Below are 51,244 nucleotides of genomic sequence, written 5' to 3' on the forward strand. Positions count from 1 at the left end.
ATGCTAAACTAGGCTACTCTTTTATAGCTTACGTAGGTATCTATATCAATAAAACAAGTCAAACTACATTTGTTTTGGAGCGTATCAACCAAATTCCTTATGTTACTGTAGCTCACGTTACGACCGGAAAATTCAATATTTTCTGTAAAGTGCGTGCTAAGAATACCGAGCATGCTAAAAACATCATCTTTATGCTTGATGATATCGAAGGAGTATATCGTACCGAAACCATGATTTCTCTTGACGAGAGCATAAACGATAAAAAACGTTTAATGCACAGTATTTTTCAAGATCTATAATGAAGACCAAAGAACTATTGTAAAATAATATGAACCCTTTGGCAATTTTGTTAAAGGGTTTTTTATTCTAAATACCAACTAACTTATGTCAAGACAACCGAAACTTGAACGTTTTAATAATCTTGTAAAGTCAAAATACCAGGTTTATAATAGCCTGTTTATGACTTTACCTTTTAATGGAATAACCGATACCGGTGTGCTTTTACCGCTTTTTGACCGTATTTGCATACGTGGTTATGACAAAAAATACAATCCCGAAAAAATTGTAAACTACTTTTTTGAAAAGTATCAGCGCGACGTTACCGAGTCTGAGCGCTATGATTTGCTGTTTCGTTTTATTCAATACATCGAGCGCCAGGTGGTTTTATTTGATGCTATTGAAGATTCTGCATATCGTATCGTAAATAATATGGACGGTAGGGGTACGCTGCGTAACATCAAGGAAGAAGCTGAGGCGCAATCTAAAACGGAAGAACTCAAGGCTTATCTGGAAAATTTTAAAATTCGTCCCGTACTTACTGCGCATCCTACCCAATTTTATCCGGGTGCTGTTTTGGGGATCATCAATGACCTGAGCAAGGCGATAAATGACAATGATCTCGAAATGATCAAAAAACTCCTTTCTCAGCTGGGTAAAACTCCTTTTTATAAAAAGGAAAAACCCACACCGTACGATGAGGCTGTGAGTTTAATCTGGTATCTGGAAAATGTGTTCTACAAGTCGGCCAGCTTTATTTATAACTATTTACAACAAAATATCTACAAAGGTGAAACCCTCGATAATCATGTGATTGATTTAGGCTTTTGGCCGGGGGGAGACCGTGATGGAAATCCATTTGTAACAACAGAGATCACTCTAAAAGTGGCTTCTCGTTTGCGTAACACCATCATCAAAAATTATTACCGCGATATTCGCAATCTGCGTCGTCGTATCACTTTTGTAGGTACCGAAGCGCCGCTCTCAGATCTCGAACGTCGTCTTTACGACAGTATTTTCCTGGAGGGCGATCAGCTTAAGATTTCGCTTGAAGAGCTTGAGTCTACCCTTAGACGCATCCGCAATTTAGTGGTAGAACGACACGAAGGCTTGTTTGTGGAGGATATAGATGATTTGCTGAACAAAATACGCATGTTTGGTTATCATTTCGCAGTGCTTGACATCCGCCAGGACAGTCGGGTTCACATGCACGTGATGGAGGAAATCGTTAAGCAAAGCCAAAAAGATAATTTGGGCATCTTCCCGGATAATTATTTAGAGTTGGATGAAGCCGAACAAATTGAAATTCTTGCAAAAGTACGCGGCACTGTAGATCCTGCGACTTTAGAAGACGATATTGCCCGTAAAACTCTTGAAAGCATCTATGCGATGCGCGATATTCAGAAATACAATGGCGAGCGTGGCTGTAACCGCTACATCATCAGTAATAATCAGACCGGTCTTAACGTGATGCAGGCTTTCTCCATGTTCCATCTTGCCGGTTGGGATAATCCTACAGTTGATATTGTGCCGCTATTTGAAACCGTACCCGATTTAAAAATTGCAGGCGAGGTGATGCGTAAGTTGTATTCCAATCCGGTTTATGCAGCGCATCTTAAAGAGCGTGGAATGAAACAAACCATTATGCTCGGCTTTAGTGATGGTACTAAAGATGGAGGTTATTTAATGGCTAACTGGAGTATTTTCAAGGCTAAAGAAGAGCTAACTAAAGTATCTCGCGAATTTGGTATCAAAGTTATTTTCTTTGACGGTCGTGGAGGACCTCCGGCTCGTGGTGGTGGTAAAACGCATCAATTCTATGCTTCTTTGGGTGAAACCATTGAAGACGAGGAAATTCAGCTTACAGTTCAGGGGCAAACCATCAGTTCTAACTTTGGAACAACAGATTCCTGCCAGTACAACCTGGAGCAGTTGTTGAGTTCGGGTATTGTAAATGGGGTTTTCCATCCAAAGAAAAAGGCATTTCCTGATGCCGATCGCAAGACGATGGAGGATCTGGCTGAAATAAGTTATAAAACCTATTCAGACTTTAAGGCTCATCCTAACTTTTTAGGTTATCTGGAGCGTATGAGTACGCTGAAATTTTATGCGAAAACCAATATTGGTAGCCGCCCCAGCAAGCGTGGAGGTAGCGATAAGCTCAATTTCTCTGATCTGCGTGCGATTCCTTTTGTAGGATCATGGTCGCAACTTAAGCAAAATGTTCCCGGATTTTATGGTGTAGGTACCGCTATTGAAGCCTTTGAACAAAAAGGTGAATTCGACAAGGTTAAATCGTTGTATGACAACAGTTTGTTTTTTAGAACGCTGCTTGAAAACAGTATGATGAGCCTCACTAAATCGTTCTTTGGACTTACAGCGTATATGCAGGACGATCCGGAGTTTGGAGCCTTCTGGGATTTGATTCACGAAGAATTTGAGCGCACCAAACGTGTTTTATTAAAACTTACCGGTTATGACGAACTGATGCAGGAAGAACCGGCAGGTAAAGCTTCCATTCAGGAGCGTGAACGTATTGTGTTACCGCTTTTAACGATTCAGCAGTTTGCTTTGAAGAAAATTCAGGAAATGCAGCGTGAAGAGAATCCTGACCAGAAAAAGCTGGAGATGTTTGAAAAAATGGTGACTCGCTCGCTGTTTGGTAATATCAACGCCAGTAGAAATTCTGCTTAATATGACGCGCGAAGACCTGGATCATAACGAGTATAATGCCTATCACCGGAATTATATTGAGCTGCTTCAGCCTGATTTAAATCTTACCGGTGCTTTAGAAACGGGACTGGTTAAAAGCCTGTCTTTTTACAGTGCGATTCCTAAACAAAAATGGAATTATGCGTATGCTTCGGGTAAATGGACGATTTTAGAGATTCTACAGCATGTGATGGATACCGAACGTATTTTCGGTTACCGGGCATTATGCATCGGTCGTCGAGATCAGACTCCCTTACCGGGATTTGAGCAGGACGATTACGTATTGCCTTCCAATGCAAACGCAAGGGACTTGACCGATATGCTCGAAGAGTATGAGTCTATTCGAAAAGCAACGTTGAGTCTCTTCAAAAGTTTGAGCGACGAGGCATTGCTTACTAAAGGTATGGCAAGCGGTAGCGGTCTTTCTGCACGTGCAGCGGGATTCATTATTTGCGGTCACGACCAGCATCACGCTAATGTTATTCAGGAGCGCTATTTATAGCCTAAACATCAATATTTTAAAGTAAAGGCCGCAATTTAAATGCGGCCTTTTTTATTGCATTTCCTGGAGGCGCTGATTTTTCGTTCTGCATAACCATATAAAATTGGTATTTTAGAACTTTAAAATCCCAAATATGCACGATCATTCGTTTTTAATTCCACCGGCTTTCCCTGAAGTTTTTACAAACGGAATAGCTCATCCGCTTTTATATTTATGGGACTCCTGGTCCTATTTTGAAGATGGAACTTACCATCTGTACTGCCTGGCTTTATCGCGGGCAAAAGCCGATGGGATGCCTCTCGAAAGCAGTGATCGTAACGTGTATCCCTTTCACATACGTCATTTTACGTCAACAGATGAAGGTGTGAGCTGGAAGGATGAAGGCTGCTTTTTAAGTCCGGAAGACTGGCGGAACGTATCTGAATCCTATACCGTTTGGAGCGGCGGGATTGAATTATTGCCTGACGGAAACAAATTGGCGGCATTTACTGCTCTCGACAAAACCGATGCTAAGCATCCGTTTATTCAGAATATTGGATTGGTTGTTTCTGCTGATGGGTTTCAACAGGATTCTGAGATTAAAACTAAAATTTCTTCGCCGGTAAAAGATCGCGAGGAAATCCTTGACAAAGGATATTATCTAGGTCCGGAAGCAGAGCTGGGAAATGATGAAGGCGAGGAGGGAGGCCCTATTTTGGCATGGAGAGATCCTTTTGTATTTGTACACGAAGATGAAACGGTCAGTTTGTTGTGGGCAGCAAAAATAAGTCCCCTGCGTGGTGCGGTTGCACGAGCGAAGCTTAAAAAAGCCGGTAATTCTTATGAACTGGATGAGTTGATGCCCGCTGTGGCTATGCCGGACAAAGAGTCTTTTACCCAACTCGAATGTCCTAAAGTGGTTTTTGATAAAAACTCAAATACCTATTACCTGCTTATTTCGGTTTGCAATCGCGTCGATGAAAGTCAGCCGGAGTCTGAGGTGGGCAAAGGAATCAATGTCTATAAATCAAAATCTATTGACGGACCCTGGGAATCCTGCGGACCCAAAATTCTGGGAGACCGTAATCTTTTTGGTCCCACAGTCTTAAAAACCGATTTTGAAAATGACAGGCTTCTGTGTATTGCGCCCTACACCGAAGTTGCCGGACCTGTTAAAGCTTTGACTTTTGCTCCTGTATTTTATATTTACCTGAATCCGTTGTGGGTAGTTTATGATGTTGAGTAAGTAATTATTTTTTTAAAGCAGCATCAAAATCCTGCATCCATTTACCCTGTACCTTAAGTACCTGCTCAATAACATCGCGTACGCAGCCTTTCCCGCCTTTTTTGTGTGAAACGTATTTGGCAACTTCCTTGATTTCCTTAACCGCATCCTGAGGGCAACAGGGGAGACCTACCAATTGCATAACCGGATAATCGGGGATGTCGTCGCCCATGTAGAGTACATTTTCGGCCTTTATGTTATTTTTAGCCAGATACTCGTTGAGAAATTCAATTTTAGCGTGTGCGCCCAGATGGATATCGCTTACACCAAGCGCTTCCAGGCGACTGCGCACTCCTTCATTGGTTCCGCCGCTTATGATGCACATATTAAAACCTTTGTTGATCGCTGTTTTGAGAGCGTAACCATCTTTTACATTCATGGTGCGCAGCATTTCGCCCTGCGAATCAATAAGGAGGGAGCCGTCTGTCATCACGCCATCCACATCAAAAATAAAGGTGGTAATCTGATTGAGGTATTCTTTATAACTTTTATCGCTCATAATGTTTTAATAAGGCCTCGGTAAGGCTGGTGTATAGTTTTTTTTGTTCGGGATCGTGCAGGGCATTCAATTGCTTTTCAATAGTACTGGTGTCTCTGCGTTTAGCCGGACCGGTTTGGGCTGCTTCGGGGCCAATGCTAAATGCCTTTCGAATGGTTTCTTCCATCAACGGTTTTAATAATTCAAAGGAAACCTTGCGCTCTTCACAAATCTGCTGAGCTTCGGTTAAAATATGATTTCCAAAATTATTAGCGAATACGGCTGCCAGATGTAAAGCAGCTCTTTGGTCTGAATTTACAGAATAGGATGTGGCACCTAATGCTGAAGTCAGATCTTCAAGGGTTTGGAAATCGGCTTCAAGCTTTGCTTCAATGCAGAAAGGTATTTCTCTGTAATTCAATTCACTATATTTAGAAAAGGTTTGCAAGGGATAGAATACGCCGTGATGTTTATGTGGTTCCAAAACCTGCATAGAGCTGCTTCCCGAAGTGTGTACAATGAGGCCTGTATAACCCGATAACTGGCGCGATACTTCGGCAATCGCTGCATCACTTACTGCGATGACTACTATATCTACCTGTGGCAGGTGTTTAAGGTCTGTAATACGATGAGGGATAGTCGAAAAGACTTCGAGCTTTTCGGGGCTTCTGCCTGCAACAGCTTCTAAATGAATATTTTCAGAATTTTGGAAGGCTTTTGCCACATGAAAAGCCACATTTCCGGTACCTATGATTGCCAGTTTTATCACGATTCAAAAGTAAACAAAAACATCATATTCTCTGGGCAATAGAAGTCGTTAAAGCTTTATTAATGGGCTTTTGTTTCGTAACTTCGCGCCATAAAAAAATTGCAATACGTATCATGCAAAAACGCATCGCAGATTTCCTGTTTTCTACCCGATTAATGGCCGTTTTATTTATTGTTTATGCTGTAGCCATGGCTACAGGTACCATACTCGATGCCGGCCAGGAAACTTCCCCAACACCTTACACCCGAGAACTGGTTTACGAAGCCTGGTGGTTTGAACTCATTCATCTCCTCTTTATAGTAAACTTTGTGGGTAATATCTGGCGCTTTAAACTTTGGCGCAAAGAAAAATGGTCTACACTGGTTTTTCATCTTTCTTTTATTCTGATCATTTTTGGTGCCGCGTGGACGCGTTATATGGGTTTTGAAGGGGTAATGCCCATTCGCGAAGGCGAGACTCAAAATACCTTTTTAAGTGAAAAAACCTATCTGCAGGTGTTTATTGACGGGGAACGCAATGGTGAACCGATGCGCCGCAAGCTTGAACCCAAACGTTTAAATCTTTCTACACGTCTCGATAACAGCTTTGACTGGGAAACTGATTTTGACGGAAAACCCGTGACTATATCGTTCGCTAAGTTTATTGACGGGGCAGAAGAGGGGCTTATTGAAGATCCTGACGGAATTGCCCAATTGAAAATCGTAGAAGCCGGTGATGGTACGCGCCATGAGCACTATATCGAGGAGGGTCAGGTTGCCAGTATTCACAATGTACTTTTTGCCCTAAATAACCCTACAGAAGGAGCCATTAACATTGGTTACGATGGTGAAAACTATACCATTAAAACGCCATTTGCCGGTTCTACACGGGTAATGGCTACTCAGGAAGATTTTGAAGTGGTCAAAGACAGCGTGCAGGAATTAAAACTGCGTGCTTTATATCAGGTTGCCGGGATGCAGTTTGTATTTCCTGAACCGGTGCTAAAGGGTAAAAATGGGATTGTTGAGGCATTTCCAAAACAGAAAGGACAGCAGGATGCTTTGTTTGTAAACATTAAAACGCCAGACGGGGAAGAGACCGTAGGCCTGTTAGGCGGTAAAGGCTATAATAATCAAATGGTTGATGCCGAAATAGGCGATCTTAAGTTTCACCTGGCTTATGGTAGTCAGGCGGTAGAGCTGCCCTTTGCGATCAAACTGAATGATTTTATTGCCGAGCGCTATCCGGGTACCACCAATGCGTATTCTTCTTATGAAAGCGAAATTACCGTAATCGACACTCCCGAAGAGCAGTTTGATTACGAGATTTATATGAACCATGTGTTAGATCACAAAGGCTATAGGTTCTTCCAGGCCAGTTTTGATCCCGACGAGCTCGGTACCATACTCTCTGTAAATCACGATGCAGTGGGCACCTGGATTACGTACATCGGGTATTTTCTGCTGTATCTGGGTCTGATGATTATTTTGTTTGATAAAGGAAGCCGTTTTGGTGACTTGAAAGTGCGTTTAGATAAGGTTAAAGCTAAAAAAGCTAAACTTAGCGTGCTCGCGGTTCTTTTTGCTTTGGGCGGAACGCTTAATGCGCAGGAACAAAAAGTAATCGTTGAAAATGGAAATACCAAGGTTGTTGATGAGCAGCCAAAGGATTTTATACCGGGTACCGCGACTCTGGCAGAGGAAGAAGAAGCGCATCAATTGCCTACAAAGGCAGAGATTGACTCGGTTTTGATGGCCAATAAAGTACCGGCGGAAGAAGCGGCCAAATTTGGTAAACTGGTTATTCAGGATGATGGCGGGCGTATGATGCCGGTAAACACCTTTTCCAGTCTCCTGCTGCGTAAACTAAGCCGAAGCGACAAGTACGAAGGGCTTACCGCAGATCAGGTTTTCCTCTCTATGGTTGAGACTCCGTTTTTTTGGTACAACGTAGATTTTATTTACCTGAAACCTGCTAATGATAGTATTCGTGGGATCATTGGGGTGCCAAAAGATCAAAAGTATGTAAGTGCCTTAGATTTTATTGATGAAATGGGGCGCAACAAATTAGATCCCTATATCACCAGCGCGTATCAGGCCGAAGTCAAAAACAGTTTCGATAAAGATTTTATTGACATCGCAGAACGTTTAGGCTTATTAAATCGTGCAGTAAGTGGTGAAATCCTGAAAATTTTCCCATTAATCGGCGATGAAAACAACAAATGGGTTTCCTATCCCGAACTCAACGAAGCCGGGTTTAAGGGTATGGATTCGCTGTATACCAAACAAATTCTTCCGCTGTATTTTTCCGCTTTGCGGGAAGGAAACCAAACCGGAGACTTTTCTAAAGCAGATACCTTTATCAAGAGTATTAAGAGCTTTCAGCAGAAATACGGGAGCGAGGTCATGCCTTCTGAAGATAAAATTGATGCCGAAGTATTCTACAACGAACACGATATTTTTACCAAGCTGTATTGGATGTACCTGTTGGCCAGTGTGTTTATGTTTGTTTTCGTTATCGTACGCATATTTAAAGACAATCGCTTTATTAAAAGTATGGTGGGTGTGGGCGCCGTGGCGATTCTTATTTTATTTGGTCTGCACACACTGGGTCTCATCTGGCGCTGGTATATCTCGGGTCATGCGCCCTGGAGTAACGCTTATGAATCGGTTTTGTATGTGGGTTGGGCAACCATGTTTTTTGGTTTGGCCTTCGGCCGAAAAAGTTCGCTTACCATCGCGAGTACGGCTTTTGTAGCCGGTTTTATTTTATGGGGAGCGAGTATGAACTGGCTAAATCCTGCAATTTCAAACCTGCAACCGGTTCTTGACAGTTACTGGCTGATGATACACGTGGCAGTGATTGTTGGAAGTTACGGACCCCTAACACTCGGAATGATTCTGGGGCTGGTGTCTTTACTTTTGATTTTGCTTACCAATACTAAAAACAAAACCCGGATGGATCTCAATATCAGGGAGCTTACCATCATCAATGAGATGTCTCTCACGGTAGGTCTTGTGATGCTGACCATCGGGAATTTCCTGGGTGGACAGTGGGCCAATGAGAGTTGGGGACGTTACTGGGGCTGGGATCCTAAAGAAACCTGGGCGCTCATCAGTATTATGATCTACGCTTTTGTCATTCACATGCGACTGGTACCCGGCTTACGTGGAAAATGGTTGTTTAACCTGATGTCTGTTTTAGCCTACGGCAGTATTTTAATGACCTATTTTGGGGTAAACTTCTGGTTGGCAGGTCTGCACAGTTATGCCAGTGGGGACAATATTTTAAACCTGAACCGGGCGCTGATGATTTTTGGAGGAGTGATTCTGTTTGCCTTAATCGCCTATCCTAAATACAAGAAATTTTATAAGAAGTAGGTAGTTTATTGGTTATTACTATTGTTATTATTATTTGATTACCTGGAAATATTTAGTCAATGAATATCAGTTTTGATCTTGATAGTACATTAATTCCTAATGGAATAGAGTTTAAAACTGAAAAATGCAGCAGATTAGCCAAAATCTTTGGAATTGAAGAAATACGGGAAGGAGCTCCTAAATTAATTAACGACTTAAAAAATCAGGGTCACAGTGTGCACATTTATACAACGTCATTTCGAACAAAAAGAAGAATAAGGCGGACTTTAAAATATTATGGTATTACAGTTGACCGAATTGTTAATCAAACTGAAAATCAGCTTTTATTAAAGAGTCGAAAAATAAACTCATCCAAGTTTCCGCCAATTTTTGGATTTGACGTTCATATTGACGATTCAAAAGGTGTTGGAATAGAATCGGAACAACATAATTTTAAAGCAATTATAATAGAACCGAATGATAAAAATTGGATTGAAAAAATTGTTAAGGAGCTAAATACTCTATGTAGCTATTGTTGATAGTGCTGTTTGTGGTTTGGTCTTGTTTCGACGGGCTCGAAATCCAAATGTTTCATCTTGGAAGCTTGTTTCAAATAACCTAATAACTTTTTAACCACTAACAAATACCCCAACTCACACCCGGACGACACACCTGAAGCCGCGTCCGGCATAGTAGGATTCTGCGCCGTTGTGGTAGAAAAATATACGCCCGAAGCGGTTATCCCCAAATAAGGCTCCGCCCAGTTTACGCATTTCGCCAGGCGTGTTGATCCAGCTTGAGGTTTTGATATCGACTGCCTGTATACCTTGCAGTTTCAGGTATTCCTGTTCGCTGATCAATTCGGCACCCATTTCTTCAGCTTTCGCTTTAGCGCTTCCGGCTGGTTTAAATTTCTTCCGGGATTCGAGAGCTTCGTCATCGTAGCACAGACTGCGACGCTCTACCGGACTTTCCGCAGCAAAATCGCAAAAAGTGCAGATGTCCTTTTTAGAATCGTATTCCAGCAGGGAAGGTTCGCCGCCGGTTTGCTCCAGTTGGAAAATACAGTTTAGTTTTTCGGGACTCTGAAGCAGTCGATTTTCAATTTTATTCCATTCAATCCCTTCAAAATGTGAGGAATTACGTTCAAAGCGCTTTTGCAGAAGCTCCAGAAACGAATTGGTATCGCTAAGAATCTTTGGTGATGCCATAGTTGTTACTTTTTAAACATGAAATATACTGCCCCAATCAAAAACAGAAAAGAAATAATGTGATTAAGGCGGAAGGTTTCCGTCTTAAAAACAAGCAGGGTGAATACTGCAAAAACCACCAGCGTAATCACTTCCTGAATAACCTTGAGCTGAATTAACGAAAAGGGTCCGCCGTTTTCCTTAAAACCCATTCGGTTTGCCGGCACCTGAAAGATGTATTCAAAGAGCGCAATGCCCCAGCTGATGAGAATGATGGCTACAAGGCCCAGCCTGCTGAACCATTTTAATTCTGAAAATTTGAGATGGCCATACCAGGCAACAACCATAAAGGAGTTGCTTAAAATGAGTAAAGCTATGGTAGTTAGTGCTTTCATAGGACGCAAGTAATCAACGTAAGCGCAGAAATTAGGTTTAGATATTGATTATAAATGTAGTTTGAGCGTACAGGATTTGCAACATATTTGGTCTCAAAAACAAAAAAGGCGATCTAAAAAGACCGACCGCCTTCAGCATTGTGTTGGTAAACTCTTTGAGTTCGCCCTTTATATATTTTGGGTTTAGCCCCCGGATTTAGCCGATTTACTGTACTGTATCTTAATTACCAGTACTGTCGTAGGGTGTGAAACGTCGAGTTTTTTCCTTTCAAGAGATTCTACACTGGTAAGCTGTTTTTTTTGGCAGGTTGTTAAATAGCGAAAGTTGGTCTTTTCAACAGATTTTACTTTCCCAATTCGTTCCCATGTCTTGCTGCCTGCAGTGCTAATGGCTTACCTTATTAAAAACCAGGCGCTAATTTTTATAGCAGCGCTCTTGCTACTTCTTTTTGCGATCCCGGAGTCTTTCTCCGGTTTACCTACTGCCGGCAACGAGCTGGCTTAGCCTTTAACTTATTTGTTTGTTTTAAAACAGACTCCTATAACTTATTCAAAAATGACAATACCTTACCTTGGTGTAATAGCTACTTCTCATAAAGCAGATGAACGCCGCGTACCCATACATCCCGATCATCTTAAGCGTTTACCCGAGGCAATCTGCCGCCGGCTTATATTTGAAAAGGGCTATGGGGAGCCCTTTAAAGTGTCTGATGCAGAACTTAGCGAGATCATCAGCGGGTTTGCCAGTCGTAAAGAACTATTGGAAGACCTGGGTTCCGTAATAATAACAAAGCCCGTATTGTCTGACCTTAAAAGTCTGCGTGAAGGTGGTTTGCTCTGGGGTTACCCACATTGTGCGCAACAGGAATTAATTACGCAATGCGCTATAGATCGCAAACTTACCCTTATAGCCTTTGAGGATATGTATGTATGGAATCCCAAAGGGCAGGCGGGAAGGCATACCTTTTATAAGAATAATGAAATGGCAGGATATTGTGCAGTTGTACACGCCTTGCAACTTCGAGGTATTAACGGGCACTATGGCAATCAACGCAAGGTGATAATTTTCAGTTTTGGAGCGGTTAGTCGTGGGGCTATTTATGCCTTAAAAGCGATGGGCTTCAGAGACATAACCATCTGTATACAACGACCGGATCACGAGGTGCGGGAAGAAGTGCTCGACGTGCATTATACGCGTTTGAAAAAAGGTAAATCAGGTGAACCCAGAATGATGGTGGTAGAGCACGATGGTTTCCAAAAACCCTTAAGTGTGCTTATTCAGGAATCTGATATTATTATAAATGATACCTATCAGGATACCGATGATCCCATCGATTACGTAACTGAAGAGGAGAAATCTATACTTAAACCGGGAACCCTTATCATTGATGTGAGTTGCGATGAAGGAATGGGATTTTATTTTGCTAAACCAACCACTTTCAAAAATCCAATGATTGCAATTGATGGCATAGATTATTACGCGGTAGATCATACGCCCAGCTATTACTGGGAAAGTGCATCACGATGCATTTCTGCAGCACTTATTGAGCATCTGCCCGATTTTCTGGGCGGCGGGAAGCAGTGGCAATTAAATAAAACCCTTGAAAATGCCATAAATATAGATGAGGGAGTGGTTGTAAAAGATAACATACTGAGATTCCAGAATAGAGCATCTGCCTACCCACATGCTATTTTAGGTTAAATTCTAAAGCTTGTAAGTTTTTTTCAAGCAGAAAAAATAGATCCTAATGGTATATTGAAACCAAAGTCTATTATTAAGCTTTCTTCAAAAATCAAATAAGACCTTCACGTTAAAGGTAATTTGAAGAGGGCTTAAATTTTATCAGGATTCCTGAATCTCATAATCGATGTTAAGTTTTCGCAGTGCTCGTAATGCAGAACCCGAATTTTTATCTGTGAGTTCAAGATCTATTGAATCACCTTCGATCAGGATTTCGGTTAACTCCTGAGCTAATACTGTATCAATACCCGTGGCGATTTCATTAATACAGTTTGCTATGGCGCGCCTGTCCGGGCGTTGCGCAGTACAGGCAATTAATTTCAATTTCATAGTTTCCGATTGGTCTTACAAGGTAATTCAATGAGTGTGTATTAATCTAAAAAACTTCTCCGGATTAACTTAAATAAATCCTGTTTGAAAGTCAGCAGTTTTAGCAATCCTGATTTTAAGTATATAGGAGACTATTTATCTAAAAGACATCAAAATAAAAAGGCGATCTAAAAAGACCACCTTTAGCATTGTGTTGGTAAACTCCTAGAGTTCGCCCACCATATCTTTAGGATTTACCCATTCGTCAAATTCTTCTGCGGTAACGTAACCCAGGTTAACCGCTTCTTCTTTAAGGGTAGTGCCGTTTTCGTGCGCTGTATTTGCAATTTCGGCGGCCTTATAATATCCAATTTTAGTGTTCAAAGCCGTAACCAGCATTAACGAATTATCGAGCATGGTCTTTATACGGGAATGGTTGGGCTCTATTCCGGCAGCGCAATGCTCTTCAAAAGAGACGCAGGCATCTCCCAGCAACTGGGCGCTGTGCAACAGATTTGCTGCCATAACCGGTTTAAAAACATTCAATTCATACTGTCCCTGCATCCCGCCAACGGCGATAGCCATATCGTTACCAATTACCTGAGCGCAAACCATAGTCATGGCCTCACACTGGGTAGGATTTACTTTACCGGGCATAATCGATGAGCCGGGCTCATTTGCAGGAATGTTGATTTCTCCAATACCCGAGCGAGGTCCGCTGGCCAGCATACGGATGTCATTGGCAATCTTATTTAGAGAAACAGCAAGTTGTTTTAAAGCCCCGTGAGACTCTACAATCGCATCGTGTGCGGCAAGGGCCTCAAACTTATTCTCTGCGGTTTTAAAGGGTTGCCCGGTAAATTTTGCGATGTAATCTGCAACCAGTTTATCGTATCCTTTAGGGGTGTTTAATCCGGTTCCTACAGCGGTTCCGCCTAATGCCAGTTCAGAAAGGTGATCAAGCGTATGTTCAACTGCTTTAATCCCGTGATCCAGTTGGGAAACATAGCCCGAAAATTCCTGTCCTAAGGTAAGGGGAGTAGCGTCCATAAGGTGTGTACGCCCTATTTTTACGACTTCGCGAAAATCATCTGACTTTTGTTTAAGTGTATTTCTAAGTTTGATTACTCCCGGAAGGGTTACTTCCATAATCTTTTTATAGGCTGCGATATGCATGCCGGTAGGGAAGGTGTCATTAGACGATTGCGACTTGTTGACATCGTCGTTAGGCTGAAGAGTTTTTTCTCCTTCACCCAGTTTTTTACCCGCGATAAGGTGTGCACGGTTTGCAATCACTTCATTCACATTCATATTGCTCTGTGTTCCTGAGCCGGTTTGCCAGATCACGAGTGGGAACTGGTCATCGTGTTTCCCTTCTAAAATTTCATCGCAAACCTGCGCGATCAAATCCCTTTTTTCTTCCGATAAGACACCTAATTCACAATTGGTGTAGGCTGCTGCTTTTTTAAGATATGCGAAACCGTAGATGATTTCAATAGGCATAGAAGCCGGGTTACCAATTTTAAAATTATTGCGGGAACGTTCGGTTTGTGCACCCCAGATTTTATCTGCAGGCACCTTAACTTCTCCCAGGGTGTCTTTTTCTATTCTATATTCCATTTTTCGGTAGTTTTTTAGTCTAACAAAAATAACGGTTTCGCTTTAAATACGATGATTGCCGCTCGTTATAAAAATGTTTATAAATTAAAATAAGTCTTGCATTTTTAAATACAGAATCCCTAGATTTGCGACAAGACAAAAACCATATTATGTTTGAATTTGATCAATACTTAGGCTTCCTTGCTTTTTTAACCATTTTAACCATCGGTTTCTGGTTGATGATTTTTTTAGTTTCTATTCTTCCGTACTGGATTTTTGGCGCAGCCAAAGAGCGTTTAGAAGAAATGCGTGAGGAAAGACGTCTTAAACGTGAGAATTCCTAATATTCAATTATAATTTTAAGTTTGAAAGTCCATTCAGTAATTGAATGGACTTTTTCTTTTATACAGGTTACATTCAGATAGTTAATGCAACTAAAAAAGGTCATTTCAAATGAATGAAATGACCTTTTTTCAAGTGTCTTATAGGAATTAGCTATCCCTGAAAATCGCCTTCTTCATCTCCATATTCTGAATCGCCTCTGCCTCGTTTACGCTCTTCACGCTGTTGGTTAAAACGGTAAATCAGCGAAACATTGATCTGGCGCTGTCTCCACTGAAACTGGCTATCCTGTTCAAAGAATTCTGTGCTGGTAAAGCTTTGTCTTTTTCTTGAGTTCAGCAAGTCACTTACATTAGCAGAAATAGTTGTGCTGCCATCAAAAAGTTCTTTACTTAAGGCAAGGTCAATAGATAGGATTCCGTCCTGACGTCCCTGTATTTCCTGAGAAGCACCGCGGTAGAACATATTGGTCTGCCAGTCTATCGCTCCCGGAAGGGTAACTTTAGAACTGAAACGACCAAACCAACTGGTATTTTTCTGGCTGTAATCCTGCCCGTTAAAATCGCCATCCAGTTTAAACTGGAAGAAGTTTACACTACCATTAAGACGCAACCATTTTGCCGGATTGTAAAGCACGCCTGCTTCGGCACCAAAACGATCGTTTGTAGCCAGGTTAATAGGAATACTACGTATCACCTGAGTAGGATTACCTCCGGGACCGGTAATGGTAACATCTTCCTGAACGCGCTGAAATGCATCTCTCTCACGCTGATAATACACAGAAGAAGTGAATGTAATTTCTTTCCCCCAACGTTTTAAATAACCCACATCAAAGGCATTTGAAAAAGCCGGCTCCAAATTGGGATTCCCCTGGAATACGTTATTACGGCTATCGCGGGAAGGGAAAGGGTTTACAAACCAGCCATTAGGTCTGTTGATCCTTCTGTTGTATCCAAAAGAAAGGTTTTCTTCTTCTCCAAATTCTAAAATTAAATTGACTGTTGGGAAGAGGCCTAAATAATTATTATTGAAATCGGTATCAATAGGGAACGAAAATTCTTCCTGCAATTCCTGCTCGCTGAGTAACGAGGTGATATTCCCTTTGATAGTCGTGTTTTCCATACGCAGACCAACCAATACGTTTAGCATTCCAAAAAATTTGCTTCCGTACTGGGTGTAAAGTGCATGAACGTTCTGGGTATAATCAAATATGTTGGTCTGGTTTTCATTGATCACCAAATTTCCATTGCTATCTTCCTGACGCAACTCATAATCAGTCACCTCATTTTCCAGATTTCCACGGTATCCGGCTTCAAATTGCGAGTCGTCACCTATGGGCAGCACATAATCTGCCTGAAACAGATATTCTCGTTGTTTTTCGGTCGTATTGGTTTCCTCACGGGGTAAGGCAATGTCTGCTTCCGAAGAATTGTTGTAGCGCACAGGCTCGTTAATAAACGTACGTTGATCTTCACGATCTACGTCATACTGCACGTCTGCAGTAAGTTCATGACCTTCATCGTTAAAGCGATTAACGTAATTAAGGGCAAACTGATAACTCTCGTCATCTTCATTTTGAAGTTCACGACGTATTGTACCTACCCGTGGGTCGTTACCCAGAAAATAATCGTTTTGGTTTGTGGTTAAATCGTCGTCATTTCCTGTACGGTAAAAAACCGAACCGGTTACAGAAGACTGATCATTAAGGTAATATTCAAGTCCGAGGTTTCCGTTAAAGCCGCGGTTTATACGATCATACTTTCGGTCTTCCACGTTACGGTCGTAAGGCACATTGTCCAGAAAAGCATCTTCACGTGCTTCGAAATAACGTGTGTCGAAAAAAGCATTACCCGGACTTTCGCGATAGCGATAACCCAGAGTGTTGAAAATATTGAACTTTTGAGTACGGTAGTTTAAGTTGGAAGAAACACTGGCGTTGTCAGGGTGGCCACCGCTTAACTGAAATGAACCATTAAAGCCCAGCGTTTTTTCTTTACGTAAAATGATATTTAAAATACCTGCTGTACCTTCGGCATCGTAACGGGCAGAAGGTGAAGTGATTACTTCTACTCGTTCTATGGCATCTGCCGGAAGCTGTCCCAAAACATCGGTACTTCCAAAACCTGCAAGAGCAGAAGGCTTCCCGTTAATGAGGATACGTACGTTTTCATTTCCGCGTAAACTGATACCGCCTTCAACGTCAACCGAAACCGAAGGAACATTATTAAGCGCATCGCTTACGGTACCACCGGCTGTGGTAAGATCTTTACCAATGTTGTAAATCTTTTTGTCCAGACGTACATCAACAGTTGTGGTTTCGGCAACTACGGTAACTTCTTCCAGATCGGAAGCAGCAAACTCGAGCTGAATTGTACCTAAATTTAAATCGCTGCTAATGGTACGCTCTATATTAAGAGGCTGAAAGGAAATGTATTCAATTTTTAAGGTATAGGTCCCGGCGGGTACTTCGATTCTGAAATTACCGGACATATCTGTAATTCCTCCTTCAACATCCTGAGCGCTGTTCTTATCTTTTACAGTAATCGTCGCGTATTCCAAAGGAACTCCTGCAGCTTTATCTACGACTTTACCGGTAATGGCAAAATCTTTTCCTTGCTGTGAGAAAAGGGCATAAGAGCTTAGACACAGTAGTGTCAGCAAAATAAATTTATTCATAGTCAATTTTTGGTTTCGCTAGTTAGACTAGAATAATAAGATAGGTTTAACCGGGATGCGGTTAAAATTCTGTTAAAGGAGTTTCAAATTATTTGAACAGCTCGTTAATGTTTTCGGGAGGTCGGCCTACAACAGCTTCATTGTTTTTTACAACAATAGGTCGCTCGATGAGTTTGGGATGATCTACCATCGCCTGAATGATTTCCTTGTCAGACAGTTCTCTGTTTTTGAATTGTTCTTTCCAAACAGTTTCGTTTTTACGCACAAGCTCAATGGGCTTTAGGTTTAATTTTCCCAAAATTGCAGCCAGCTCCAGATAGGAGGGTGGGTTATCCAGATATTTTACAATTTCAAATTCTTCACCGGAAGCATCAACAATAGCAAGACCTTCACGGCTTTTTCGGCATCTGGGGTTATGATAGATTTTAAGCATAATTACAATTCGTTACTGGTTTCCTTTTGACCGGTCATCATCAGATAGGCTTTAAGAAACGCGTCAATATCACCGTCCAAAACCGCATCGGTGTTTCCGGTTTCTTCTCCCGTACGTACGTCTTTTATAAGTTTGTAGGGGTGCAACACGTAATTGCGGATCTGAGAACCCCATTCAATGGCTTTTTTCTCGGCTTCAATTTCATCACGTGCGGCCTGACGTTTTTTAAGTTCAATCTCATAAAGTTGAGACTTCAGCATTTGCATGGCTTTTTCCCGGTTTTCAAGCTGTGAGCGGGTTTCACTATTGTGAATAACGATTCCGGTAGGGTGGTGGGTCAGGATAGCTTTGGTTTCCACCTTATTTACATTTTGGCCACCGGCGCCCGATGAACGCGCAAAGTCCCAGCTGATGTCTGCCGGATTGATGTCTATCTCAATACTGTCATCTGCCAGCGGGTAAACATAAACCGAAGCAAAAGAGGTATGCCGCTTGGCGTTACTGTCAAAGGGTGATATACGTACCAGACGGTGCACCCCATTTTCGCTTTTTAGCCAGCCAAAGGCGAAAGGTCCGTCGATTTCCAGTGTTACCGTTTTTACCCCGGCTACATCACCTCCCTGGTAGTTGAGTTCTTTGATTTTGTAACCGTTTTTTTCGCTCCACATCAGATACATACGCATCAGCATAGAGGCCCAGTCACAACTTTCGGTACCACCGGCACCGGCAGTAATCTGAAGCACGGCGCTTAAATCGTCACCTTCTTCAGAAAGCATGTTCTTAAATTCAAGACCTTCAATAAGCTTGCTGGCTTTTTCGTACTGATTGTTAACCTCACTTTCGGAAGCTTCTCCCTCTTTATGGAACTCCAGTAAAACCTCAAGCTCTTCAGTCAGGATAATACCTTTTTCATAATCCTGAACCCAATTTTTCTTTTCACGCAGATTGCGCATAAAAATTTCGGCTTCTTTTGGGTCGTTCCAAAAATTGGGATCAAAGGTTTTTTCCTCTTCGTTTTGTATTTCGATACGTTTCTGGTCAATACCTAAATGCACGCGTAACGCTTCTAAGCGTTGCTTAAGATCTTTGACCTGATCGCTTGTAGTCATAGTATATACTCTTTTGCGAAAGTTACTATTTTCCGTACAAAAGCTGGCCTAACAAAATGCGAAGCTTCTGCAAAACCGGTAAAATAGATTAGAATTTAGCGCTAAACTGCTTGCGTAGTTGTTGTTGCTGCTGTTGCTGTTGCTGCTGCCATTGCATCTGAAAGTCCAGTTGCTGCTGATTTGCACGATCGTCAAAACCCTGAGATTGAGACTGTGTAAAAACATCAGGCGCATTTTCTTCACGGGCAAACACTTCTACACTGTATTCGGTAGAATTGGTAGAAGACGAGGTGTACAGGACGCCTTTAATGGGTGAACAATCGCTATAGTCTTTGCCGTGAGCCACTTTGATGTGGTTTTCGAGAGCGATAAGGTTATTGGTGGGATCAAAGCCCAGCCAGCCTTTTTCGGGAATATAACATTCTGCCCAGGCGTGCATTTGAGAATCGCCTTTATACCCATTTCCCTGATGCAGATACCCGGAAGTATACCGTGTAGGGATTTTATTTTTTCGGGCAATGGCCAAAAACAAGTGTGTAAAATCCTGACACACGCCTGCGCCACGCGCTACGAAATCTTCAGGGGTGCTTCGGATATCTGTAACCTGTTGTTTGAATTTAAAGTTTGTAAACAACCAGTTGTTGAGCTGTTGCAGATTGTCAAAAACCGAACGGTTTTCTTCAAATTCAAAACTCAGTCCGGCACCGGGATAGCCGGTAAGCTCGGTCGAATTCAGGAATTGCTCATGGGTAATTCTAAAATCCAGACTGTTGATCAGCTCGTAATGCTCCGCATTGTAAATACTGTCTAAGGCCGAAAAAGGGTTTACTTCTTCTTTACGAACAATAAAATTGGCTTCAAAATCAATTGATTTAAAGGCTTTGCGCTGTATGACGCGGTAGATATTGAAGTTTAGCGAATTTGTAGACTCTTCGGTAGCCGCGTTTAGGGAGTTTTTAAACTCAGCGAGACGCAGTTTTTGCGATTCGTTGTCCTGCGGAGCGATTAAAAATTGCCACAAGGCATCAGTAACCTCAGTCTCGTAGCTATTTTTGGCCTTATATTTTATGGTGTATTCCACTTTATGGGATTTAGAGTATACAAAAATACAGAAAACAATGGCTCTCTTTCAGTTAATTCGACCAACGGCAACTACCTGAAGACGGAAGTTATAAACAATTCAGTCAGAGGGACTATAGCTCTTTGAAAATATACGTATTACCTGTTTTTTATTACCGAATCTGGAAGTATTCTTTTTCTATTTTTTTTGCAATTTCAAATAAGGTGTTTTGAATGTCTTCTATAAAGGATTCGATATTACCTTCAATAGTGTCAATGGTTTTGTAGCAGTATTCGGCGTGTGTCCTTCCGATTAAAAATGCAGCGGAATCCTTTCGTGGGTTTTTATCCAGATTGAGTTGTTCAATGTGTTTTTTAACCTGTACGAGACTGTTCATTACCGAACGCGGGCAATCGTCATTGAGGATTAAAAATTCAAGCGTGGTAATGCTCGTAGGGGTTTTACGGTAATGCCGGCGCATCATATCGTAAGATTCGATACATTTTAGCAGCGTTGTCCATTCATAACTCTTGCTGAACTTATCATCATACCCGCCCTGAGCATTTAGCGCATCGTAATATTTAGCCTGAATGATACGCACTACCTGAGTAGCCCGTTCGATATTTACACCCAGCATAATAATGGCATAAACTTCGTCATGCAACAGCGTACCTCTGATTTTTCCGCGTAAAACCGCCGTGGCTTCGGTGACCTGGGTTGTGAAGTCATACAGGCCTTTTCTTACGAAAAAATCGGCGTCGTAGCGCAGTACAAAATGATAGAATTTATTCAGGGATTCATACAGTTCTGTAGAGATAAGATCCCGCGCCCCATTGGCATTCTCCCGGGCATACTTAACCGCATTGATGATCGAGTAGGGAGCTTCCGGATTTAAACCTATATCGTAAAATACATTTTCTTCGGTTAACTCATAATCCTCATCAACAGGACCATTGGCCATAAACAACAAACTGTGAAGAACGTGGTTTCGGGATTGGGATTTATCGTTGGGAGCATCCAGTGATGAGAAATAATTTACGTTTAGATAGCGCGCAAGATGTTCAGAACGTTCAATATAGCGCCCCATCCAGAATAAATTATTAGCGACTCGTGCAAGCATAAATTATGAGTTTTAAGAAGATTTTTGGTTAGTGGTGTAATTCGTTTTTTAGGATTTCTTTTTTAAAACCCAGGTATCTTTAGAGCCGCCGCCCTGTGAGCTGTTTACAATAAGATTGCCTTTTTTAAGTGCCACACGGGTGAGTCCTCCTTTTAAGACAAATTCTTTATTGGCGCCCAGCAGGCAAAAAGTTCTCAGATCGACATGCCGCGATTCAAAAGACTCGCTTTCTTCAATATAGGTCGCGTGTACCGAAAGACTCATAATGGGCTGCGCAATATACTTACGCGGACTCGCCTGAATGGTTTTCTTTACTTTTTCAATCTCCTCTTTAGTAAGTCTGTTACCAATGGAGATGCCGTAACCTCCGGCTTCATCTACCGGCTTGATCACCAGCTTGTCTACATTTTCCAGCACGTATTTCAGTTCGTCAGGGCGACTGCAGTGGTAGGTGTGTACGTTATTGAGAATAGGCTCTTCATTGAGGTAATACTTAATGATTTGCGGCATATAGGTATATACGGCCTTATCGTCTGCAAAGCCGGTACCCGGAGCATTGACCAGACATACATTTCCTTTTTTATAGGCCGAAAACAAGCCCGGTACACCCAAAGCAGAATCGGGTCTGAACTCTAACGGATCGAGAAATGCATCATCAATACGTCTGTAAATCACATCTACACGCTCGGGACCCTTGATGGTTTGCATATAAACGAAATCATTCTCCACAAACAAATCCCGGCCTTCAACCAGCTCAACACCCATAGCTTTTGCGAGATACGAATGCTCGTAATAAGCTGAGTTGTAAACACCCGGCGTAATCACTACACAGTTGGGCTCATCTACTCCTCGCGGCTTAACGGTTTCCATCATTTCGAGCAGGTTTTGCGCATAATCGGTGACCGTATGGGCGTTATAATGATTAAACACGCCAAACAAAGCCCGTTTTAAGGCCGTACGGTTACAAATCACATAACTCACCCCGCTTGGGCAACGTATGTTGTCTTCAAGCACATAATATTTACCATCACTGTGTTTGATCAGATCGGTTCCCGAAATGTGATTGTATATGCCTCCCGGAGGATCAACTCCTATCATCTGATGCAGGTAATTTGCTGATGATGTAATGAGATCGAGCGGGACAATACCCTGCTTGATGATTTTTTTATCGTGGTAAATATCCCATATAAAGTGGTTGAGCGCCTTGCTGCGCTGCAGAACACCGCGTTCTATGACTTCCCATTCTTTGGGGTCTATGATTCTGGGAAAGAGGTCAAAAGGGAATATTTTTTCTTTGGCTTCATTCTCGCTATAAACCTGAAATGTAATTCCCTGATTGAAGAAGGAAGCTTTTGCCTTATCGTTAAGCCGGGCATAATCCTGACTGGAATGCCCACTATATAAATCAAATAAGGTTTGGTAGACCTTTTTTACATTTCCGTCTTCGTCGAAAATTTCATCATAAAACTTAGGGTCTTTTTCGTAGGACGAAAAAATGGATTGGGTTTGTGACTGTGACATGTAGTGATTAGTTTGTTGTTAAAATAAGGATTAAAAAGCAAAAGAGCTCATACCATTCACATATTTATAACTGCTTTTTTTTGAGATAAATACAATTTTTTCTTTTGTAAATCGGAATTCGGCAATTTTCAGGAAGCTATATGCTGCTGCCGTTTTACAGCTTTTTTTGGTTATTTTTAAAGCCATATATCTAAAGAATGAAAAAACTCCTTCCTGTTTTACTGCTGCTTTGTCTGAATACGCTCTCTGCGCAATTTTTGGAAACCAAAAAAAATCTCAGGACCCAGGATGGGTTTTTTAAGTTTCATTACGACGAAAAAAACGATGCGATTTATCTGGAAGTCGACAAACTCGATGAAGAATTTATCTATGTCCATGCGCTTAAAAGCGGACTGGGTTCTAACGACATAGGTCTCGATCGTGGGCAGTTGGGCGGTACAGCCATCGTAGAATTCATTAAAGCGGGCAACAAGCTGCTGCTGGTGCAGCCCAATCAGGATTACCGTGCTGTAACAGAAAACGAAGCCGAGCGAAAATCGGTTGAGGAGGCCTTTGCCAAATCGGTTTTATATGGTTTTGAGATTAAAGAAACTCAGGGCAGTACCTATATAATAGACTTTACGCCTTTTTTAATGGAAGACGCACACGGCGTTGCAGATCGCATTAAGGCCAATAAAGAGGGTACCTATAAATACGACAAGGAAAAAAGCGCTTTGGCTTTAGAGAATACCAAAGCTTTCCCTAAAAATGTGGAATTTGAGGCTTTGCTTACATTTAAAGGCAGCCCTGAGGGGCGCCTGCTTCGCAGTGTTGCCCCGGATGCTTCCTTGATTTCGGTAGTTCAACACCATTCTTTTGTGCAATTACCTGAAGCGGGATATGAACTTCGGGCCTTTGATCCGCGCTCCGGTGCGATCTACACGCAATACAAAGATTATGCTACTCCGGTTCAGGAACCTATTGACAAACGCTTAATCATCAGACACCGGCTTGAAAAGAAAAACCCCGAACTTGAAGTCAGTGAGCCGGTAGAACCCATTATTTACTATCTGGATCCCGGTACTCCCGAGCCGGTGCGATCGGCTTTGCTGGAAGGTGCAGGCTGGTGGAATCAGGCTTTTGAAAGTATAGGATACCAGAATGCGTTTCAGGTTAAAATGCTGCCGGAAGATGCAGATCCGCTTGATTTGCGCTACAATGTCATTCAATGGGTGCACCGCAGCACCCGCGGCTGGAGTTATGGGGCCAGCGTTACCGATCCGCGTACCGGAGAGATTTTAAAGGGGCATGTAAGTTTGGGAAGTTTGCGCATCCGTCAGGATTTTATGATCGCTCAGGCTTTGATGAATCAACCTTTTGCCGAATCTAATGATAATTATGAGCCTATGCTCGATCTTGCTCTGGCCCGTATTCGCCAGCTTTCGGCACACGAAGTAGGGCACACCCTTGGTTTTGCGCACAATTTTGCCGCCAGTGTTAACGACCGCGCTTCGGTGATGGATTATCCGCATCCTGCGATTCAGCTTAAAAACGGAGTAGTTGATTTTAGCGATGCTTACGCTACCGGAATAGGGGTTTGGGATAAAGTAACCGTGGCTTACAGTTATGGCGATGTTCCTAAAGGTATGACCGAATCCTGGTATCTAAATAAAGTTTTGGAAGATGCTGAGGCTAAGGGACTGCGCTTTATCACAGACAGCGATGCCCGGGCTGCAGATGGTGCCCATCCTGATGCCCATTTATGGGATAACGGAGCCAATGCCGCTAAAGAGCTCGAATCGGTATTGGCGCTTCGCGAAAAAGCCATTCAAAATTTCAGCATAGCAAATATTCGCAGCGGGGAGCCGCTTACGGTTCTGGAGGATGTGTTTGTGCCGCTCTATTTTTACCACAGGTATCAAACCGAAGCAGCGGTAAAACGTATTGGTGGCCTGCGTTATACCTACGCGGTACGGGGTGATGAACAGCAGCAAATACGAAGCTATGTTTCGGCAAAAGAGCAGGAAGAAGCACTTGACGGGGTACTTAAAACCCTTGATGCTGAAGTGCTTGCCATCCCGAAGTCCAAATTGGATTTGTTTCCGCCAAGGGCTTTTGGATATAACCGAACCCGTGAAAGCTTTAAGGGCAATACCGGTGTCACTTTTGATCCGCTGGGTGCTGCTGAAACCGCAGCCGATTTTACACTTGATTTTCTGCTGAATGCCGAGCGGGCAAACCGTCTGGTAGCACAGCATGCGGTAGATGCAGAGCTTCCGGCCTTTCAGGAAGTTTTAGATGCCCTGACGGCTAAAACCTTTGGTCAAAAACCGAATGATTCCTATCTGGCAGAAGTGCAACGCAGCATCAATTACCGGGTTTTAGAGCATTTGAAGCAACTGATGGTGAATCCTGAAGCCATTCCGCAGGTAAAAGCAGCAGTATTGAAAAGCCTTTCTGACCTGGCAATGCAAAATTTAAAATTTGAAGATGCAGATGTGCGTTATCTGGCCTGGCAGATCGGAAAATTCATCGAAGATCCGGACGAGTTTAAGCCGGTTTCGGCTCCTAAGATTCCCGATGGTTCACCTATTGGCAGTTTTGAATGCCTAAATAATTAATTCATGACCCACGAAGAAATTGTACAGAAACTACCCTATGGACCTCCGTTTTTGTTTGTAGACCGCATTACCGAGGTTTCTCAAAAACACATCAAAGGGGAGTATATGTTTAAAGATACCTGTGATTTTTACAAAGGCCACTTTGTAAATTTTCCGGTTACACCCGGTGTAATCCTGATTGAGTGTATGATGCAAATAGGACTTGTGAGCCTGGGCATTTACCTGCTTCGCGATAAAAATTTCGATTTAAAATCAACTGCAACCGTGGCTGTGGTTGAGCATCAGGCCCGGTTTTTAAAGCCGGTTTTTCCTAATGAAAATGTTACCGTTGTTTCTGATTTGGAATATTTTAGGTTTCATAAGTTAAAGTCACAGGTTAAGATGCTCAACGCTGCTGGAGAAGTGGTTTGTCAGGGTGTTTTTTCAGGAATTTTAAAACCCGGCGATGCAAAATCATAGAGTGGTAGTAACAGGTCTGGGCGTTTGTGCTCCTAATGGGGTGGGTGTACCGGCCTTTAAAGAAGCGATTGAAAACGGTAAAAGCGGAATACGTTTTTACAGCGAACTCGAAAAACTGAATTTTTCCTGTCAGATAGGAGGGATGCCGCTTATTTCGGAAGCGGTGAAATCCAAATATTTTACGCCTTTACAGCTGCGCAATTTTAATGCTGCAGGTATTCTGTATGGGGTGGCTGCCGGGATTGAAGCCTGGCAGGATGCCGGCCTGAAGATTGATGATGAGCAGTGCGATTTTGACAGCGGGACCATCTTTGGCGTGGGCACCTTAGGGGTCGACAAATACCGGGAGAGCATTTATAAGGTCGATGAGGGCAATACCCGGCGCCTGGGCAGTACCAGTGTGCAGCAAACCATGAGCAGCGGGGTAAGCGCATATTTAGGCGGAATGCTCGGTCTGGGCAATCTGGTCACTACCAATTCTTCTGCCTGTACTACCGGTACCGAGGCGGTTTTACTGGCTTACGAGCGTATCAAATACGGGAAGGCAAAGCGTATGCTGGCCGGAAGCACCAGCGATGGCGGCCCTTATGTGTGGTGTGGTTTTGACGCCCTGCGCATTTTACCTTCTAAATACAACGACAAACCGGCAAAAGCTTCCCGACCTATGGCGGCAGACGCCAGCGGTTTTGTACCGGGAAGCGGTGCGGGCGCTTTGGTTTTAGAAAGCCTGGAAAGCGCTCAGCAGCGCGGTGCGACGATTTATGCCGAAATTTTGGGTGGCCACAGCAACAGCGGCGGGCAGCGGCAGGAGGGCTCGATGACGGCTCCTAATCCCATTGCGGTGAAGCGTTGCATCAGTGATGCGCTAATTCATGCCGGGATTGAAGCTTCAGCTGTAGATGTGATCAACGGGCATCTTACGGCTACCACTAAAGACGACCTGGAAATACAAAACTGGAGCGAAGCTCTGGGGCGCAAGGGGGCAGATTTTCCTTATATCAACTCGCTAAAAGGAATGACCGGGCATTGTCTGGCCGCCAGCGGCAGTATTGAGTGTGTGGCTTCGGTATTACAATTGAAGCATCAGTTTTTGTTCCCCAACATCAATCTGGAGCAGGTGCATCCTGCAATCGCAGCTCAAATTTCGGAGACGCGTATTCCCAGAACCAAAACCGATCTGCAGTTTAATATTCTGGCAAAAGCCAGTTTTGGTTTTGGGGATGTAAACTGTTGTCTTATTTTTAGCACCTTTCAGTCTTAAGCGATTTTTTCGAAGCTGAAAAAAAACCAAATTGAATTAGAAACAAACACCCTAAATTTCGCAACAGCGAAAACTAAAAATCTTATGAATCAGGAAATCTATTCGAAACTTAAAGACATCATCAAACCCTATCTGCCGGAAGATGTAAATCCCGAAAGCATTGAACCACAGAGCCATTTGGTGAATGATTTAAACATCAACTCTACCCATCTGGTAGATATTGTGCTGGATGTGGAAGATGCATTTGATATCACCATTGAGGATGATGAACTCAACAAAATGGATACGGTTGCTGCCTCTATTGCGCTTATTGACGAAAAGTTAGCGACTCGTTAAAATTACCGCCACTGCGTTAAGGGTCGTTAAAAACCGCTGCAAAGCTCCTTAAATCGGTTATCTTTCAATAAAAAGTAACCATGGAAAAAATCAAGAAAACGACACCTACCCAATATGACATTATGGAAGACATCAAAACACGCTGGAGTCCGCGTGCTTTTGACGACGAACCCATTTCAGAATCTGAAGTAAAATTACTGCTGGAAGCAGGAAGATGGGCTTCAAGTTCTTACAATCAGCAGCCCTGGCGCGTTATTTATGGCCTCAAGGGAGATGCGGTTTACGATCGCATTATGGAATGCCTGATTCCTTTTAATCAGGATTGGGCCAAAAATGCTCAGGTACTGATGGTAACGGCCTATAAGAAAACCAATAAAGACGGGGAGGAGTATTTTCACGCGCTTCACGATTTAGGTCTGTTTATGGGCAACGTAGTGATTCAGGCCAATCATACCGGGATTGCCGCACATCAAATGGGTGGTATTGATCAGGAAAAAGCCCATCGCGAATTTCAATTTACCGATGATTACGGCATTGCTACCGCGGTTGCTTTTGGCAGATACGGGGGCGATGTAGAGAAGCTTCCGGAATCGTTGAGAGAACAGGAGCTGGAAACCAAACGTTCGCGTATGGATATCGAAGACTTTGCCTTTAACGGAAACTTTAAATCAAAAAGCTAGATTATGAAACGTATCGTATTTGGATTGATGCTGGTTTTTTTCAGCCTTAACACCGTTGCTCAGGTGCAGCATTATGAGGTCAAGCCCCAACATATTGAGAAGGCAGCAGATTCTTTGACCCAGATTTATTCCGCCAAACTGGGGATGACTCCCAAGCAGGACTTGCTTTTCAAATCGAGTCTGGAAGATTTTCTGCTTTTGCGCGAGGAAGTGAGTCAAAAGAAATCCGGAAAGGCCAAACTCGAAGATCTGACCCGTGTTTATGTTGAGGAAAGTAGCAAGATGAGTGAAATTCTCACCGAGTATCAATTTGAATTGTACGAAAAAATAAAGCCGGGAATTCAGCCTGTCGACACTGTAGAAAAGGACTGATACGCTCTCTTTCATCTATAAAAAAGCCCCGTATAAAATTTGTACGGGGCTTTTTATATGCTAACAATCAACAGTATTAATTGTGATCGCCTTTTTCGGGCTTCTCTATAAAGTGTTCTTTTTTGGTTGTACTGCTTATGGTAGGCTCTTCGTGCATCATTTTCTTTTCTAAGCCTGCGCTGTCAACACCCAAAAATTCCTGAGCTTCGGTAGGATTTACGATTTGCTTCATCGCATCTCCGTGAATAAGAATAGGATGCGCCAATAACTCCGGTCTGTGCTCGATGATTTTGATATAATCATTCTCATCATAATCTGCAGTTTTGATTTCGTCATCATCAGACACGTTTTCAAAACTCAACAAGCCTTTTACATCGGTATTTAAACCATCAGCCAGTTCGGCCCATTGGGTTCCGGTAAGGGGCGTTTTGGCGATATCAATCGCCTGAAGCTCTTTATCCTTGATCGCAGATGCGTGTGCAAACGTACGCTCACCCACGTGATTCTGGCTGTTGTAAATCAGCGTTATTTGATTTTCATCTCTTGCAATTGATTTCATATTCCGGGTTTAGTGGTGAGACTTCATTTTTTCTTTACGCTTCTTCAACTGGCTGTCGAGTTCGCGTACCGTAGTTTTTACCGACTCGTAAAAGTCTTTTGAACTGTGTTCGGCAAACAGGCGAGGGCCGGGAGCACTTAAACGTATACCGGCAATTTTTCCGGTTTCATCGCTGGAGGTATTTTCCATTTTAAAGAAAACATCTGCGCGTATGATAAAGTCATATTTATGCACGAGTTTTTCAATCTGCTCTTTTGCAAATTCTTCAAGGGCACCGCTGGCCGTTACATCGTGGTATTCAAAATTAATGTTCATATATAGAAATTTTTTGATTTATCTTAAAGTTACACATTAGCGGGGCCTACTCAATGCACTTTAGGCTTTCTTTATAACCTCTGTTAGCGAAGCCTTAACACTTTAGGGAAGTTCTTCAGCCTCAGGTGTGTGATTTTCAGGATTTTCGTCCTGTTTGATGTAAATGGAAGCTAAAATCCCGCTTACCAGTGAAACCACAATCACCGCCAGGGACAACCATTCGGGCACTTCAATCATATGCGAGAAAATCATTTTAAGTCCCACAAAGGCGAGAATCACCACCAGGCTGTAATTGATAAAACGGAATTTCTGAATCATTCTTGAAATCAGGAAATACATAGACCGAAGTCCAAGAATGGCAAAAATGTTTGAAGTAAAAACAATAAACGGATCTGCCGTTATGGCCAGAATCGCGGGGATACTGTCCAGAGCAAATAAAATGTCGGTAAGTTCAATAACGATTAATGCCAGAAACAGGGGAGTGGCGGCATTTTTTCCGTTTTCTAAAAGAAAAAACGCGTGTCCTTCTATACGGTTGGTAACCGGAAAGAGTTTCTTGATGTATTTGTAAATTGCAGAATCCTGTGGATCATATTCATCATTATCTGATTTAAACATGGTATAGGCCGTATACAGCAGAAACGCGCCAAACACATAGATAATCCATTCAAACTTATTGATAAGCGCCACACCAAAAACGATCATCAATGCTCTGAAAATGATGGCTCCCAGAATTCCCCAGAACAATACCCGATGCTGGTATTTTGGCGGAATGGCAAAAGAGGAAAAGATTACTGCGATCACAAATACGTTGTCAATACTCAGGGAGAGTTCGATGAGATAACCGGTAATGTATTTGAGCACGGCGGTGTTTGCCGAAATACCCGTGGGATTATCTACCATCTCTGCATTAAACAACCAGTAAATAATACCGCTAAAAGCCATTGCCAGCGTAAACCAAACTGCGGTCCAGATACCGGCCTCTTTACTTTTAATGACGTGATCGTTTTTATTGAAAACACCCAGGTCAAGGGCAAGACAGATGAGAATGAAAGCTATAAAAAGAGCCCAAATAAGCATAAAAAAATAATTTTAGGGTTAAAATGCCTGAAGTATTCATGAAGCATCAGAGCCTTGATACTAAAGGGGTTGCGGCTTCTGATCCGGTTGAATTATATCAGGTCTAAATATACTATAGTTTAAAAGCTTTATGGCGTAATAGATTCTAAATTGCTGTTAAATAATTGTGGTTTCAGGGCTTTCTCTCTAATTTTTAACAACCAAAATAAAGAATCTAATCTATGAAACCCTTAAACGTTACTCAAAAACTCATCAATGATCATCTTGTTGCAGGCGAACTCGAGCCCGGCAAGGAAATAGGATTAAAAATCGATCAGGCTTTGCTTCAGGATGCTACCGGAACACTGGTACAGTTGGAGCTTGAGGCGATGAACCTTAAAAAAGCCAAGATCGAAGTTGCTGTGCAATATGTAGACCACAATCTGCTGCAAACCGATTTTAAGAACGCTGACGACCATGCCTTTTTACACAGTGCCGCTCAGAAATTTGGACTTTGGTTTAGCCGTCCCGGTAATGGGGTGAGCCATCCCGTACATATGGAGCGTTTCGGCAAACCCGGAAAAACCCTTGTAGGTAGTGACAGTCATAGTTGTGCAGCCGGTTCGCTGGGGATGCTGGCCATAGGTACCGGAGGTCTTGACGTGGCAGCTGCCATTGCAGGTGAGCCTTATTTCGTTAAAATGCCGAAAGTAATGGGCGTAAAACTCACCGGAAAATTACCGGATTGGGTAAGTGCCAAAGACGTCATTCTCGAAATGCTGCGCCGTCATGATGTAAAAGGAGGCGTTGGGAAAATTATAGAATATTATGGTGAAGGTCTGAAGCACTTAAGCGCGATGGACCGTCATGTCATTGCCAATATGGGTGCCGAACTGGGCGCTACGACTACCGTTTTCCCCAGTGATCAGGAAACCAAACGATTTTTAAAGTCTCAGGGACGTGAAGAAGACTGGATTGAACTGGTAGCCGATGAAGGCTGTGAATACGAGCTGCACGATCATATCGAGCTTGACAAGCTGGTGCCGCTTATCGCGTTGCCTACCAGCCCCGGCAATGTGGTTCCGGTAAGCGAGGTGGCCGGAAAATCGATTTCTCAGGTGGTGATTGGCTCTTCGGCAAACCCGGGATTACGGGATTTTTGGATTGCCGGTGCGATTGTAAAAGGCAAATCGGTTAATCCCGATGTGTCTTTTGATATCAATCCTACCAGCCGCCAGATCATTCAAAATATGATAGATACCAAGGCTTTTGCCAATTTGATCACAGCCGGTGCCCGTTTCCACCAGAGTGGATGTATGGGTTGTATCGGGATGGGGCAGGCGCCCGCCAGCGGTACCATAAGTCTGCGTACGATGCCGCGTAATTTCCCCGACCGCTCGGGTACCAAAGATGATCAGGTGCATTTATGCAGCCCCGAGACCGCGGCAGCTTCCGCACTGACGGGTAAAATTACCGATCCACGGGATCTGGAGAAATTATACGACATGAAATACCCGCAGTATGAGGACCCCGAGCTGCACATCATCAATATGGATATGCTGGTGCCGCCGGCTGAGGATGGCAGTAAAGTCGAACTCAAAAAAGGACCGAATATCAAGTCGTTGCCGCATATAGACGCGCTTCAGGATGACTATAAAATTCCTGTTTTATTAAAAATGGGAGATAATATTTCTACTGACGAAATTTTAAAAGCCGGTGCCGAGGTACTTCCGTTTCGGTCTAACCTGCCTGAAATCAGCAAGTATAGCTATACCGTAATTGACGAAACCTTCTACGACCGGGCTATGGAAACCAAAGAGCAGGAGGGAGGCCACATTGTTGTTGCCGGAGAGAATTACGCCCAGGGCAGTAGCCGGGAGCATGCCGCTTTGGCCCCCAAATATTTAGGACAGGTGGCTGTAATCGCCAAAAGTTATGCGCGTATCGCGTGGCAAAACCTGGTAAATTTCGGTATTCTTCCATTGGAATTTGAGAATCCCGACGATCTGGAGAAAATCGAACAGGGCGATACCGTAGCGTTTAAAAACCTGCGTCAACTGGTGGAAAACCGGGATACGATTGAGGTAATCATTAAAAAGAAAACCGGTGAAATTTCGATTCCTACCAAACATACTTTAAGCGATCGTCAGATTCGTGTGTTGCTCAAAGGAGGTATTATCAATGATTTTAAAGAAAAACTTTCGGCGTAAACGAGCTTAGGCTTGCACACCAGGCATACAAAGGAAACGAAGCCTTGATGTCGAGGCATCCCGATCGCTATCGGGATCGACTGAAACATCCTTTGGCGGTGCCAATAAAATTATTTGATAACAAAATTTAGGGACGGATGCTGAAAAACCTGGCGTATTTTAGTGTCCGTCTTTATATATAAGACCAAAAAAAGCTATGAAACAAAACCAACACGAGGATTTTATGCGAATGGCCATCAGTTGGGCCGGTAAGGGTAAAGCTGCCGAAGGCGGTGGCGCTTTTGGTGCGGTGATCGTCAAAGACGGAAGCATCATCGCCGAGGGCCATAACCGGGTAGGGGCTACTACAGACTGTACCCAGCACGCCGAACTCGCAATGATACAGGAGGCCTGTAAAAAACTCGGATCAAAAAGTCTGAAAGGCTGCGTCCTGTACACGAGTTGCGAACCCTGCCTGATGTGCCTGGGAAGCACGCGCTGGGCTGAGCTGGACATGGTGTATTATGGCGCTTCGGCAGCCGATGCCAAAGCAGCCGGTTATGTGTACAGCGACCTCTTTTACAACTCGCATACCGGCAAACGTCACGTAGAATTTAACTTAAAACAGTTGCTGCGCGATGAAGCCGTAGCCATCTGGAACTCCTGATTATGAGCGAAGAAGAAGAAGAAAAACAGCAAAATATAGACAAGGAGCTCGAAAAGGAGGCTCCCAGTGAAGAGTCACAGGCTAAAAGCCATGGGGAGATTCTCAAAGAGCAAATCTGCGAAGGGCAGGAGGTGTACAAGCGCAGCACCAGCAGTATTTTGCTGAGTTCGCTAACCGCCGGGCTTGAGATTGGCTTCAGTTACCTGCTGATGTGCAGCATGTTCTATTACTACACCGGTAAAATGCCCGAAGAAGGGCTTTTTAAAATTTTGGCATTTGTTTATCCGCTGGGTTTTATTCTCGTGGTTTTGGGACAATCGATCCTGTTTACCGAACAGACCTCGCTGCTTACCTTACAGGTACTCAACCGCCAGCGTGATCTGAAGAGCCTGTTGCGGCTTTGGGGACTTGTAATTTTAGGAAACCTCATAGGCGGTTATCTTATTGGTATGGTTTTAATCTGGATAGGTCCCAAACTGGGTATTTTTGACCACGAAACCATCAGAGCCATAGGCGAGCACGTTGCGCATTATGAAAGTTGGGTGATTGTGGTAAGCGCCATTTTAGCCGGGTGGATGATGGGATTACTGTCCTGGCTTATAACCTCGTCAAAAGATACCATCAGCCGCATCGTCATTATTTTTATCATAACCGCAACGATGGCCTTTACCGGTTTACATCACAGTATCATAGGTAATATTGAGATTTTTACAGCCATGATTGTAGGCTCTGAGGTTACGTTTCCCGAGTATTTACGGGTGCAAAGCCTCGCATTACTGGGCAACGCCATAGGTGGCGCATTTTTTGTGGCCTTATTGAAGTACCGCGCCTTTGTCTTTAATGTAAAAGACTATTAGGGTGGAAGCCAAACGCAAAAAATGGTGGTTTTACGGGGCTTTTGGAGCTGTTTTACTGGGTAGTGGCCTGTCTTTGGCTATCGAAAGCAGCTGGTGGAAGCATTCCGATTTACCCAACTGGTATTGGATTGCGGGTGGAACAGCCGGATTAGGCCTCTGCCTGAGCGGTGTGGTTTTGCTGATTAAAGCCGGAATTATTAATAACGAATTAAAAAAATAGAATTATGAAAACACTTGTATTTACGATGCTTACGCTGGTTTTAATTTCCTGCGGAAGCGCCTCACAAGCCGATGCCACCAGCAATCCCGAACTCAACAACTGGGTGAACAACCGCAATTTTACGGTAGAATCTAATTTTGCAATGCCTATGGCGACTACGGCCGTAAATGCGGTGCTTAACACGGGTATTTTAGGTCCCGGAAACACCGGCGCACAAATAAGCCTGATAGGAAACTCCAATCACCTCACTATAAAAGGTGACAGCATCAGCGCCAATCTGCCATTTTTTGGCGAGCGCCGTATGGGTGGGGGGTATGGCACACGCGATAACGGAATCACCATAGACGGACTCATGAAAAATTATAGCGTTGAAACTAAACGCGGTATGTACATCATTCGGTTTTCGGCTAATGACACGCAGGGAAACGAGGCCTATGATTTTGTGGTCAATTTAAGTCCGGGGTTGAGTGCAAATATGTCTGTAAACAGTACGCAGCGTACCAATATGCAGTATCGCGGAACGGTAGAGGCGGTGCAGGAACCGGAAGCAAATTTGTAGTTCAGGATTCCGGGTTACTGATTTATTAGTTCTGATTGCTTGTTTGGGATTTCGGATTTGTTATTTCTGATTTATTGTTGGGGAGCTTACATCTAATAAACTAATATTTTAGTTTATTGGGTTCAACATTCAAGGTTTTAAATTCATAGTCATTGAGAAATTCAAGATTTAAAGTTTAAAATTAAAAATCTTTTAAATGCTCCTTCACGGCAGATGAACGTACGGTCAATTTAAGCGTGTCAGGCTGAGCCTGTCGAAGCCCAGTCGAGAAACCGCCTAAAAACTCTCAAAAATCCCTTTGCTCAAAATTCGCGTATTCGGGACTTAGTCAAAAAATTTTCAAATACGCGATTCTCAGCGATTGCAAGAATTCAAGATTTAAGGTTTAGGATTCAAAGTTATTCTGAAAGTCATTTCGACTGCTAAGGAGAAATCACACTAGAAATTCAAGATTTAAAGTTTGAAATTCAAAATCTTTTAAATGCTCCTTCACGGCAGATGAACATACGGTCATTTCGAGCGTGTTAGGCTGAGCCTGTCGAAGCCCAGTTAAGAAATCAAACACGAAATACAAAATTCAAAATTTAAGGTCATTTCGACTGATAAGGAGAAATCACACAAGCCGGTAAATTATACTAGAATGACTGATGCGATTTCTCAGTCGCTGAAAAAGCTCCTTCGAAATGACTAAAAGAAATCGGGTGTGTCAGGCTGTCCCGAAGCTTTGGGATCTAAGGGCAGTCGTTGAAATGATTGTCAGTTGATATTCCGAATGTCATTTCGAGCGTGTCAGGCTGTCCCGAAATTTCGGGAGTCGAAGCCCAGTCGAGAAACTAGCTGAAAATTCCCAAAAAACATCTTTGCTCAAAATTCGCGTATTCGGGACTTAGGTCAGAAAATTTTCAAATACGCGATTCTCAGCGATTACAGAATTTAATATTTAAAGTTGAAAATTCAAGATTTTCCGAATATCATTTCGCGCGTGTCAGGCTGTCCCGAAATTTCGGGAGTCGAAGCCCAGTCGAGAAATCATACACGAAATTCAAAATTTAAGGTCATTTTGACTGATAAGGAGAAATCACACCAGCCGGTAAATTATACTGGAATGACTGATGCGATTTCTCAGTCGCTGAAAAAGCTCCTTCGAAATGACAACTAATGGCAATTTGGAGTGTGTCAGGCTAAGCTTAAGCCAAGACGAGAAACTGAGACATAGCATAACCGAGTAGAAGCAAAGTGTACAAATACAGATTTCATTGATTAGAGGGTAGCGGTATTATTGTATCGTTTGGCTTAATTGTTATTCTATTTTACATAATATAAATTATAAAACAATTAAGCTATTCTGAAATTCAATCCATCGACTTATGCATTCTCCATTTGAAGCTGATATTGCTACAGGTTATTGATTCTGCTAAATTCAATGCGATCTTAAAAAAGCTTCTACATGTTGGTTTCAACTGATAGCTCCTCAATTCGATTTCTGAAGTATTTGTTCTGTTTGTCTGTTTTATTTGAAAACGTATAAAACTAGTGATTTTTAAAGACTGTGATTCCTATTGCTCAAAATTGGCGTATTCGGGACTTTGGCCGTAAAATTTTCAAATACGGGATTCTCAGCGATTGTGGGAATTCAAGATTTAAGGTTTAGGATTCAAAGTTATTTGGAAAGTCATTTCGACTGCTATGGAGAAATCACACCAGCAGGTACATTGTATTGGAATGACTGATGCGATTTCTCAGTCGCAGAAAACGCTCCTTCGAAATGACTTTAAGAATGGCATCATTAAACTAAAAACATAGTATTGTGTTCTTTTGGTGAGTTCAGTCTGAGATATGGCTAACTGTAGGATTCAAAGTTATTTGGAAAGTCATTTCTACTACTAAGGATAAATCACACCAGCCAGTACACTGTATAAAAATGACTGCTGCGATTTCTCAGTGGCTAAAAATGCTTCTTCGAAATGACATTAAAGAGGAAATGTATAAACTAAAAATATAGTTTTTTAACTGTGCGTTGAGCTCAGCCTCGTATATACCGGGCTGCATGCGAGACTTATTATGGAGGAATCAAGGGCTTTTCCGGGGCGAACGTACGTCTGAACTACGGGACAAACACGGGTGAACCTCGGGTGAACTACGGGTCAACCCTGGTTTAAGATACAGAAAGTGAGGGTTTAGCAGACCGCTATGCATTGCATAGCCTTACCGGCTTCTACCGGTACAAAGTCCGCGTGGAGGAGTTGGCCAAACAGAATTCCCATCCAGATGGTATGGGCTGGCTTTTCTGAAGAGGCTGAAACAGAAGTTTTTGATTGGGGTTTGGATTTAGCCTGTGGATTGCAAAACGGAAGGAAAAACTCCAGTTCCGACGGAATGCTATTTAAAGCTAAAGGTGCCGTATTTAGGGATGTTGTTGTGGGGTTTAAACTAAACTCCGACGGGGTATATTTCTTAAGTTCGTTGTCCCAGCTATATTCGGGGATGCTGACGCAGGTAGCCAGGAGTATCAGATGCGTGGTATTTTTAGGTACGCCGTATAGCTGCTGTTTTTTAAATCCGTTGAATTGAATTTCAATGCCATTGGAGGTTGGCTTGATTTCGGGTTTTAATCCTACACTTGTGCTCCAGTTATTTTTTAAGTTGAGCTGCAGACCGATCAAAGCCTCCGGAAGATTGAGTGCATGGATGCTGCGCTGGCCGGGAACTCCCCTACCCGCTTTGGCGATCTTTTGGCAAGCACCGGTTAATCGGCCGTAAAATTTTAGGTCTTTAAACTGGTTCAGCTGTTCTTCGAGTCCGCTACGGATGGCTTTAGCGTAGGTGGAAGCTCCTCCAAATTCGTTGTTGTTCTGCTTTACGGCTGCAAAGCGCGGATCGTTGTTAATTTGCGCTTTGGTAGGTGCCGCTGCTTTACGACAGATGAGTTTGCCGTTGAGCTTGTAATACGTAATCCCATCTATTGTGCCTGTAAAGGCGCCTAATTTAGAAACCGGTTTTGCCATAGGATTGGATTTGAAGTCTACTAATATACGGCAGGAAAATACAGTTTTTTAATCGTAAGTAATTTATTTTTAGGTATTTATGAATTTGATAATGGGTGTTCGAAAGCGGTTATTAATTATTCGTTATTTCTTATTTATTATTGCCTTTTTTTCAAAGTTTTCCGTTTGAGGTTTACGGTTTTCCGTTTAATTCTGATGTTGCAGGTTGCACGTTTCGGTTTAGTTAAGAAGTGGAATAGGTTTACCTTAATACATATTCATCAACCCATGCAGGCACCAAATTGTGCTTAAACTCTACTTCTGTTCCTTTGAAAATTTCCAGAATGAGGGTTGGAGCATTTTTTGAATTGTCAAATATAAAGGTTCGATAGGTCTTGGATATAGCATCTGAGAGCAATTCCAGGGAACGGTAATAGCGTTCTTCAATCTTAATTGGATCAACCGGATGTCCACCCAATTCAACTCTTTGTTTTACGCGTTCTTTGTTGATAAGAGGAGATTCTGTTGAGATAAAATACAAATAATTCTTGTACCCCTTTTTACTTGAACTATTAAGAAAATCTACTTTGGCAGGATGAGACATTACTGTTTCGAAAGAGAATTTAGAACCACTTTCAAGTAGTACATTGCGAATTAGGTCTGCCAACAAAGCAGCTTCATAGCTGTGCGTTTTTTGATCAGGATTAATTACTGTTGTTCCCTCTATTTTCAGATCAAAGGCATACCCGTCTTTGTGTGCTTTTTTATAAATGGAGTGTTTAGGTATTAAACTCTTCAAACCTCTGGAATTTGCCTCAGATATACCGAATTTGCCTAAATCAAATTGACCAGACTTACTTATTTCGAGTTCGATTTCATCAGCATTAATATAGTAACCTAAGTCAAACCTGCTATCTATTTGTTTTAGAATAGTCGTTTTACCAGACCCATTAGGGCCTGCAAAAACACGAATTCTTCTACCTTTTATGTATTGTAGTTTTGGAGCCAACTTTTACAGTTCTGGGTACGGTATTGACTTTTCGGAGAATAGTTATCTTACCATCAGAGCTCTCTTTGATTATTTTACCATCCTTGAGATAGGTTATAGGTACTTCTTGTGCAATAGAACGTTCAATTGCATTTTTTCCAGATTCAGAAATGAACTCCTTGAATAAACTGTGATGCTTTGGAGTATCTTCGATATAAGCCAGGTACTTCGTTTTTGAAGACCTTGACTTTGGTGAAGTTTGTGAATTTTTGGATGTTTTTTCAGATCGAGACATATTACTAAAATTAAGCTTTTTTCAAGATTCATCCAATTCTGTTTAAACTATTTTTCAAGTTTACGGTTTGTTGTTCCAGATTGTAGTGAGACTTAAGACTTGAGATGTAAGAGGTAAGAAGTAAGAGGTTTTTGGTTTGCTGTTTTCGGTTTTCCGTTGAAGTTACAGGTTGGATGTTAAGGTAGATGTGAGAAGTGAGAAGTAAGAACTAGTACACTGATTACCTGAATTTTAACAGGTTATCCCTTAGGATTAGAATAAAAAGTACACGCGATGCAATCGCGCGGAAACGGTGGGTTGACCGTTTGTAGGGATTTATATGAGAAGTAAGAGGTTCTTGGTTTGCTGTTTTCGGTTTTCCGTTTTCCGTTTGTTGTTTCAGGTTGGAGGTTACAGGTTGTAGTAAGAACTATTTTCCTCATCCCCAGCCTTTCTCCTCCCGAAGGTTTGGGAGAGAAGGTAGCTTCCTCGTTAACTGCAGTGATATTACAATGCCTGATTAGAAGATTCGCTTTTAAGGGAGATTTAGAGGGATGTTTTTAAAAGTGTCAAGTGCGAAGTATAGGTATGGTTTGGTTTTGATAAGACCTATTGTCGATTAAGAGGCAACAAATAACGGCTCAGGTCTTTTTTGTATTTGGGATTTTTCTATCTTTAAACTGGTAACAGGTTGTGCGGAAACCTGTAATTTTACCCCGGCGTGCTTAAGAACCGGTCTGATTTTATGTTTTAAGGCCGTGGGAGCGCTAACCGGAAGCATTAACTTAACCAACTATCCAGCTATGATATCAGATACGCAACATCGAAAGATACACCAGGGACGTAATGTAAAGCGTTTTCGCGAGATGCTGGGGATGAAGCAGAATGCCCTGGCCTACGAGTTGGGCGAAGACTGGAACCAGCAACGGATCTCACTTTTGGAGCAAAAGGAGGTCATTGAGGCTCCCCTACTCTCCCAAATCTCTGAAGCCCTCCATATCCCGGTAGAAGCTATTCAAAATTTTGACGAAGAACAGGCCGTGAATATTATTGCGAATACGTTTGGAGATTATAGTGTTGGTTACCAGAAAAATGACAACCCTGTTTTTAATCCTGTTGATCAGATTCTAAAACTTCACGAGGAGAAAATCGCCCTTTATGAGCGGATGCTTAAGGAAAAAGACGAGATGATGGCCCGATTGGAGCGGTTGATTGGGAAGTGAGGGTTTAGGGATTTGAAATTTAGGGTTGGGGTGATTTGAACTGTTAAGAAGATATCGAAATATCTTATTCGAAGTATTTATATGTTTGAGGAGATTTCTCTATTTCTCAGTCGCTAAGAGTTCAATATTATGCTTTATCCGAAATTCGAAATTTCTTGTAGGTTGTTAATTACCATTAAAATTTCTGTACGTTGAGATTAAACTGAAAGCTCTTTTCGAAACTAAATTATTTGCAAAATCAATCGCAATTTTACTCTCTTGAGTCATTAGTTTTATTAATAACTTGTCAAGTTCTCTGCTTATATAGTAATAATCTAGGTTATCTGATGTAGCTTCCATGATCAACTTTGCTCTATACTCGTAGTCATCACCTTCAAATTTTACTAAATATCTAAGTGCATCATTCATTTCCGTTTTGTCTTTTATTTTACGAAGAGTATTGGAAATCACTTCATAATAAGACTCATCTATATGTTTTATTCTATGAATTAATTTCAATGTATTTTTAAGTACTCCTTGATCTTCAAGTCGAGTATTACTTTCAAGTATTTTTTTCCAAAAAGGTAAAATATATTTCGTTTTTTCGGTGGATTCAACGAATAGATATGAAATCACTGCATTTATTTGTTCTGGACTCCCTTTATCAAATAACAGATTTATGAGACTACCTTTATCATTTAGAGTTTGTCCTTCCCAATTAGCAATGGCGCTGATTACAATTTGTTGAACAAACTCATTAAGCCCACTTTGCCCATTCCTCATTACTATTATTCCAAATTGATAGTGCCCTTCTGTCAAAAGAATATTAAATATATCCTTGTATACAGTCCTATTACGCTTTACATATGATGACATTGCCAGAATCCAATTCTCTTCATCCTGCTTGGGGAACAAATAATTAATATTGGATTTTACCCATTCAATATCCAAATATGCAATTTGAGGCAAATAAGACCCTATATGATGGATAAATGCGTCATTATATTCTTCTTTAATGAATATATTTGAATAGTATTCTTTCAGATCAGGAAACCACTTATCTTTTGAGTCAGATTTATATATACGACCGTAGCGAAGTGACACATTAATTGTTGCTTCCAATACTTTACCTTCTGGACTATTTAATATGTCAAAAAACGGGTCATTATTAAATCTCTGACTTTCAATTCTCAAATCTAAGAGTTCGATACAAAGGTTCTTCGCATCAATTAAGTTTTTTTCAGAAAAATCTCGAGAATCTTGCTTTACTCCAGTTCTTATCAACCAAGCTAAACTTCCAACAAAGGCTCTTTTATTCCTTCCACTTGAATCCCATGGTTTCTTGTAAAGTGCATTTCGGCTTAATTTGAAAGCTGATTCCCAATCTATATCCTTGCCATTTTCAAAGGCTTTTTCCAAACCATAATAAACATCGGGAAGATACATAGTTCCTAGTTTACTCATCGCATCAACATCCTTTATAAAATGAGGGTTTTCTATGAATGCTTTTCGAATTCTTTCTAATTGCCCTTGATATTCACGAGAGGAAATTTCCAATTCCTGACCTTCGATGTAATCTACAAAGGTTCTCGTATCTTTAAGATGTTCTATAAAAGTAGCAGTATCATCTGGGTAATAATACCCAGATGAAATTGAAAAATGAGAATTCCAACCAGGATTTTCTCTTCGGTGTGGATAAATTTCATCAAGTTCATTTCTTTTTCTAGCCACTCTTTGAGAGATTGAACTTTCAGAATTGGCCAATGCATCCAAATATTCTTTCCCAATAAGTGATCTTTGATGTTCTAAATCTTCCTTTGTATTTTCTTCACTCCAGGGTTCTATGTGCATTGTATCTATCCAAAAAAACAAAATATTAATCTCATTATCACTCAATTCTTTCTTATTACGCTGAAGAAGAGTGAAGATTTCATGTTTCATCTCTGTTTTATCCAATGGGTTACCATCGCTCCATTTCCAAAACAACTCGGATAATTGATTATAATGCGTTCCAATGGAATGGATACCAATTCTATTCAATATTGCGTGATCGGACTGTAATAGTTTACTTTCCACAAACTCTTTATTTACTTTAGAGGAATCAAGTATATTTCTTATGAACCTAACGGTAAGAAGGGAAAATGAATTTTTATTCCATAGTTGGTCAGAATCTTCAATCGAGGGTATATGGAAAGATGAGCATTCAAATGGCTTTAATTTACTCAATCTTTTTAAAGTATTTAAAGCACTTAAAGTAAGTTCATCTGGACTAATGAATTCAGCCAGTTGTTCGATTTTGCCTGAATCTATTATTGAAGAAAAGGAATGGGAATCAAAAATCGAATAACTTTCGTCAGGAATCTTCCCCTTATCAGAACTCTCATTTAGCACATAATTAAAAAGAACCTTATCAATAATCGCCATTGCTAGTTCTTTATTCTTGGCATTTATTATTCTTGGAAGTAACCTATTCTCAACAGAATATGAAACTAAGTTTGAATCATTAATTAAGCTCTTTGAAGCAAGAAAATTAACATGACCAACAGTTATCAACTCCAAAGGCAATACAGTGATTATTTCAGAAATAAACCAAGTTCCCCGAACATTCGTCAAATCAATGTTCCTTGTTTTATCAATAAACTCATCCATATTAGAAACAATCAACTTAAGTTCAGGAGTAATTTCATTAATTTCTTGTGCATAGTTATAAAGAAACCTAATAGAAAAATGAGTATTGTTGTTATAGCCCCCTTCTACAAGCAAAGAGTTTAATTTAGACCGAAAAATGGAATCGTCGTATTCTAGAATGTCCTCCAGAACGGACCGATTATTTCCTTTCACCGTTCTCCAAAAATATTCCTCTTTAATACCATCGTCAAAAACCCATGAAAAATCGATTGACTCTTCAGGGGAGTTTATAATATAACCAAGTATTATATTTAGTTCACTAATTATCATGCCGTATCAGGTAAATTGTTTAGACCTTCCTCAAAGTCCACACTCTTGATCATTATTTCTTCCAAAAGTGTTGCAACATCAGAGTGATTTGAATAACCAATCACTTCAAAATTCAAACTTTTGAAATACTGATTTCTTTGCTTTCTTTTCTCATTCTTTATTATCCAATCTTGAAACTCCTCAAGCTTCTCCGAATCCATCAATGGAGTTAATTCATTTACAATTTTCTTTATATCTTGATTTAAAACAATCTCATAATTACCATCAGAATCTCTAGTAAAAGACACTGATATTTCTGCTAAATTGACATCACTAAAAAAATTATGAAACTCATCTTCGCTTAACTTCTCATTTATTTCAGATTGTCTAATCATCACATATAGTCCAGGAATGTCACGTAGTTTACCAACATCACCATGGACCTTTTGAACCTCTAGGGCTTTCAATTTTTCCTTTCGAACAATCTTTTCAAGTGTTAATCTAAATACTTTATCCTCGAAACTAAATCCTAAAAATATCAAAGGAAACTTTTGTATCACCGCTTTCAAAAAAGTCTCTATTGTATCACTGTTCTCATAAGCAAGGTCATATTCCCTTTTTCTAAATACATAACTAGATTCATGTCTTCCGTGTAAATAAGCAAGACATCTTCCGTGAAAGTTTATAGGATTCAAATCAGTGGACGGATAAACCAGAGCAGAGTAATTAAATCGAGCCTTAGCCTCTGCTGAATAATTAGGATCCTTTTGCTTTCTTAATAAGACCTCTTCAAAGGCGGTATCATAATTTGTAGTAATTACTCGTTGGTAATTTTCTACGATTGTCATGTGCAAATCTGTGAATCTACATGAATCTGGGTGAAATCTTTCGCTCATGAATCTCATATATTCTTCCAAGCTCTCTCCAGTTTCAGAAAATATCACATCAGCTATTATAGCCCAATCTTCGGAATAACGTCGTCTTAGTTGATCAAAATCTAATTGACAATTTACGGCTTTAAAGTAATCAACTACCAAGTCTTTCCAGCTTGGCAAATTCAACGGAAACGATGATCCTGCACCTACAAATGGAATTACGTCGGGAAATGTTCCACTGATAAGGTTATCACGGATTTCGTTTATTATTTCAGAATTTGGTCTAATAGTGGTACTCAAATCAGTTTATGAATTGAATTTATTTTAATTGCCTAAAGCCAGAAATTCAAAAGAACTCCAACAACGACATTTTTTGTAATCTGTTTATATTAAGATAATTTATCGAATAATAATAAAGAATGTCGTGATTAAACGATAAGTAATAATCTTATCTTAATAACAACTCTATTTTCCCCACTGTTAAAATCGCTTCATAGTTCTGGCTTAAAAAATAAAAAGAACCTGCTCCTAAATTAAACCTTAATACTCCACCCTATCTCCTTTTTGGGTCCATTCCTCAAAAGGCTTTATGGCAATCTCGGGAGCCAACTGTTTAAAAGGGATACTGCGCTCGTTGTAGGGTAACTCCAATTCCTTATAGATAAAGGCATCGTCAAAGCCAATGTTTGCCGCATCGGTTTTGGTACTGCCGTAATACACTTTATCGGGGCGGGCCCAGTAGATTGCGCCCAGGCACATCGGGCAGGGTTCGCAGGAGGTATAAATCGTACAGCCGGTAAGCTGAAAGCTATTCAGGTTTTTACAGGCATCGCGTATGGCGGTGACTTCGGCGTGCGCCGTGGGATCATTGGTTGACGTCACTTTATTGTTGCCTTTGCCTATGATTTTTCCGTTCTTAACGATCACGCAGCCAAAGGGTCCGCCCTCGTTGTTTTGCATTCCTTTTAAAGCCGCGTTTACCGCTTCCTCCATAAAGTTTTCGTCTGTCATCATCTCATGTCGTTTAGTGTAAATATAAGGGTTAATCTTATTTTTAGTTTCCAAAGTCCGGTAAACACGCAGTAGTTTATACGCTTTGTGGTTTTATACGCCCTGCTCCATAAAAAGCCCACTTCTCTCCCATCCCCTGTGCACGCAAACGGGCCGGGGCTTACCTTATCAAAAGATTAACTTTTCAGGATCTTTTAATAGACTTTCCTAAAGTACTTTTGCCGCCTTAAATAAATTATCCAGAATCTCATAAGGGAGATAGCAACCTGCATTAACGAGCAAGGTGCTAAAATAGATAAGCCAATTACCTGGAAACCTTGTTAACACCTCTTTGTAATTCCTGCTATTTCCTGTATTGAGCTAAAAAACAGCTATGGCACAGACTGCGCAGCCTATTCCCAAATTTTCAGCACTATTCCCTTTATTTGTTTTTGTGGGCACTTTTCTGGGTGTGGGCATCTATCAAAATGATTTTTATGCACTTCCTGCTCCCATTGCGGTTATCGCGGGTATTGTAGTCGCGTTTATCCAATTCAGGCAACCCATCAACACCAAAATAGCGAGCCTTTTACAGGGTTGTGGCGATGATAAAATACTCACCATGTGTTTGATTTATCTGCTTGCCGGTGCTTTTGCAGCGATCACCAACGCCACCGGCAGTGTCGATGCGATTGTCAATCTGGGTCTCGATACTATTGCGATACAGTATATCTACGTGGGGATTTTTGTTATTGCGGGCTTCCTGTCGGTCTCCACGGGGACATCGGTTGGGGCGATTGTTGCCCTGGCTCCTATTGTGGTGGGTTTTGCGGCCAACAGCAGCGCAGACCTGGCGATTCTATGCGGGGCACTTCTGGGCGGAAGTATGTTTGGAGATAATTTATCGGTGATTTCCGATACGACCATTGCGGCTACCCAGTCGCTGGGGACTAAAATGAGTGCTAAATTTCGACAGAATATTAAAATCGCGATACCCGCAGCACTGGGTACGGTTGCTATTTTGGTTTTTCAGGGACTGGATCTTAGCATTGCCGCCGAAACTGCCGTGAATTATGAATATGACGTACTCAAAATAAGCCCTTATATTCTGGTGATTGTACTTTCTATAGCAGGACTCAATGTGTTTATTACGCTTTTTCTGGGTGTCCTGGCAGCAGCCATTCTGGGTATTGCCTACGGGGACTTTACGCTGTTGGAATCTACCAAAATTGCCTATGAAGGCTTTACCAATATGACCGAAATCTTCCTTTTGTCGTTACTTACCGGGGGTCTTGCGGCATTGGTATCGCTTAATGGCGGGATTGCTTTTATTCTGGAAAACATTAAAAAGCTGATTAAAAATAAAAAGACGGCAGAGCTGGGCATTGCTACTTTGGTAAGTAGCATCAATATGGCCATTGCAAACAATACGGTCTCGATCATTATCGCCGGACCTATTGCTAAAAGCATCAATGACGAGTATGCATTAGACCCTAAAAAAACAGCTTCTATACTTGATATTTTTGCCTGTATCACGCAGGGATTGTTGCCTTATGGAGCTCAGGTTTTGATGATTCTGAGTTTTTCAAACGGAAATATCGATTATTTAGACCTGATGTCTAACACCTGGTATTTACTCCTGTTGCTCCTCTACACGCTGCTTTTTATCCTGTTTAATCCTATGCGCAAAGCGAAATCTCAAAGTGTTTAATTCGTTTTTTTTTAACCGGAATTTTATTGATTTTAAAATCACGAAGTGTTTCAGTAGCCGATTTTTTGCTTTTAAAAGGGGGTTTTCTTGAAACCAGGTGATGTCTGTTTTGGGAGTCCAAACATATTAACTTCTATTTGTATTTATGTTCTTTTGCCTTGATGTAAACGAACCAAGCCGTCTATTGAGGCGGGCAGGTAAATTGAGAAACTTCAACTTCAATTCAAGTTTCTGTTCTTTTGCCTTGATGCCAAAGAACCAAAAGATCAAGGCTTACAGAAGCTTCTCTAAATTTTTTGTTCACTGCGCTGCATGCGCTTAACTCGGCCGCTGGCCTCAAACAGAACCGCCTGCTACGCTTCGTTCACTGCAAATTTAACGAGAACCTTCCGATAGGCCGGTGCTGACGTTTTAATAGAAATTATTTGAAATAGATAATTTCGAATTCATATAAATAAAACCACCTATAAATTCTACTAGTTAAGATATAAATTTTATTCTTTAGACTTCTTTTTCTTCAGTATAGCAATGAGTCCCCGTCAAAAATTTTCGACGCCCTGGAGAAAATTTAGGGGACTTATTGCGGTTTTGCCCCTTAGGGTAAAAATACCTAAGAAATGTGCCTTGCGCAGAACACTCTAAAGGACCTTAATTATTTTAGTCACATTCAATCTGCCCAAATTTTTACAATAAAAAATTCAGATTAAAAAGGCTCTTTTCTTTTGTTACGCCTGCCCTGAGCGGAGTCGAAGGGTTTCTTTGGAGAAGCAAACCGAGGTACGAGGTTCACGAGATCTATAACCAATAAGCGACACCGAGCTAAAGAAAATGAACAGAACATGATAACGAAACTTTAACTTCAATTCATATTTCTGTTCTTTTGCCTTGATGCCAAAGAACCAAAAAATCAAGGCTTACAGAAGCTTCTCTAAATTTTATGTTCACTGCGCTGCATGCGTTTAACTCGGCCGCTGGCCTCAGACAGAACCGCCTGCTACGATACATTCAATGCCGATTTAGCATATTAACTAAATACTACGATTCTGCGGATAAAAGACTTCTTTTCTTTTTTGCATCGCCCAAAAAAGAAACAAAAAAGTCTAGGCTTATTTTTACATCCTTGAAAACTACGCAAATCCTTTATCGTGCGGATAGCAAACCGCTGCGCTAAGCTATCCTCCACAACCCCGCGCTGCAGGATTCGCTTGTTTTACTACGGATCTAAAAAGTAGGCCGGGGGTTACGTATTAATAGACATTTTTTAGAATCGATTATCTCTAACATTAAAGATTATAGGCAGTATTTAATTCCCTTGTTCAGAATGTACTTTGAGTTTTTGTGAATTTTATTCTTCTTTTTCTTCAGTATAGCAATGAGTTCCCGTTAAAAATTTTCGAAGCCCTGGAGAAAATTTAGGGTATTTATTGCGGTTTTGCCCCTTAGGGCAAAAATACCTAAGAAATGTGCCTTGCGCAGAACACTCTAAAGGGCCTCAATTATTTTAGTCACATTCAATCTGCCCAAATTTTTACAACAAAAAATTCAGATTAAAAAGGCTCTTTTCTTTTGTTTCGCCTGCCCTGAGCGGAGTCGAAGGGTTTCTTTGGAGAAGCAAACCGAGGTACGAGGTTCACGAGATCTATAACCAATAAGCGACACCGAGCTAAAGAAAATGAACAGAACATGATAGCGAAACTTTAACTTCAATTCATATTTCTGTTCTTTTGCCTTGATGCCAAAGAACCAAAAGATCAAGGCTTACAGAAGCTTCTCTAAATTTTTTGTTCACTGCGCTGCATGCGCTTAACTCGGCCGCTGGCCTCAAACAGAACCGCCTGCTACGCTTCGTTCACTGCAAATTTAACGAGAACCTTCCGATAGGCCGGTGCTGACGTTTTAATAGAAATTATTTGAAATAGATAATTTCGAATTCATATAAATAAAACCACCTATAAATTCTACTAGTTAAGATATAAATTTTATTCTTTAGACTTCTTTTTCTTCAGTATAGCAATGAGTCCCCGTCAAAAATTTTCGACGCCCTGGAGAAAATTTAGGGGACTTATTGCGGTTTTGCCCCTTAGGGTAAAAATACCTAAGAAATGTGCCTTGCGCAGAACACTCTAAAGGACCTTAATTATTTTAGTCACATTCAATCTGCCCAAATTTTTACAATAAAAAATTCAGATTAAAAAGGCTCTTTTCTTTTGAAACCGAGGTACGAGGTTCACGAGATCTATAACCAATAAGCGAAACCGAGCTAAAGAAAATGAACAGAACATGATAACGAAACTTTAACTTCAATTCATATTTCTGTTCTTTTGCCTTGATGCCAAAGAACCAAAAGATCAAGGCTGACAAAACTTTATCTAAATTTATCATTCCCTCGCTAAATTTTAGAAACTCGCTTGCATAGATGTACTTAATATCAAAATTCGTGAAGCTCAAACAGTCTAAAATTTTACGCTCACTCATTTCAAATTTTACGATAAATTTTTGTAGGCCGGTACTGACGTAATGATCTACATTCCTCAAAACATATAGTGTTCAATTCTAATGGCAAAATTGAGATTCTAAAATCCGGTTCGTGAGCCTAAAAGCAGGCAAAGCCTTAATAATACATTCTAAAATCCAGGACCTTACAGGCGGTGTAATGCTTTTGGTGTAGCTCCTCTACCACATTAAAGAGGTCGTCGTCTTCATTAAACAGGTTGAAAAAGACTTTATCCAGATTGGAACTACTCAGTCCATCAACGGCATTTCCATAGCCGGAAACCGCTTTTGCGTTTGTAATATCCAGAAAATACTGCGCTTCTTCCTCGTCGAGATCCAGCACTTTGGCATTTGAAAAATGCAGGATTTTTCCTCTTAATTTTCCTTCAAACAGCTCTGCTATTTCCTGAAAACTATAATAGTAGTTATTTAAACAAATACTATTGGCCTCACCGGTCATAACGAGGTAAATGATTTCGTATTCCTTAAAATAGTGATCGTCCATGATTAGCGTGTTTAAACTCGCTTCCAGGCCTTCAATGGTATCGCAGGTTTGGTAAATGCTGGCTACACCAAAGTGAAGTGCCAGTTCTTCCAGACTTTTCTGAACTTCGGTAATTTGATCTGCATCTACATCGGCAACGCCTTCTAAACAATAAATAAACTTGTCAGGATCGGGATCATATTCCCGGGGTACTTGTGTTCTTTTTTCCAGCACTTTTAAAACTTTTTTTTGGCATCGGCAAAGTTAAAAATTCACGGGATTCTTTTTCCTGATGCCTAAAAGAGCTAAGCCATTCAGTTTGAAACCTCTAAGCGATTCTGCTTTAAATTGTGAATATCTATCTGCTTTAAAAGCTTGCATGGCCTTCGCGAAATCCTATTTTTGGCGTCCTAAAATTTGAAAAATTATGAGCGTAACCTGGTACGAATGCAAAGTAAAATATGCCAAATTTGATGAGGCTTCGGGTCTTAGAAAGCTAAAAACCGAGCCTTTTCTGGTAGATGCGGTATCCTATACCGAAGCTGAAAAGCGTATTACCGAGGAGATGCGTCCGTTTCTCAATGAAGGTGAAGGTATGCTGATCACCAACATCAAGGTGGCTAATTTCGCAGAAGTGCATCCGTTTGAAAATGCCGATCGCTGGTTTAAATCTAAAGTGGCGCTTATTGCCTACGACGAAAACAGCGGAAAAGAGCGCAAAATGAACCAGTATCTGCTGGTACAGGCTAACGACGTCAAGGAAGCTTATGAAAACACGCAGCATGTCATGCGCGATACGATGGGTGAATACAGCATTCCGGCTATCGCCGAATCACCGGTGGTTGATGTATTTCCGTACTTTACCGGCGAAGAAGAAGATGCCGAGCGTATTGAAGAATTTAACCGCCTGAAAGAATCTGTCCCTACTTTCAACACCGAAGACGAAGCCCTGGCGCTGGAAGATTCACTGACGGAGTAGGTTTTTTAGATGTTAGAGGTGGGTTTTGGGTTTACGGTTTTCCGTTTTCGGTTTTCGCAGAATCCCAATTAACGTAAAAAAGAAGTCTTCTCCTCATCCCCAACCCTTCTCCTCCCGAAGGTTCGGGAGAGCCGGGAGCTGATTTTCACGTAAGATTATATTTTAAGTACTAAATATAAGTCTCCCTTGGAAGGTAGATTTAGAGGGATGTTGTTTCAGTTTTCGGTTTACCGTGTACTTCCCTAAATAGCGTTGACCGTTTTTAGGTTATTATTTCATTGTTAAAAATAGTCATTATTGTTCTTTGTGGGATAGCCAACAAAGAACACTGTTTTTCAAAGGCTACTGGGGTCATTTTCT

The 51,244-nt window shown here is 41.5% G+C and carries 45 protein-coding genes and 1 riboswitch (1 of these 46 running past the window's edge); of the genes, 23 read left to right on the forward strand and 22 right to left on the reverse strand.

Annotation, left to right across the window (positions count from 1 at the left end):
• The 4 genes from LLW17_RS08070 to LLW17_RS08085 form a co-directional block, all read left to right on the forward strand.
• Positions 1–299 carry the 3' portion of an Lrp/AsnC family transcriptional regulator gene (locus LLW17_RS08070; RefSeq protein WP_009780242.1) on the forward strand. 181 nt of this gene lie to the left of the window's left edge, so the window shows 299 of its 480 coding nt (coding positions 182–480); the start codon falls outside the window, past its left edge; it ends in the stop codon at positions 297–299.
• 85 nt (positions 300–384) lie between these two features.
• Positions 385–2,970, forward strand: coding sequence for a phosphoenolpyruvate carboxylase (locus LLW17_RS08075; RefSeq protein ID WP_228229747.1), 2,586 nt, complete (start codon positions 385–387; stop codon positions 2,968–2,970).
• Position 2,971: 1 nt separating this feature from the next.
• Positions 2,972–3,490: a DinB family protein gene (locus LLW17_RS08080; protein WP_228229748.1), complete on the forward strand. Its 519-nt coding sequence runs from the start codon at positions 2,972–2,974 to the stop codon at positions 3,488–3,490.
• Positions 3,491–3,623: 133 nt separating this feature from the next.
• A complete protein-coding gene (locus LLW17_RS08085) occupies positions 3,624–4,715 on the forward strand; it encodes a glycoside hydrolase family protein (RefSeq protein ID WP_228229749.1) in 1,092 nt (363 codons plus the stop codon).
• A gap of 4 nt (positions 4,716–4,719) precedes the next feature.
• Here LLW17_RS08085 and LLW17_RS08090 read toward each other — a convergent pair whose 3' ends face one another.
• Together LLW17_RS08090 and LLW17_RS08095 are read right to left on the reverse strand one after the other, a co-directional pair.
• On the reverse strand, positions 4,720–5,253 hold the full coding sequence (locus LLW17_RS08090) for a KdsC family phosphatase (protein ID WP_228229750.1): 534 nt from the start codon (positions 5,251–5,253) through the stop codon (positions 4,720–4,722).
• Positions 5,243–6,001, reverse strand: a complete 759-nt coding sequence (locus tag LLW17_RS08095; RefSeq protein ID WP_228229751.1) for a Rossmann-like and DUF2520 domain-containing protein — start codon at positions 5,999–6,001, stop codon at positions 5,243–5,245. Before LLW17_RS08095 ends, LLW17_RS08090 begins: the two co-directional genes overlap by 11 nt.
• 113 nt (positions 6,002–6,114) lie before the next feature.
• Here LLW17_RS08095 and ccsA point away from each other — a divergent pair, with 113 nt between their 5' ends.
• Both ccsA and LLW17_RS08105 read left to right on the forward strand, forming a co-directional pair.
• Positions 6,115–9,360 (forward strand): cytochrome c biogenesis protein CcsA, encoded by a 3,246-nt coding sequence (gene ccsA / locus LLW17_RS08100; protein WP_228229752.1) that lies wholly within the window; start codon positions 6,115–6,117, stop codon positions 9,358–9,360.
• 59 nt (positions 9,361–9,419) lie between these two features.
• On the forward strand, positions 9,420–9,878 hold the full coding sequence (locus LLW17_RS08105) for an HAD family hydrolase (RefSeq protein WP_228229753.1): 459 nt from the start codon (positions 9,420–9,422) through the stop codon (positions 9,876–9,878).
• A gap of 114 nt (positions 9,879–9,992) precedes the next feature.
• On the opposite strand, the gene LLW17_RS08110 is transcribed toward LLW17_RS08105, so the two are convergent.
• Positions 9,993–10,550, reverse strand: a complete 558-nt coding sequence (locus LLW17_RS08110) for a DUF4256 domain-containing protein (RefSeq protein ID WP_228229754.1) — start codon at positions 10,548–10,550, stop codon at positions 9,993–9,995.
• Between the two features lie 5 nt (positions 10,551–10,555).
• The gene (locus tag LLW17_RS08115; RefSeq protein WP_228229755.1) at positions 10,556–10,924 is read right to left on the reverse strand and encodes a DMT family protein; all 369 of its coding nucleotides are present in this window, start codon (positions 10,922–10,924) and stop codon (positions 10,556–10,558) included.
• Between the two features lie 556 nt (positions 10,925–11,480).
• On the opposite strand from LLW17_RS08115, the gene LLW17_RS08120 reads away from it, so the two are divergent.
• Positions 11,481–12,626: a N(5)-(carboxyethyl)ornithine synthase gene (locus tag LLW17_RS08120; protein WP_228229756.1), complete on the forward strand. Its 1,146-nt coding sequence runs from the start codon at positions 11,481–11,483 to the stop codon at positions 12,624–12,626.
• Between the two features lie 141 nt (positions 12,627–12,767).
• Here LLW17_RS08120 and LLW17_RS08125 read toward each other — a convergent pair whose 3' ends face one another.
• Both LLW17_RS08125 and fumC read right to left on the reverse strand, forming a co-directional pair.
• The gene (locus LLW17_RS08125; RefSeq protein ID WP_228229757.1) at positions 12,768–12,995 is read right to left on the reverse strand and encodes a hypothetical protein; all 228 of its coding nucleotides are present in this window, start codon (positions 12,993–12,995) and stop codon (positions 12,768–12,770) included.
• Between the two features lie 204 nt (positions 12,996–13,199).
• A complete protein-coding gene (fumC, locus tag LLW17_RS08130; protein WP_228229758.1) occupies positions 13,200–14,594 on the reverse strand; it encodes a class II fumarate hydratase in 1,395 nt (464 codons plus the stop codon).
• A 149-nt stretch (positions 14,595–14,743) separates the two neighbouring features.
• Between fumC and LLW17_RS08135 the strand changes: the two genes are divergently transcribed.
• Positions 14,744–14,917, forward strand: a complete 174-nt coding sequence (locus tag LLW17_RS08135) for a hypothetical protein (protein WP_099645042.1) — start codon at positions 14,744–14,746, stop codon at positions 14,915–14,917.
• A gap of 151 nt (positions 14,918–15,068) precedes the next feature.
• Here the strand turns inward: LLW17_RS08135 and LLW17_RS08140 are convergent, their stop codons facing one another.
• The 6 genes from LLW17_RS08140 to LLW17_RS08165 form a co-directional block, all read right to left on the reverse strand.
• Positions 15,069–17,591, reverse strand: coding sequence for a TonB-dependent receptor (locus LLW17_RS08140; RefSeq protein WP_228229759.1), 2,523 nt, complete (start codon positions 17,589–17,591; stop codon positions 15,069–15,071).
• 88 nt (positions 17,592–17,679) lie between these two features.
• Positions 17,680–18,024, reverse strand: a complete 345-nt coding sequence (gene arsC / locus LLW17_RS08145) for an arsenate reductase (glutaredoxin) (RefSeq protein ID WP_228229760.1) — start codon at positions 18,022–18,024, stop codon at positions 17,680–17,682.
• Positions 18,025–18,026: 2 nt separating this feature from the next.
• Positions 18,027–19,133 carry a peptide chain release factor 2 gene (gene prfB / locus LLW17_RS08150; RefSeq protein WP_228229761.1) on the reverse strand — a complete coding sequence of 369 codons (1,107 nt, stop codon included), beginning with the start codon at positions 19,131–19,133 and terminating at the stop codon, positions 18,027–18,029.
• Positions 19,134–19,221: 88 nt separating this feature from the next.
• Positions 19,222–20,214, reverse strand: coding sequence for a transglutaminase-like domain-containing protein (locus tag LLW17_RS08155; RefSeq protein ID WP_228229762.1), 993 nt, complete (start codon positions 20,212–20,214; stop codon positions 19,222–19,224).
• A 151-nt stretch (positions 20,215–20,365) separates the two neighbouring features.
• Positions 20,366–21,313 (reverse strand): alpha-E domain-containing protein, encoded by a 948-nt coding sequence (locus tag LLW17_RS08160; protein WP_228229763.1) that lies wholly within the window; start codon positions 21,311–21,313, stop codon positions 20,366–20,368.
• A gap of 48 nt (positions 21,314–21,361) precedes the next feature.
• Positions 21,362–22,834, reverse strand: a complete 1,473-nt coding sequence (locus tag LLW17_RS08165) for a circularly permuted type 2 ATP-grasp protein (RefSeq protein WP_228229764.1) — start codon at positions 22,832–22,834, stop codon at positions 21,362–21,364.
• Between the two features lie 197 nt (positions 22,835–23,031).
• On the opposite strand from LLW17_RS08165, the gene LLW17_RS08170 reads away from it, so the two are divergent.
• The 6 genes from LLW17_RS08170 to LLW17_RS08195 all read left to right on the forward strand — a co-directional run bounded on the left by LLW17_RS08170 (position 23,032) and on the right by LLW17_RS08195 (position 28,542).
• Positions 23,032–25,434 carry a zinc-dependent metalloprotease gene (locus tag LLW17_RS08170; RefSeq protein WP_228229765.1) on the forward strand — a complete coding sequence of 801 codons (2,403 nt, stop codon included), beginning with the start codon at positions 23,032–23,034 and terminating at the stop codon, positions 25,432–25,434.
• A gap of 3 nt (positions 25,435–25,437) precedes the next feature.
• Positions 25,438–25,893: a 3-hydroxyacyl-ACP dehydratase FabZ family protein gene (locus tag LLW17_RS08175; protein ID WP_228229766.1), complete on the forward strand. Its 456-nt coding sequence runs from the start codon at positions 25,438–25,440 to the stop codon at positions 25,891–25,893.
• Complete coding sequence (locus LLW17_RS08180; protein WP_228229767.1) at positions 25,880–27,154, forward strand: beta-ketoacyl-[acyl-carrier-protein] synthase family protein; 1,275 nt, start codon at positions 25,880–25,882, stop codon at positions 27,152–27,154. Before LLW17_RS08175 ends, LLW17_RS08180 begins: the two co-directional genes overlap by 14 nt.
• 84 nt (positions 27,155–27,238) lie before the next feature.
• A complete protein-coding gene (locus tag LLW17_RS08185; RefSeq protein WP_228229768.1) occupies positions 27,239–27,490 on the forward strand; it encodes an acyl carrier protein in 252 nt (83 codons plus the stop codon).
• Between the two features lie 80 nt (positions 27,491–27,570).
• Complete coding sequence (locus LLW17_RS08190) at positions 27,571–28,170, forward strand: nitroreductase family protein (protein ID WP_228229769.1); 600 nt, start codon at positions 27,571–27,573, stop codon at positions 28,168–28,170.
• Between the two features lie 3 nt (positions 28,171–28,173).
• A complete protein-coding gene (locus tag LLW17_RS08195) occupies positions 28,174–28,542 on the forward strand; it encodes a hypothetical protein (protein ID WP_228229770.1) in 369 nt (122 codons plus the stop codon).
• A 76-nt stretch (positions 28,543–28,618) separates the two neighbouring features.
• Here the strand turns inward: LLW17_RS08195 and LLW17_RS08200 are convergent, their stop codons facing one another.
• From LLW17_RS08200 to LLW17_RS08210, 3 genes are all read right to left on the reverse strand, one after another.
• Positions 28,619–29,101 carry an arsenate reductase family protein gene (locus tag LLW17_RS08200; protein ID WP_228229771.1) on the reverse strand — a complete coding sequence of 161 codons (483 nt, stop codon included), beginning with the start codon at positions 29,099–29,101 and terminating at the stop codon, positions 28,619–28,621.
• A 9-nt stretch (positions 29,102–29,110) separates the two neighbouring features.
• Positions 29,111–29,416, reverse strand: a complete 306-nt coding sequence (gene hpf, locus LLW17_RS08205) for a ribosome hibernation-promoting factor, HPF/YfiA family (protein ID WP_228229772.1) — start codon at positions 29,414–29,416, stop codon at positions 29,111–29,113.
• A 102-nt stretch (positions 29,417–29,518) separates the two neighbouring features.
• Entirely contained in the window at positions 29,519–30,496 is a 978-nt protein-coding gene (locus tag LLW17_RS08210; protein ID WP_228229773.1) for a TerC family protein, read from the reverse strand.
• 221 nt (positions 30,497–30,717) lie between these two features.
• Here LLW17_RS08210 and LLW17_RS08215 point away from each other — a divergent pair, with 221 nt between their 5' ends.
• From LLW17_RS08215 to LLW17_RS08240, 6 genes are all read left to right on the forward strand, one after another.
• Positions 30,718–32,685: an aconitate hydratase gene (locus LLW17_RS08215; RefSeq protein WP_228229774.1), complete on the forward strand. Its 1,968-nt coding sequence runs from the start codon at positions 30,718–30,720 to the stop codon at positions 32,683–32,685.
• Positions 32,686–32,881: 196 nt separating this feature from the next.
• Positions 32,882–33,331: a nucleoside deaminase gene (locus LLW17_RS08220; RefSeq protein WP_228229775.1), complete on the forward strand. Its 450-nt coding sequence runs from the start codon at positions 32,882–32,884 to the stop codon at positions 33,329–33,331.
• Positions 33,332–33,333: 2 nt separating this feature from the next.
• Complete coding sequence (locus LLW17_RS08225; RefSeq protein WP_228229776.1) at positions 33,334–34,188, forward strand: formate/nitrite transporter family protein; 855 nt, start codon at positions 33,334–33,336, stop codon at positions 34,186–34,188.
• Between the two features lies 1 nt (position 34,189).
• On the forward strand, positions 34,190–34,408 hold the full coding sequence (locus tag LLW17_RS08230; RefSeq protein ID WP_228229777.1) for a hypothetical protein: 219 nt from the start codon (positions 34,190–34,192) through the stop codon (positions 34,406–34,408).
• Positions 34,409–34,412: 4 nt separating this feature from the next.
• A complete protein-coding gene (locus LLW17_RS08235) occupies positions 34,413–34,967 on the forward strand; it encodes a DUF4251 domain-containing protein (RefSeq protein WP_228229778.1) in 555 nt (184 codons plus the stop codon).
• A gap of 946 nt (positions 34,968–35,913) precedes the next feature.
• Positions 35,914–36,126 (forward strand): hypothetical protein, encoded by a 213-nt coding sequence (locus tag LLW17_RS08240; RefSeq protein ID WP_228229779.1) that lies wholly within the window; start codon positions 35,914–35,916, stop codon positions 36,124–36,126.
• Between the two features lie 1,018 nt (positions 36,127–37,144).
• On the opposite strand, the gene LLW17_RS08245 is transcribed toward LLW17_RS08240, so the two are convergent.
• From LLW17_RS08245 to LLW17_RS08255, 3 genes are all read right to left on the reverse strand, one after another.
• Positions 37,145–37,972, reverse strand: coding sequence for a hypothetical protein (locus LLW17_RS08245; RefSeq protein ID WP_228229780.1), 828 nt, complete (start codon positions 37,970–37,972; stop codon positions 37,145–37,147).
• Positions 37,973–38,213: 241 nt separating this feature from the next.
• Positions 38,214–38,960, reverse strand: a complete 747-nt coding sequence (locus LLW17_RS08250; RefSeq protein WP_228229781.1) for an ATPase — start codon at positions 38,958–38,960, stop codon at positions 38,214–38,216.
• On the reverse strand, positions 38,929–39,234 hold the full coding sequence (locus LLW17_RS08255) for a hypothetical protein (protein ID WP_228229782.1): 306 nt from the start codon (positions 39,232–39,234) through the stop codon (positions 38,929–38,931). The genes LLW17_RS08250 and LLW17_RS08255 overlap by 32 nt, the downstream gene beginning before the upstream one ends.
• Positions 39,235–40,016: 782 nt before the next feature.
• Here LLW17_RS08255 and LLW17_RS08260 point away from each other — a divergent pair.
• The gene (locus LLW17_RS08260; RefSeq protein ID WP_228229783.1) at positions 40,017–40,436 is read left to right on the forward strand and encodes a helix-turn-helix transcriptional regulator; all 420 of its coding nucleotides are present in this window, start codon (positions 40,017–40,019) and stop codon (positions 40,434–40,436) included.
• A 165-nt stretch (positions 40,437–40,601) separates the two neighbouring features.
• On the opposite strand, the gene LLW17_RS08265 is transcribed toward LLW17_RS08260, so the two are convergent.
• The 3 genes from LLW17_RS08265 to LLW17_RS08275 all read right to left on the reverse strand — a co-directional run bounded on the left by LLW17_RS08265 (position 40,602) and on the right by LLW17_RS08275 (position 45,241).
• Complete coding sequence (locus tag LLW17_RS08265; RefSeq protein ID WP_228229784.1) at positions 40,602–43,373, reverse strand: hypothetical protein; 2,772 nt, start codon at positions 43,371–43,373, stop codon at positions 40,602–40,604.
• Positions 43,370–44,527: an SIR2 family protein gene (locus tag LLW17_RS08270; RefSeq protein ID WP_228229785.1), complete on the reverse strand. Its 1,158-nt coding sequence runs from the start codon at positions 44,525–44,527 to the stop codon at positions 43,370–43,372. The genes LLW17_RS08265 and LLW17_RS08270 overlap by 4 nt, the downstream gene beginning before the upstream one ends.
• 240 nt (positions 44,528–44,767) lie before the next feature.
• Positions 44,768–45,241, reverse strand: coding sequence for a nucleoside deaminase (locus LLW17_RS08275; protein WP_434084774.1), 474 nt, complete (start codon positions 45,239–45,241; stop codon positions 44,768–44,770).
• Between the two features lie 227 nt (positions 45,242–45,468).
• A riboswitch (SAM-I-IV-variant riboswitch) is annotated at positions 45,469–45,566 on the forward strand.
• A gap of 45 nt (positions 45,567–45,611) precedes the next feature.
• Here LLW17_RS08275 and LLW17_RS08280 point away from each other — a divergent pair.
• On the forward strand, positions 45,612–46,928 hold the full coding sequence (locus LLW17_RS08280) for a Na+/H+ antiporter NhaC family protein (RefSeq protein WP_228229786.1): 1,317 nt from the start codon (positions 45,612–45,614) through the stop codon (positions 46,926–46,928).
• Positions 46,929–49,539: 2,611 nt separating this feature from the next.
• Here the strand turns inward: LLW17_RS08280 and LLW17_RS08285 are convergent.
• Entirely contained in the window at positions 49,540–50,139 is a 600-nt protein-coding gene (locus LLW17_RS08285; protein WP_228229787.1) for a DUF6642 family protein, read from the reverse strand.
• A gap of 193 nt (positions 50,140–50,332) precedes the next feature.
• Here LLW17_RS08285 and LLW17_RS08290 point away from each other — a divergent pair, with 193 nt between their 5' ends.
• Positions 50,333–50,884 carry a DUF4494 domain-containing protein gene (locus LLW17_RS08290; RefSeq protein ID WP_228229788.1) on the forward strand — a complete coding sequence of 184 codons (552 nt, stop codon included), beginning with the start codon at positions 50,333–50,335 and terminating at the stop codon, positions 50,882–50,884.
• Positions 50,885–51,244 lie beyond the last annotated feature (360 nt).

Source organism: Leeuwenhoekiella parthenopeia (genome assembly GCF_020782115.1).
Lineage (GTDB): Bacteria > Bacteroidota > Bacteroidia > Flavobacteriales > Flavobacteriaceae > Leeuwenhoekiella > Leeuwenhoekiella parthenopeia.

What these genes read in the sequence shown, in the direction of transcription:
- LLW17_RS08280 (WP_228229786.1), top strand. Translation starts at nt 45,612, where the DNA reads ATGGCACAGACTGCGCAGCCTATTCCCAAATTTTCAGCACTATTCCCT.
- LLW17_RS08235 (WP_228229778.1), top strand. Translation starts at nt 34,413, where the DNA reads ATGAAAACACTTGTATTTACGATGCTTACGCTGGTTTTAATTTCCTGC.
- LLW17_RS08090 (WP_228229750.1), bottom strand. Translation starts at nt 5,253, where the DNA reads ATGAGCGATAAAAGTTATAAAGAATACCTCAATCAGATTACCACCTTT.
- LLW17_RS08195 (WP_228229770.1), top strand. Translation starts at nt 28,174, where the DNA reads ATGAAACGTATCGTATTTGGATTGATGCTGGTTTTTTTCAGCCTTAAC.
- fumC (WP_228229758.1), bottom strand. Translation starts at nt 14,594, where the DNA reads ATGGAATATAGAATAGAAAAAGACACCCTGGGAGAAGTTAAGGTGCCT.
- LLW17_RS08120 (WP_228229756.1), top strand. Translation starts at nt 11,481, where the DNA reads ATGACAATACCTTACCTTGGTGTAATAGCTACTTCTCATAAAGCAGAT.
- LLW17_RS08175 (WP_228229766.1), top strand. Translation starts at nt 25,438, where the DNA reads ATGACCCACGAAGAAATTGTACAGAAACTACCCTATGGACCTCCGTTT.
- arsC (WP_228229760.1), bottom strand. Translation starts at nt 18,024, where the DNA reads ATGCTTAAAATCTATCATAACCCCAGATGCCGAAAAAGCCGTGAAGGT.
- LLW17_RS08215 (WP_228229774.1), top strand. Translation starts at nt 30,718, where the DNA reads ATGAAACCCTTAAACGTTACTCAAAAACTCATCAATGATCATCTTGTT.
- LLW17_RS08190 (WP_228229769.1), top strand. Translation starts at nt 27,571, where the DNA reads ATGGAAAAAATCAAGAAAACGACACCTACCCAATATGACATTATGGAA.
- LLW17_RS08165 (WP_228229764.1), bottom strand. Translation starts at nt 22,834, where the DNA reads ATGTCACAGTCACAAACCCAATCCATTTTTTCGTCCTACGAAAAAGAC.
- LLW17_RS08160 (WP_228229763.1), bottom strand. Translation starts at nt 21,313, where the DNA reads ATGCTTGCACGAGTCGCTAATAATTTATTCTGGATGGGGCGCTATATT.
- LLW17_RS08125 (WP_228229757.1), bottom strand. Translation starts at nt 12,995, where the DNA reads ATGAAATTGAAATTAATTGCCTGTACTGCGCAACGCCCGGACAGGCGC.
- LLW17_RS08290 (WP_228229788.1), top strand. Translation starts at nt 50,333, where the DNA reads ATGAGCGTAACCTGGTACGAATGCAAAGTAAAATATGCCAAATTTGAT.
- LLW17_RS08245 (WP_228229780.1), bottom strand. Translation starts at nt 37,972, where the DNA reads ATGGCAAAACCGGTTTCTAAATTAGGCGCCTTTACAGGCACAATAGAT.
- LLW17_RS08075 (WP_228229747.1), top strand. Translation starts at nt 385, where the DNA reads ATGTCAAGACAACCGAAACTTGAACGTTTTAATAATCTTGTAAAGTCA.
- LLW17_RS08260 (WP_228229783.1), top strand. Translation starts at nt 40,017, where the DNA reads ATGATATCAGATACGCAACATCGAAAGATACACCAGGGACGTAATGTA.
- LLW17_RS08080 (WP_228229748.1), top strand. Translation starts at nt 2,972, where the DNA reads ATGACGCGCGAAGACCTGGATCATAACGAGTATAATGCCTATCACCGG.
- LLW17_RS08135 (WP_099645042.1), top strand. Translation starts at nt 14,744, where the DNA reads ATGTTTGAATTTGATCAATACTTAGGCTTCCTTGCTTTTTTAACCATT.
- hpf (WP_228229772.1), bottom strand. Translation starts at nt 29,416, where the DNA reads ATGAACATTAATTTTGAATACCACGATGTAACGGCCAGCGGTGCCCTT.
- prfB (WP_228229761.1), bottom strand. Translation starts at nt 19,133, where the DNA reads ATGACTACAAGCGATCAGGTCAAAGATCTTAAGCAACGCTTAGAAGCG.
- LLW17_RS08220 (WP_228229775.1), top strand. Translation starts at nt 32,882, where the DNA reads ATGAAACAAAACCAACACGAGGATTTTATGCGAATGGCCATCAGTTGG.
- LLW17_RS08210 (WP_228229773.1), bottom strand. Translation starts at nt 30,496, where the DNA reads ATGCTTATTTGGGCTCTTTTTATAGCTTTCATTCTCATCTGTCTTGCC.
- LLW17_RS08225 (WP_228229776.1), top strand. Translation starts at nt 33,334, where the DNA reads ATGAGCGAAGAAGAAGAAGAAAAACAGCAAAATATAGACAAGGAGCTC.
- LLW17_RS08180 (WP_228229767.1), top strand. Translation starts at nt 25,880, where the DNA reads ATGCAAAATCATAGAGTGGTAGTAACAGGTCTGGGCGTTTGTGCTCCT.
- LLW17_RS08185 (WP_228229768.1), top strand. Translation starts at nt 27,239, where the DNA reads ATGAATCAGGAAATCTATTCGAAACTTAAAGACATCATCAAACCCTAT.
- LLW17_RS08275 (WP_434084774.1), bottom strand. Translation starts at nt 45,241, where the DNA reads ATGATGACAGACGAAAACTTTATGGAGGAAGCGGTAAACGCGGCTTTA.
- LLW17_RS08265 (WP_228229784.1), bottom strand. Translation starts at nt 43,373, where the DNA reads ATGATAATTAGTGAACTAAATATAATACTTGGTTATATTATAAACTCC.
- LLW17_RS08170 (WP_228229765.1), top strand. Translation starts at nt 23,032, where the DNA reads ATGAAAAAACTCCTTCCTGTTTTACTGCTGCTTTGTCTGAATACGCTC.
- LLW17_RS08115 (WP_228229755.1), bottom strand. Translation starts at nt 10,924, where the DNA reads ATGAAAGCACTAACTACCATAGCTTTACTCATTTTAAGCAACTCCTTT.
- LLW17_RS08200 (WP_228229771.1), bottom strand. Translation starts at nt 29,101, where the DNA reads ATGAAATCAATTGCAAGAGATGAAAATCAAATAACGCTGATTTACAAC.
- LLW17_RS08085 (WP_228229749.1), top strand. Translation starts at nt 3,624, where the DNA reads ATGCACGATCATTCGTTTTTAATTCCACCGGCTTTCCCTGAAGTTTTT.
- LLW17_RS08105 (WP_228229753.1), top strand. Translation starts at nt 9,420, where the DNA reads ATGAATATCAGTTTTGATCTTGATAGTACATTAATTCCTAATGGAATA.
- LLW17_RS08255 (WP_228229782.1), bottom strand. Translation starts at nt 39,234, where the DNA reads ATGTCTCGATCTGAAAAAACATCCAAAAATTCACAAACTTCACCAAAG.
- ccsA (WP_228229752.1), top strand. Translation starts at nt 6,115, where the DNA reads ATGCAAAAACGCATCGCAGATTTCCTGTTTTCTACCCGATTAATGGCC.
- LLW17_RS08140 (WP_228229759.1), bottom strand. Translation starts at nt 17,591, where the DNA reads ATGAATAAATTTATTTTGCTGACACTACTGTGTCTAAGCTCTTATGCC.
- LLW17_RS08110 (WP_228229754.1), bottom strand. Translation starts at nt 10,550, where the DNA reads ATGGCATCACCAAAGATTCTTAGCGATACCAATTCGTTTCTGGAGCTT.